This window comes from Kurthia senegalensis, from assembly GCF_000285595.1.
Taxonomy (GTDB): Bacteria; Bacillota; Bacilli; order Bacillales_A; family Planococcaceae; genus Kurthia; species Kurthia senegalensis.
The window spans coordinates 1-56268 of the sequence record NZ_HE611067.1; the positions used below are offsets into that span (position 1 = coordinate 1).

At 38.0% G+C, this 56268-nt stretch carries 75 protein-coding genes and 1 pseudogene (1 of these 76 only partly in view); 62 read left to right on the forward strand and 14 right to left on the reverse strand.

The annotated features are described in order from the left end of the window. Window positions 1-26: 26 nt before the first annotated feature. Window positions 27-719: a hypothetical protein gene (locus tag KSHG_RS09620; RefSeq protein WP_010305234.1), complete on the reverse strand. Its 693-nt coding sequence runs from the start codon at window positions 717-719 to the stop codon at window positions 27-29. Between the two features lie 158 nt (window positions 720-877). On the opposite strand from KSHG_RS09620, the gene cytX reads away from it, so the two are divergent. After that, entirely contained in the window at window positions 878-2077 is a 1200-nt protein-coding gene (gene cytX / locus KSHG_RS09625) for a putative hydroxymethylpyrimidine transporter CytX (protein ID WP_010305238.1), read from the forward strand. Window positions 2078-2126: 49 nt separating this feature from the next. Here the strand turns inward: cytX and KSHG_RS09630 are convergent, their stop codons facing one another. After that, window positions 2127-2663: an HdeD family acid-resistance protein gene (locus KSHG_RS09630; protein ID WP_010305242.1), complete on the reverse strand. Its 537-nt coding sequence runs from the start codon at window positions 2661-2663 to the stop codon at window positions 2127-2129. A 102-nt stretch (window positions 2664-2765) separates the two neighbouring features. Here KSHG_RS09630 and KSHG_RS09635 point away from each other — a divergent pair, with 102 nt between their 5' ends. Next, window positions 2766-3131, forward strand: a complete 366-nt coding sequence (locus tag KSHG_RS09635) for an OsmC family protein (RefSeq protein WP_010305246.1) — start codon at window positions 2766-2768, stop codon at window positions 3129-3131. 112 nt (window positions 3132-3243) lie between these two features. On the opposite strand, the gene KSHG_RS09640 is transcribed toward KSHG_RS09635, so the two are convergent. The 4 genes from KSHG_RS09640 to KSHG_RS09655 all read right to left on the reverse strand — a co-directional run bounded on the left by KSHG_RS09640 (window position 3244) and on the right by KSHG_RS09655 (window position 7547). Beyond that, window positions 3244-5043 (reverse strand): carbon starvation CstA family protein, encoded by a 1800-nt coding sequence (locus KSHG_RS09640; RefSeq protein WP_010305249.1) that lies wholly within the window; start codon window positions 5041-5043, stop codon window positions 3244-3246. 432 nt (window positions 5044-5475) lie between these two features. Then, the gene (locus KSHG_RS09645) at window positions 5476-6381 is read right to left on the reverse strand and encodes a tyrosine-type recombinase/integrase (RefSeq protein ID WP_010305254.1); all 906 of its coding nucleotides are present in this window, start codon (window positions 6379-6381) and stop codon (window positions 5476-5478) included. Between the two features lie 169 nt (window positions 6382-6550). Beyond that, entirely contained in the window at window positions 6551-6925 is a 375-nt protein-coding gene (locus KSHG_RS09650) for a nucleotide excision repair endonuclease (protein WP_010305257.1), read from the reverse strand. Between the two features lie 196 nt (window positions 6926-7121). Continuing rightward, window positions 7122-7547 carry a MarR family winged helix-turn-helix transcriptional regulator gene (locus KSHG_RS09655; protein ID WP_010305260.1) on the reverse strand — a complete coding sequence of 142 codons (426 nt, stop codon included), beginning with the start codon at window positions 7545-7547 and terminating at the stop codon, window positions 7122-7124. Between the two features lie 119 nt (window positions 7548-7666). On the opposite strand from KSHG_RS09655, the gene KSHG_RS09660 reads away from it, so the two are divergent. The 3 genes from KSHG_RS09660 to KSHG_RS09670 all read left to right on the forward strand — a co-directional run bounded on the left by KSHG_RS09660 (window position 7667) and on the right by KSHG_RS09670 (window position 9010). Then, window positions 7667-8071: an organic hydroperoxide resistance protein gene (locus KSHG_RS09660; RefSeq protein ID WP_010305261.1), complete on the forward strand. Its 405-nt coding sequence runs from the start codon at window positions 7667-7669 to the stop codon at window positions 8069-8071. Window positions 8072-8252: 181 nt separating this feature from the next. Beyond that, on the forward strand, window positions 8253-8633 hold the full coding sequence (locus tag KSHG_RS17555; protein ID WP_010305266.1) for a DUF3784 domain-containing protein: 381 nt from the start codon (window positions 8253-8255) through the stop codon (window positions 8631-8633). Continuing rightward, complete coding sequence (locus tag KSHG_RS09670) at window positions 8630-9010, forward strand: SET domain-containing protein (protein ID WP_010305270.1); 381 nt, start codon at window positions 8630-8632, stop codon at window positions 9008-9010. The genes KSHG_RS17555 and KSHG_RS09670 overlap by 4 nt, the downstream gene beginning before the upstream one ends. A gap of 301 nt (window positions 9011-9311) precedes the next feature. Here the strand turns inward: KSHG_RS09670 and KSHG_RS09675 are convergent, their stop codons facing one another. The 5 genes and pseudogenes from KSHG_RS09675 to KSHG_RS09690 all read right to left on the reverse strand — a co-directional run bounded on the left by KSHG_RS09675 (window position 9312) and on the right by KSHG_RS09690 (window position 13978). Then, complete coding sequence (locus KSHG_RS09675; RefSeq protein WP_010305274.1) at window positions 9312-10736, reverse strand: GGDEF domain-containing protein; 1425 nt, start codon at window positions 10734-10736, stop codon at window positions 9312-9314. A gap of 17 nt (window positions 10737-10753) precedes the next feature. Continuing rightward, complete coding sequence (locus tag KSHG_RS17560) at window positions 10754-12130, reverse strand: GGDEF domain-containing protein (RefSeq protein WP_010305278.1); 1377 nt, start codon at window positions 12128-12130, stop codon at window positions 10754-10756. 187 nt (window positions 12131-12317) lie between these two features. Beyond that, complete coding sequence (locus KSHG_RS09685; protein ID WP_261797773.1) at window positions 12318-13223, reverse strand: tyrosine-type recombinase/integrase; 906 nt, start codon at window positions 13221-13223, stop codon at window positions 12318-12320. 60 nt (window positions 13224-13283) lie between these two features. Next, window positions 13284-13391: pseudogene (locus KSHG_RS19220) on the reverse strand (Arm DNA-binding domain-containing protein); the annotation flags it as partial. Window positions 13392-13762: 371 nt separating this feature from the next. After that, a complete protein-coding gene (locus KSHG_RS09690) occupies window positions 13763-13978 on the reverse strand; it encodes a helix-turn-helix transcriptional regulator (protein ID WP_010305286.1) in 216 nt (71 codons plus the stop codon). A gap of 226 nt (window positions 13979-14204) precedes the next feature. Between KSHG_RS09690 and KSHG_RS18995 the strand changes: the two genes are divergently transcribed. Next, window positions 14205-14330: a hypothetical protein gene (locus tag KSHG_RS18995; protein ID WP_261797771.1), complete on the forward strand. Its 126-nt coding sequence runs from the start codon at window positions 14205-14207 to the stop codon at window positions 14328-14330. On the opposite strand, the gene KSHG_RS09700 is transcribed toward KSHG_RS18995, so the two are convergent. Beyond that, the gene (locus KSHG_RS09700) at window positions 14327-14692 is read right to left on the reverse strand and encodes a helix-turn-helix domain-containing protein (protein WP_210432977.1); all 366 of its coding nucleotides are present in this window, start codon (window positions 14690-14692) and stop codon (window positions 14327-14329) included. The two genes, KSHG_RS18995 and KSHG_RS09700, sit on opposite strands and share 4 nt — an antisense overlap. A 187-nt stretch (window positions 14693-14879) precedes the next feature. Here KSHG_RS09700 and KSHG_RS16710 point away from each other — a divergent pair, with 187 nt between their 5' ends. The 51 genes from KSHG_RS16710 (at window position 14880) to KSHG_RS16770 (ending at window position 50626) form a co-directional block, all read left to right on the forward strand. After that, window positions 14880-15089 carry a helix-turn-helix transcriptional regulator gene (locus tag KSHG_RS16710; RefSeq protein ID WP_010305293.1) on the forward strand — a complete coding sequence of 70 codons (210 nt, stop codon included), beginning with the start codon at window positions 14880-14882 and terminating at the stop codon, window positions 15087-15089. Window positions 15090-15166: 77 nt separating this feature from the next. Next, window positions 15167-16009, forward strand: coding sequence for a phage antirepressor N-terminal domain-containing protein (locus KSHG_RS17780; RefSeq protein WP_010305298.1), 843 nt, complete (start codon window positions 15167-15169; stop codon window positions 16007-16009). Further along, window positions 16009-16263, forward strand: coding sequence for a hypothetical protein (locus tag KSHG_RS09720; protein WP_010305299.1), 255 nt, complete (start codon window positions 16009-16011; stop codon window positions 16261-16263). Before KSHG_RS17780 ends, KSHG_RS09720 begins: the two co-directional genes overlap by 1 nt. A 1-nt stretch (window position 16264) precedes the next feature. Continuing rightward, on the forward strand, window positions 16265-16555 hold the full coding sequence (locus tag KSHG_RS09725) for a hypothetical protein (protein WP_010305302.1): 291 nt from the start codon (window positions 16265-16267) through the stop codon (window positions 16553-16555). 62 nt (window positions 16556-16617) lie between these two features. Further along, window positions 16618-16854 carry a Rha family transcriptional regulator gene (locus tag KSHG_RS09730; RefSeq protein WP_010305305.1) on the forward strand — a complete coding sequence of 79 codons (237 nt, stop codon included), beginning with the start codon at window positions 16618-16620 and terminating at the stop codon, window positions 16852-16854. A gap of 69 nt (window positions 16855-16923) precedes the next feature. Beyond that, window positions 16924-17088, forward strand: coding sequence for a hypothetical protein (locus KSHG_RS18345; protein WP_154646896.1), 165 nt, complete (start codon window positions 16924-16926; stop codon window positions 17086-17088). Between the two features lie 11 nt (window positions 17089-17099). Next, window positions 17100-17453, forward strand: a complete 354-nt coding sequence (locus KSHG_RS09740; protein ID WP_010305308.1) for a hypothetical protein — start codon at window positions 17100-17102, stop codon at window positions 17451-17453. Between the two features lie 70 nt (window positions 17454-17523). Beyond that, window positions 17524-19524 (forward strand): coiled-coil domain-containing protein, encoded by a 2001-nt coding sequence (locus KSHG_RS09745; RefSeq protein WP_010305311.1) that lies wholly within the window; start codon window positions 17524-17526, stop codon window positions 19522-19524. 1 nt (window position 19525) lies between these two features. Then, entirely contained in the window at window positions 19526-20287 is a 762-nt protein-coding gene (gene bet / locus KSHG_RS09750; RefSeq protein ID WP_010305312.1) for a phage recombination protein Bet, read from the forward strand. Further along, window positions 20287-20991 (forward strand): MBL fold metallo-hydrolase, encoded by a 705-nt coding sequence (locus KSHG_RS09755; RefSeq protein ID WP_010305315.1) that lies wholly within the window; start codon window positions 20287-20289, stop codon window positions 20989-20991. The genes bet and KSHG_RS09755 overlap by 1 nt, the downstream gene beginning before the upstream one ends. Window positions 20992-21011: 20 nt before the next feature. Beyond that, window positions 21012-21194 carry a hypothetical protein gene (locus tag KSHG_RS09760; protein ID WP_010305318.1) on the forward strand — a complete coding sequence of 61 codons (183 nt, stop codon included), beginning with the start codon at window positions 21012-21014 and terminating at the stop codon, window positions 21192-21194. After that, window positions 21187-21723, forward strand: coding sequence for a hypothetical protein (locus KSHG_RS16725; protein ID WP_010305321.1), 537 nt, complete (start codon window positions 21187-21189; stop codon window positions 21721-21723). Before KSHG_RS09760 ends, KSHG_RS16725 begins: the two co-directional genes overlap by 8 nt. Continuing rightward, complete coding sequence (locus tag KSHG_RS09770) at window positions 21713-22018, forward strand: DnaD domain-containing protein (RefSeq protein WP_010305324.1); 306 nt, start codon at window positions 21713-21715, stop codon at window positions 22016-22018. The genes KSHG_RS16725 and KSHG_RS09770 overlap by 11 nt, the downstream gene beginning before the upstream one ends. Next, window positions 21957-22859 carry an ATP-binding protein gene (locus KSHG_RS17565; RefSeq protein ID WP_083844882.1) on the forward strand — a complete coding sequence of 301 codons (903 nt, stop codon included), beginning with the start codon at window positions 21957-21959 and terminating at the stop codon, window positions 22857-22859. Before KSHG_RS09770 ends, KSHG_RS17565 begins: the two co-directional genes overlap by 62 nt. Before the next feature lie 96 nt (window positions 22860-22955). Continuing rightward, entirely contained in the window at window positions 22956-23207 is a 252-nt protein-coding gene (locus KSHG_RS09785; RefSeq protein ID WP_010305330.1) for a hypothetical protein, read from the forward strand. After that, window positions 23204-23443 carry a hypothetical protein gene (locus KSHG_RS09790; RefSeq protein WP_010305333.1) on the forward strand — a complete coding sequence of 80 codons (240 nt, stop codon included), beginning with the start codon at window positions 23204-23206 and terminating at the stop codon, window positions 23441-23443. The genes KSHG_RS09785 and KSHG_RS09790 overlap by 4 nt, the downstream gene beginning before the upstream one ends. Before the next feature lie 51 nt (window positions 23444-23494). Next, window positions 23495-24142 (forward strand): hypothetical protein, encoded by a 648-nt coding sequence (locus KSHG_RS09795; RefSeq protein WP_010305336.1) that lies wholly within the window; start codon window positions 23495-23497, stop codon window positions 24140-24142. Between the two features lie 67 nt (window positions 24143-24209). Further along, the gene (locus tag KSHG_RS09800) at window positions 24210-24482 is read left to right on the forward strand and encodes a hypothetical protein (RefSeq protein ID WP_010305338.1); all 273 of its coding nucleotides are present in this window, start codon (window positions 24210-24212) and stop codon (window positions 24480-24482) included. A gap of 1 nt (window position 24483) precedes the next feature. Continuing rightward, complete coding sequence (gene ssb, locus KSHG_RS09805) at window positions 24484-24933, forward strand: single-stranded DNA-binding protein (RefSeq protein ID WP_010305341.1); 450 nt, start codon at window positions 24484-24486, stop codon at window positions 24931-24933. 12 nt (window positions 24934-24945) lie between these two features. Continuing rightward, a complete protein-coding gene (locus KSHG_RS09810; protein WP_010305348.1) occupies window positions 24946-25791 on the forward strand; it encodes a hypothetical protein in 846 nt (281 codons plus the stop codon). A gap of 4 nt (window positions 25792-25795) precedes the next feature. Next, window positions 25796-26065 carry a hypothetical protein gene (locus KSHG_RS09815; RefSeq protein WP_010305353.1) on the forward strand — a complete coding sequence of 90 codons (270 nt, stop codon included), beginning with the start codon at window positions 25796-25798 and terminating at the stop codon, window positions 26063-26065. Between the two features lie 112 nt (window positions 26066-26177). Then, entirely contained in the window at window positions 26178-27194 is a 1017-nt protein-coding gene (locus tag KSHG_RS09820; RefSeq protein WP_010305355.1) for a DNA cytosine methyltransferase, read from the forward strand. Window positions 27195-27207: 13 nt separating this feature from the next. Further along, on the forward strand, window positions 27208-27801 hold the full coding sequence (locus KSHG_RS09825) for a dUTP diphosphatase (protein WP_010305359.1): 594 nt from the start codon (window positions 27208-27210) through the stop codon (window positions 27799-27801). A gap of 108 nt (window positions 27802-27909) precedes the next feature. Further along, complete coding sequence (locus KSHG_RS16735; protein WP_010305363.1) at window positions 27910-28326, forward strand: hypothetical protein; 417 nt, start codon at window positions 27910-27912, stop codon at window positions 28324-28326. 545 nt (window positions 28327-28871) lie between these two features. Further along, window positions 28872-29153: a hypothetical protein gene (locus KSHG_RS09835; RefSeq protein ID WP_010305367.1), complete on the forward strand. Its 282-nt coding sequence runs from the start codon at window positions 28872-28874 to the stop codon at window positions 29151-29153. A gap of 45 nt (window positions 29154-29198) precedes the next feature. Beyond that, window positions 29199-29588 carry a DUF1064 domain-containing protein gene (locus tag KSHG_RS09840; protein WP_010305371.1) on the forward strand — a complete coding sequence of 130 codons (390 nt, stop codon included), beginning with the start codon at window positions 29199-29201 and terminating at the stop codon, window positions 29586-29588. Window positions 29589-29618: 30 nt separating this feature from the next. Next, window positions 29619-30071, forward strand: a complete 453-nt coding sequence (locus tag KSHG_RS09845; protein ID WP_010305374.1) for a terminase small subunit — start codon at window positions 29619-29621, stop codon at window positions 30069-30071. Then, on the forward strand, window positions 30068-31339 hold the full coding sequence (locus KSHG_RS09850; RefSeq protein ID WP_010305379.1) for a PBSX family phage terminase large subunit: 1272 nt from the start codon (window positions 30068-30070) through the stop codon (window positions 31337-31339). The genes KSHG_RS09845 and KSHG_RS09850 overlap by 4 nt, the downstream gene beginning before the upstream one ends. A gap of 10 nt (window positions 31340-31349) precedes the next feature. Beyond that, a complete protein-coding gene (locus tag KSHG_RS16740) occupies window positions 31350-32783 on the forward strand; it encodes a phage portal protein (RefSeq protein ID WP_010305382.1) in 1434 nt (477 codons plus the stop codon). Beyond that, the gene (locus tag KSHG_RS16745; RefSeq protein WP_010305385.1) at window positions 32767-33786 is read left to right on the forward strand and encodes a phage minor head protein; all 1020 of its coding nucleotides are present in this window, start codon (window positions 32767-32769) and stop codon (window positions 33784-33786) included. The genes KSHG_RS16740 and KSHG_RS16745 overlap by 17 nt, the downstream gene beginning before the upstream one ends. Before the next feature lie 228 nt (window positions 33787-34014). Continuing rightward, window positions 34015-34599: a phage scaffolding protein gene (locus tag KSHG_RS09865; RefSeq protein WP_010305387.1), complete on the forward strand. Its 585-nt coding sequence runs from the start codon at window positions 34015-34017 to the stop codon at window positions 34597-34599. Window positions 34600-34610: 11 nt separating this feature from the next. Next, entirely contained in the window at window positions 34611-35408 is a 798-nt protein-coding gene (locus tag KSHG_RS09870; protein ID WP_010305391.1) for a N4-gp56 family major capsid protein, read from the forward strand. A gap of 136 nt (window positions 35409-35544) precedes the next feature. Next, on the forward strand, window positions 35545-35850 hold the full coding sequence (locus KSHG_RS16750; RefSeq protein WP_010305394.1) for a head-tail connector protein: 306 nt from the start codon (window positions 35545-35547) through the stop codon (window positions 35848-35850). Between the two features lie 40 nt (window positions 35851-35890). Next, the gene (locus tag KSHG_RS09885) at window positions 35891-36178 is read left to right on the forward strand and encodes a hypothetical protein (RefSeq protein WP_147630524.1); all 288 of its coding nucleotides are present in this window, start codon (window positions 35891-35893) and stop codon (window positions 36176-36178) included. Next, on the forward strand, window positions 36175-36594 hold the full coding sequence (locus tag KSHG_RS09890; RefSeq protein WP_010305399.1) for an HK97-gp10 family putative phage morphogenesis protein: 420 nt from the start codon (window positions 36175-36177) through the stop codon (window positions 36592-36594). The genes KSHG_RS09885 and KSHG_RS09890 overlap by 4 nt, the downstream gene beginning before the upstream one ends. Window positions 36595-36598: 4 nt before the next feature. Further along, on the forward strand, window positions 36599-37018 hold the full coding sequence (locus KSHG_RS09895; protein ID WP_010305402.1) for a DUF3168 domain-containing protein: 420 nt from the start codon (window positions 36599-36601) through the stop codon (window positions 37016-37018). Window positions 37019-37024: 6 nt separating this feature from the next. Continuing rightward, entirely contained in the window at window positions 37025-37558 is a 534-nt protein-coding gene (locus KSHG_RS16755) for a phage major tail protein, TP901-1 family (protein ID WP_010305405.1), read from the forward strand. Between the two features lie 74 nt (window positions 37559-37632). Beyond that, a complete protein-coding gene (locus KSHG_RS09905; RefSeq protein WP_010305408.1) occupies window positions 37633-38091 on the forward strand; it encodes a tail assembly chaperone in 459 nt (152 codons plus the stop codon). A gap of 38 nt (window positions 38092-38129) precedes the next feature. After that, entirely contained in the window at window positions 38130-38417 is a 288-nt protein-coding gene (locus KSHG_RS16760) for a hypothetical protein (protein WP_010305410.1), read from the forward strand. Window positions 38418-38429: 12 nt separating this feature from the next. After that, window positions 38430-44309 carry a phage tail length tape measure protein gene (locus KSHG_RS09915; RefSeq protein ID WP_010305413.1) on the forward strand — a complete coding sequence of 1960 codons (5880 nt, stop codon included), beginning with the start codon at window positions 38430-38432 and terminating at the stop codon, window positions 44307-44309. Between the two features lie 12 nt (window positions 44310-44321). After that, entirely contained in the window at window positions 44322-45194 is an 873-nt protein-coding gene (locus KSHG_RS09920) for a phage tail domain-containing protein (protein ID WP_010305417.1), read from the forward strand. An 11-nt stretch (window positions 45195-45205) separates the two neighbouring features. Next, the gene (locus KSHG_RS18600) at window positions 45206-46195 is read left to right on the forward strand and encodes a hypothetical protein (protein ID WP_010305421.1); all 990 of its coding nucleotides are present in this window, start codon (window positions 45206-45208) and stop codon (window positions 46193-46195) included. 3 nt (window positions 46196-46198) lie between these two features. Beyond that, window positions 46199-46909, forward strand: a complete 711-nt coding sequence (locus KSHG_RS09930; protein WP_010305425.1) for a hypothetical protein — start codon at window positions 46199-46201, stop codon at window positions 46907-46909. A 2-nt stretch (window positions 46910-46911) separates the two neighbouring features. Then, window positions 46912-47232 carry a hypothetical protein gene (locus KSHG_RS16765; protein WP_010305427.1) on the forward strand — a complete coding sequence of 107 codons (321 nt, stop codon included), beginning with the start codon at window positions 46912-46914 and terminating at the stop codon, window positions 47230-47232. Window positions 47233-47234: 2 nt separating this feature from the next. Then, window positions 47235-47387 carry a hypothetical protein gene (locus KSHG_RS18350; protein WP_154646897.1) on the forward strand — a complete coding sequence of 51 codons (153 nt, stop codon included), beginning with the start codon at window positions 47235-47237 and terminating at the stop codon, window positions 47385-47387. Window positions 47388-47450: 63 nt separating this feature from the next. Further along, complete coding sequence (locus KSHG_RS09945; RefSeq protein ID WP_010305432.1) at window positions 47451-48605, forward strand: siphovirus ReqiPepy6 Gp37-like family protein; 1155 nt, start codon at window positions 47451-47453, stop codon at window positions 48603-48605. An 80-nt stretch (window positions 48606-48685) separates the two neighbouring features. After that, window positions 48686-48910 (forward strand): hypothetical protein, encoded by a 225-nt coding sequence (locus KSHG_RS09950; RefSeq protein WP_010305435.1) that lies wholly within the window; start codon window positions 48686-48688, stop codon window positions 48908-48910. A gap of 34 nt (window positions 48911-48944) precedes the next feature. Then, window positions 48945-49157, forward strand: a complete 213-nt coding sequence (locus tag KSHG_RS09955) for a hypothetical protein (protein WP_010305438.1) — start codon at window positions 48945-48947, stop codon at window positions 49155-49157. 67 nt (window positions 49158-49224) lie between these two features. Beyond that, on the forward strand, window positions 49225-49506 hold the full coding sequence (locus tag KSHG_RS09960; protein ID WP_010305442.1) for a hypothetical protein: 282 nt from the start codon (window positions 49225-49227) through the stop codon (window positions 49504-49506). Then, complete coding sequence (locus tag KSHG_RS09965; protein WP_010305445.1) at window positions 49506-49757, forward strand: phage holin; 252 nt, start codon at window positions 49506-49508, stop codon at window positions 49755-49757. The genes KSHG_RS09960 and KSHG_RS09965 overlap by 1 nt, the downstream gene beginning before the upstream one ends. Then, window positions 49757-50626: an N-acetylmuramoyl-L-alanine amidase gene (locus KSHG_RS16770; RefSeq protein WP_010305449.1), complete on the forward strand. Its 870-nt coding sequence runs from the start codon at window positions 49757-49759 to the stop codon at window positions 50624-50626. Before KSHG_RS09965 ends, KSHG_RS16770 begins: the two co-directional genes overlap by 1 nt. Window positions 50627-50679: 53 nt before the next feature. On the opposite strand, the gene KSHG_RS09975 is transcribed toward KSHG_RS16770, so the two are convergent. Together KSHG_RS09975 and KSHG_RS17570 are read right to left on the reverse strand one after the other, a co-directional pair. Continuing rightward, a complete protein-coding gene (locus tag KSHG_RS09975; protein WP_010305453.1) occupies window positions 50680-51108 on the reverse strand; it encodes a hypothetical protein in 429 nt (142 codons plus the stop codon). 21 nt (window positions 51109-51129) lie between these two features. Continuing rightward, window positions 51130-51729 carry a hypothetical protein gene (locus tag KSHG_RS17570; RefSeq protein ID WP_010305457.1) on the reverse strand — a complete coding sequence of 200 codons (600 nt, stop codon included), beginning with the start codon at window positions 51727-51729 and terminating at the stop codon, window positions 51130-51132. Window positions 51730-52657: 928 nt separating this feature from the next. On the opposite strand from KSHG_RS17570, the gene KSHG_RS17575 reads away from it, so the two are divergent. The 5 genes from KSHG_RS17575 to KSHG_RS10000 form a co-directional block, all read left to right on the forward strand. Further along, window positions 52658-53020 (forward strand): hypothetical protein, encoded by a 363-nt coding sequence (locus tag KSHG_RS17575; RefSeq protein WP_010305462.1) that lies wholly within the window; start codon window positions 52658-52660, stop codon window positions 53018-53020. Next, a complete protein-coding gene (locus tag KSHG_RS17580; RefSeq protein WP_083844883.1) occupies window positions 52915-53799 on the forward strand; it encodes an MGDG synthase family glycosyltransferase in 885 nt (294 codons plus the stop codon). Before KSHG_RS17575 ends, KSHG_RS17580 begins: the two co-directional genes overlap by 106 nt. 353 nt (window positions 53800-54152) lie before the next feature. Further along, the gene (locus KSHG_RS09990) at window positions 54153-55172 is read left to right on the forward strand and encodes an alpha/beta hydrolase (RefSeq protein ID WP_010305469.1); all 1020 of its coding nucleotides are present in this window, start codon (window positions 54153-54155) and stop codon (window positions 55170-55172) included. A gap of 64 nt (window positions 55173-55236) precedes the next feature. After that, window positions 55237-55773, forward strand: a complete 537-nt coding sequence (locus KSHG_RS09995; RefSeq protein ID WP_010305472.1) for a sigma-70 family RNA polymerase sigma factor — start codon at window positions 55237-55239, stop codon at window positions 55771-55773. Next, window positions 55770-56268, forward strand: the 5' portion of a protein-coding gene (locus KSHG_RS10000) for a DUF4179 domain-containing protein (RefSeq protein ID WP_010305475.1). 776 nt of this gene lie beyond the right edge of the window; 499 of the gene's 1275 nt are visible here — the first part of the coding sequence; its start codon is at window positions 55770-55772; its stop codon lies off the right edge, out of view. Before KSHG_RS09995 ends, KSHG_RS10000 begins: the two co-directional genes overlap by 4 nt.

Sequence of the window (56268 nt, forward strand, 5' to 3'; positions counted from 1 at the left end):
GTATGACAATAGGTCATACTCGTTTTTTATTGTTTTTTTAAGTTTATTTTCCCGTTTACGTAGGTCATACCTTCGTAAGTCACTGTGCCAGTCGCAATTTTCCCGTTGTAATAAAGAACTTCCGCCTCAAAATTTTCGGGATCTTTCGTCGCATTGTAAATCCAATAGCCTTTCGGGAGGAAGCCATTAATAAATAGTTCGTTTTTATAAATAAACGTACCTGAATTCGTATAAATCACACCATTTTTATAGAGGGCATCGTTATATTTTTTCATCTTCATATACACTTTCCCGTTATAATACAAACGCTCTTTGTACACGATATACCCTTTATAAAGTACGGCGTTTTTATACAGTTTGTTGGAAGCAATGACGATACCTGTTGCCCGTTTTCCATTGACGTATAGAATTTTTTTATAGACATGTTTACCTGTTGCCTTTTCAGCGTTAATATACAATGTATTTTTGTACAATGTCCGTGTAATATACGTACGACCATTTTTAAATAATTGTTGATCGTATAAATAAAGGGATTGGCGATTAATTGCTCCATTTTTGTACAATTTCTTTTTGTAGACACCCGTATAAGCACGACCATTTTTGTACAATTTTTCATGCTTAAAAACATAGATATTTTTGGCATGGCCGTTTGTTGGAACGTGTAGAAACATCGTACAAGCGAAAATGGCACTGCTTAAAAATAAAAAATATTTTTTCATTTACATTCCTCCGCTCTTCTCTATTTTATTATCGTAAGCGGTCTTGAAAGTTCAAGTCTGAAATACTGACCTTATAAAAAGTTTATATACTGATACTTTTCTAATAATCAGAATATCGTTACACTGACCGTATACAAAGTGGAAGAAGGGGATTTGAAGTGACGGAAAATAGTAAAACGACGACGATGAGCCAGTTCTTTTTATGGTTCGGAGCGTCTATTTCATTAGCGGAAATCATGACGGGCGCTCTTATTGCACCACTCGGATTTCAAAAAGGGATGTCAGCGATTATAGTAGGGCATTTAATCGGCATGCTCATTTTATTCGGTGCAGCATGGATGAGTAGTAAAAACAGACAAAGTGCCATCGCTTCAACAGCTAATACATTCGGTGCGAAGGGGGCTCAATTTTTCGCAACGCTCAATATGGTGCAACTAATCGGCTGGGCAGCTGTCGTCATTACGATGGGGACACACGCTTTACGCACGATTTCACGTGAACAGTTTGCATTCGGAAATACGTTCTTTTGGGCAATGGCTATCGGTTTGTTATTAATTGTCTGGATTGTTGTCGGGCTAAAAAAAATGAGTATCGTTCATAGTGTCATTGTTTTTTGTTTGTTTTTGTTCACCTTACTACTAGCCTATACGATTTTTGGGCATCAAGGAATGGTTCTTCAAGGGGAAGGATTAGGGGTATCGATTACATATAGTGAAGCCGTGGAGCTGAGCACGGTCATGTGCTTGTCTTGGCTCCCGGTGATCGGGGATTATTCAAAGCTCGTTCAAAAGCCGTTACAAGGGACGTTAACGAGTGTCATTGCGTACGGTGTTGGAAGTAGTTTTATGTTTAGTTTAGGACTCGGTGGCGCATTGTACGTCGGCTCAGCTGATATTGGTCAAATTTTACTTGCAAGCGGGTTTTCTGTGGCCGCACTTCTTTTAATTTTTTTATCTACAATCGTCACGACTTTTTTAGATTGTTTTTCGGCAGGGGTTAACTGCCAACTTCTTTTCAAACGAGTAAATTCTAAATTAGCATCGATTGTCTTTACAGTTTTTGCGGTCATCATCGCATTAACGGTACCTGTGAGCGTGTACGAACAATTTTTATATTGGATTGGATCTATTTTTGCACCGCTGTATGGTATTTTGTTCATGCACGAATACGTCTTGAAAAAAAGAAATATACGCTTTTCGCCTTTGTATGCGATGGCTGTATGGGGAATCGGTGTTTGTAGCTATTATGTAACGCTATCTACCCATTTGCTCTTCGGTAATACGATTTGGATTTTAATTGGAACGGGTATCGTCTATGCTGCTGGTTTAACGTTACGTCAAACACCTCATACAAAATGAAAAAAGCAGTGAAGCTATTTTCTACCTTCACTGCTTTTTATTTTGTTTATTAAATGGCTTTTCTCACTTTACGTAATACGATGAAACCGAGGAATAGTGCAATACTTTGAAATAAAAAGTACAAAGCCAAAATAAGTGAGAAGCTGATTGCGGCGTACAATGGGAAAATAAGTAGTAAGATAGCGAAAATTAAACTAATGACATTGAATACAATCGCAATCCAAAAAATAACATCTTTCGTATGTGTCTCTGAAAACAGTTCTATTAAATTGCGAATGATTTCGAGTAAGAACCAAATAGCAAAGACGACGCCAACAAAGGCAAGACCGAATTGTGGAGCGAAAAATAAAAAGACGCCGAGCACGATCATTAATAGACCGACAATTAATGTAGCACTTGATGCTTTTTTAAGTTTTCTCTTTTCTCTGAAGTAAGAAAAAAGATCGAAAAGACCTTTAACGATGGCAAGTATAGCACAAATCATAATAATGATTTCAAGCGTACGTACGGGCTTGAAAAATAAAAACATAGAAAGAACAAAACTTAAAATAGCAATAATGAGTGTAAATTGCCCTAATTTTTTCACAATATAACCTCCTATTAAAATGCACTTTCTATATTGTTTTCACTAAATTATTCAAGTTTAAACTTCTTTTTACAGGGAAATAAATAAGAGGAGGCGATTTTCATGACAAAAGTACAAAAAGTACAGCACGTAACGACCGTTTCAACAGAAGACGAATTGTATGAGTTGCCAAATACGGGTCCAAAAGATTTACTGGAGGCGGCTTTAGCAGCTTGCGCATTGAAAACGACAAAAGAAGTGTTAGAAAGAGATGGCATTGAGTACGATGAAGCGGATTTATATGCAGAAGCGACGGCTACATTGACGAAAGCCCCTGCTCGCTTTAATGAATTTTCGGTTTCGATCGTCTTGCCATCTTTACCAGAATCATACGATCAAGAAAAAATGATGATTTCGATTGAAAGAGGCTGTATTATCGGGAATACGTTAAAACATCAAGGGTCTGTTTCATTCCATAAAGAGTCGTAAACACTCGATAATAAAACACGCGGTTTTAGCTATTTACGTGCTAAAAACGCGTGTTTTTTAATGACGAAAGCCCATTCAAATACAATGCTTTGAATGGGCTTCTATACTGATTTTAAGCTTCTGTTTTTACGTCATTCGTAAAACGAGGATGTTGCCATAATTCTTTCCATTTTATAACGGAAGCGATGACGATGACAATACCGAGTGCGAGCATAATAACAGATAAAATACCGTTTAAAACGTTGTAACCGCCTGCTGCACTGTTCCAATACACATTTTTCACCATCCAATAACCAGCGACGTTTACAGTAATGTATAAGTAAATGAGTGGGATAAAGCATGTAAGGGCGTAGATTCGTTTGTCGGCAATTTTTAAGACGAATGTGACTCCACAAACTAAACCAATCGATGCCATCAGTTGATTTGATACACCGAATAGTGCCCAAACAGAAGCAATATCACCTGAGTTCAGTAAGTATCCCCATAAAAGGCAGGCAAGGGCACTAGCGAAAATCGTACCTGGTAACCAATCGGTTTTTTTCAAAGGTTTATAGACGTTTCCAAGGAAGTCTTGAATTAAATAACGTGCTGTACGCGTTCCTGCATCGATCGCCGTTAAAATAAAGACCGCTTCAAACATAATGACAAACTGATAAAAATAACTCGTTAAATGGCTAAACCATTCGACGTCTGAGAAAATTTTTGCCATACCGACAGCTAACGTAACGGCCCCGCCTGTTCGTCCTTCTAAATCCATGCCAATTGCGGCAGATAGGGCCGGTAAATCGACAATGTCCATACCGAGTGTAGCAAATTTTTCAGGAGCAGAGTTAATCGCAAAATAATCACCAGGGTGAAGAACTGTCGCAGCGATTAAAGCCATAATACCAACGACACATTCTACGAGCATCGCGCCGAAACCGACGATTCGAATGTCTTCCCAGCGATCGAGCATTTTAGGCGTCGTTCCCGAACCAACGAATGCGTGGAAGCCAGAAATTGCACCACAAGCAATCGTAATCGATACGAATGGCCATACAGGACCATTGACAATCGGACCACCGCCGTTAATGAAGTCAGGAATAATAGCGGGGAATTCAATAACTGGATTAATAATAAATACACCGATAATTAAAGCGATAAATACGCCGATTTTCATGAAGCTTGATAAGTAATCACGCGGTGCTAATAAAAACCAAACAGGTAGTGCCGCAGCGAAGAACGCGTAAATTGGTAAAATGATAGACAACGCTTCTTTATCAAGTGTTAAGACATTTCCTAACCACGTTCCTTCGATGTTTGGACCGAAAAATACGGTACCTATTAGCAAGACGACACCGAGAATAGTAGATAGCTTAATACTGCCGGTAAATTTCGTTAGAAGGCCCATAATCATCGCAATGGGAATCGTTGAGGCAACGGCGAAAGTACCCCACGCATTGTTAGCAAGGGCTCCTAAAATAACCATGGAAAGACCGGCCATCGTAATCGTAATAATGAAGAGCATTGCGAGACCTGTACAAAATCCAGCAACTGGGCCTAATTCGTCTTTCATGACTTCAGATAGTGATTTCCCACCTTTCATCATTGAGGCAAATAAGACGACCGTATCGTGAACAGCACCTCCAATTACGGCACCAATGAGCAACCAAATATACCCGGGTAAATAACCGAATTGCGCTGCTAAAATAGGACCGACTAGAGGACCTGCCGCTGCAATGGCAGCAAAGTGATGTCCGAATGCAACCCATTTATTCGTTGGAACGAAATCTTTCCCGTCATTAATCGTATGTGCGGGTGTTGGAAGATCATCGTTTATTTTCAATACTTTTTTCGTGAAAAATAATCCGTAAAAGCGATAAGTAATCGCCAAAATACAAATTGCTGCAATGACTAACGTAATAGCATTCATCTAATTCCTCATTTCTCATATGTAAGTAATTTGAATTGTTTGATTATTGTAAATTTATCGTACCACGGTTTTTGTTATATAACAATATTATTTTTAAAGAAACAGAACTGATACACGAAGACTATTCAAATAGTAAAAAATCCATCGATATATTTCAAAAAAAGATGAAAAACGTAAGGTAATCTATGCGTAAAAATAAAAAAATTCTCTAAAAAGAGTATATTTCCTTATTTTTAAATAAAGAAAAATATGTTTATTTTTTAAGAACATAGCTATGTGAAAGGCGTGCTTATATGTAAAATAACGTTACTTTATTTTGAACGATTGAATTCGAAAAAGTAAACATTTTGCGTGTTCAAACGGATATCATTTTCTGTATATAAATAAAAAATAGATGCTTGATCCAAATGGATCAAGCATCTATTTTTTATTTTAAGGTAAAAACTTATCAATCGTTTTATCGGAAACCGTTAAATAATGATTCGTAATCGTTTGGAGAGAGCGATGACCTGTTTGTTCAGCAATTGTCGCCAAGTCGGCTCCTTTTTCGTGCATATCGGAAACGAGCGTTTTTCTAAAGTTATAGCCAGATAGCCCTGTCCAACGATTTAAATCATTTAATAAAGTTCTTTCAGAAACGTGTTTACTACGGTACTTTCGTCCGTATTGATTGGCGATAATTTGTCCGACAAAGTAATCATCAGGTTTTAACGAATATTCTTGCACATACGCTTGAATACTTTGTACGACTTCTTCTGTGAGGCGCTTCGTTTTAAAACGTTTTTGCTTTTTCAAATACACATCGACCGTACCACTTTTTAGATCGAAATCTTTCATTTGCAAGGCGACCATTTCGTTCGGACGATTGCCAGTGATGAGATTGACGAGACAAATGGCACGACCTCGCACGTCCAATTTCATAAGGGCTTCTTTTAATTTTACAGAATCGACCGCTTTTTTACCTTTTACTTGTTTTTGACGAGCGTATTGTTCTTCGTTAAATAAGCTACGTAAAAAAGTCGTTTCTTTAATATACGTTTCATCGTTTAGAAACGTATAATTGTAGTCGATTTTCAGCAATTTTTTAATCGCAGCTAATCGTTTTTCAAACGTGCTTTTTTTCACTTTTTCTTGTGTAATCGAGTAGTACAAATAATCATACATGCTTTCAGCACTAATTTGCTGACGCGTATGTTGAACATAGCCTTCATAATTTAATAAATCATGCTTATAAGCATTTGGAATACGACGTTCAAATTGTGCGCGATCTGCTTCCCGTGCCGATTGGCGTCGTCGCGTTTCTAGTTGTTCCATACCGATTATATTTTGTTCTGCCATAGCGATCACCTCACGTACATTTGTTCTATAAATTGTATCATAAATGGCGTATGAAGTCGCTCACTGTCTTTATATAACGAAATCCCATCTCATCGAGATATACATAAAAAACCCAAAAATCTAGATTTTACTCTGATTTTTGGGCGCAGCACTAAATGGTAAGCTTTTTTTATTTATAAAATACTTTTTCAACGTTGTATTTTGCTTTAAACGTATTGATTGCATATGTTTCGTAAATTTCACGTTCCATTTGATCTTCAATTTCATATACTTCGATTTTGAAAACTTCATCACGGTGATCTTTCATAGGTGATACAGTATCTTCGAAGTGTTTTTTAATACGTTGACGAATTTTACGTGCTTTACCAACGAATAAAACTTCATTTTGTTCATTATAAAATAAGAAAATACCGCCATTTTGACGAGTGATTTTGTGTAGGTCGATGAAACCATGGAATGGCGTAATTGGTGCTTCGCCTTCTTTTGCTTTTTGTTCACGTTGTTGGATAACAACGTCTGGTTTTGGCATATCAATTTTAATCATATGTTTTTTCAGTCCTTTTGAATGTCTTGAAACTTGATTATATCACGCTTTGTGAGAAATATATAGTTTTAAGTTTTTAAGGAGACGCACTTTATACGTGATATTTTTCTATTTTACAGCCGATTATGGCGTCAATTATCCGTTATGCAAAATGAAATAAGCATAACGACTATTTTCATAGCGGCTATGCTTCGTTTTAACGTAATTGATTGATGAATTGACTTAACATTGCATGCAATTCTTTTACTTTTTCGGGTTGAATTTGGATCGAAGAGTTTTGTAAAATATCTTCTCCAATACAGTGAAGGTTTTCAGACAGTGCGCGTCCTTTAGGTGTTAATGAAACGAAAAGATGTCTTTCATCTTCTTTTGAGCGCTTGCGATTGACGTATCCGTTAGACTCTAATCTTTTTACTAACGGTGTCAGCGTTCCTGAATCAAGAAATAATTTGTGTCCTAGTTGTTTGATTGTTAAATGTTCTTCGTCGCATAGAGCGAGTATCGTAATATAGCCAGTATACGTTAAGTCGTATTTTTTGAGCCGTGCTGTGTACTCTTTAATAATTTCTTTAGATGATACGTACAATAAAAAACAAAGTTGGTGATCTAGATTTTCACTCATAGCAAGTGCCTCCGTCTATCTTTCGAATACTTCTATTGTAAAGGAAGTGTATTGCTTGTCAAATGCAATTAAATTGTATACAATTTAATTGTTCTTAATTTAAATGAGGAGTGATAGAAATGAAAGAAATTTACTCAACAAAAATGCTAAATGTAGGTGGACGTAGTGGGGAGTCAATCGCAGACGATCAATCGTTTAAAGTGAAAATTGCGCCTCCAGGTTCAAAAGTAGAAAACGCAACGAATCCAGAGCAATTATTTGCTGCAGGATACAGTGCATGTTTCAATAGCGCTCTTGATTTAATTAAACGTAAAAAAGGTATTAAAGAAAAATCATCGATTACAGCAACGGTTCGCTTATTTGAAAAAGCGCCATTTGATTTCGTATTAGCTGTTGAAATTGTCGGTCACATTGATGGCATTTCCCGTGAAGAAGCACAACAATTATTAGAATTAACACATACTGTATGTCCTTATTCAAAAGCAACAGCTGGAAATATTGACGTGACGATTAAAGCCGTATAATGAAAGTATAAATAGACTCTTCGCTAGGGGATAGTTTCTCAAAGACCTTTATTATGGTAAAAGAAGGTACGTAACTCGAAAAAATGCGACTGTCGGCTGACGGTCGCATTTTTTCATAGCATATGATTGAATATAATTCCTTTTTATTCCATAATTAAAATATTGGGAATGGGGGATTTATATGATTATGTTAGTCATTGTTTTCATTATAATGTGTATGTTGTCGAACTATTTGCTACGAGGGAAGGGTGCTTTTTTAATTGCAGGATATAATACGATGTCTGCAGAAGAAAAGACGAATTATGATGAACGAGCTCTTTGTATTCAAACAGGAAAAATGATGAGTTGGATAACGGTTTCGATTGCGCTCTTAATCGTTGCAGCATATTCAGGGAATAACGTGTTTCGTTATATCGGCTATTTTGTGATGGTTTTAAGCATTATTTTAGGCATTGTATCGATGAATCGAGTGGAACCTGAAAAAAATAACATACTTTTTGCCGGATTCATGATACAGTTAACTCAAGTGACAACATATAAACGTCGAGGAGAACAACTATGATTGAAATTAAAACATCACCGATTAGTGAAGGCGAATATACACGTGGTGTATTTGCCTCTGAATTTATTCCAAAAGGAACCATGTTCCATGCAGCACCTGTTTTAGCTTATCCAAATGAGCAACATGAACATATCGAAAAAACATTATTAGCGGATTACGCTTTCGAGTACGGAATCGGACGTTCAGCTATTTTACTTGGATATGGTATGCTATTTAACCATTCTTATACACCAAATGCAACGTATGAAATTGACTTTGATGGTCAAACATTCAACTTCTCAGCTTACCGTGATATTGAAGCGGGCGAAGAAGTATTTATTAACTACAATGGAGACGTTGATGACAACGATCCACTTTGGTTCAATAAAGAAGAGTAAAATGTAAAGGTTTTACGTCCAATAGTAAGATGGCGTGATTTGAAAAATACAAATCACTCTATTTTTTTATTTGATTCGACGAATACTTTCCACCACGCGTCCTCGTACTTTACGAAATAAATAACGTATATGAAATGCACAATAATTTCTTTGTATTTTCTACTTTATTTGTTGATTTTCTTCTATTCGGTAAATGCTCAATTAGCGATATTATTTGAAAAAATCAATAGCATAGAATCAAATTAAAAAAGCCGTTCCGCATGTGTGAGCATGTTGGAACGGCTTTTTTGTTCTATTTTATTTAGTCGATTTTTTTAATGAGAATTTGTTGGCGGCCGTTCTTTTTCGCTTCGTATAAAATGCTGTCCGATAAGGAAATCCAATCATTCAATGATTTTTTGATATCGTTTTTCCCGTAGGCACATCCGATTGTCATGCGCAGTGGGAAAGAAATCGTTTCATACGTAAAAGGTTCTGTAATCAATTGTTCATAAAATAGACGAGCAAATTGTTGAAGATGGTGCTCATCCTCGTTTTGATAAACGAAATAAAACTCATCGCCACCAAATCGACCGTAATAACAATAACTATTATCATCATATTCCGTATAAAAGCGGTGAATTCGATTGCTGATTTCCATCAGAACGGCATCACCTATAACATGACCGTAACGATCGTTAATTTCCTTGAAATAGTCTACATCGATAATTCCGAAAAGGGTAGATGCATTCGGACACCCTGTTTCGAGCATTGGGATGACGGTTTTTTCAAAACCATTTCGGTTCCACGTCTGTGTTAACGAATCAAAATACATATCATTCATAGCAACCGCTTTTTTCATCTCATATTGAGACGTTATGAATAGTTGATGAACTTTTGCAGAACTTAAACTTTTTTGATATGCAATATGGCGTTCCATTATTTGAATCGCTCGTTCGACTTGCCCTTGTAATTCATAAAAGTGGAGCAAACTTTGAAAAATATCTTCTACGATTTGCAGTTGTAAGCTTTCTAAATCAACATTTTGCAATTGCTCGGCTAATTGTGCAGCATGTTTCACATCTTGTTTTGCTACGGCGAATAAAAATTGACAATGGTCGTACATTAAAAGATGTGTGAAATCGGCATTTTCTTTCGTTTTTTGAAATATTTCAAAATTAGTTTTAACTTTTTGCAATTGATTGATGCGGATAAACATCTCCGTCTGATTGAGGAGAGCAAAGTAGTAAGCTTTTGGATAAAGATTAGACTGTTTGAAGTGGGTTTCACAATAGTCTAAGCAAGCCTGAAAAGTAATAATGGCATCTTCCATTTTATCATTTTGAACAAAATGATCGCCGATATTGTTTAACGTATCCGCAACGATAGGATGGACTTTTAATGATTGAGCCCTTGCATGAAATGCGACCATGTTTTCGTAGTAATTCTCATGATACCCGAGTGCATCTAAAATGACGACAGTCGCTAAATTAATCCGAAGTTGGTCGACAGGTTGTGCGAAACGATTAAATAAATCACGTTGATCCAGTAGAAGATGCAATGCTTCTGTCGAGCGACCGAATGAAAATAAAATTGCGGCTTTATTGTAATATAAATTACATAAATTAGAATATTGATGTGTATGTTGAAGCTTATTTTCAATTTGATCTAATTTTTCTCTTAGTTCTTCCCAAGTTTTTGAAGGAGATTGTGCAAAAATATTATTCATGATTTGACGATAATACATACGATCACGCCTCCTTTTTAGTGGACAATCGTAAATTGATTACGTCCGTTTTGTTTCGATTGGTAAAGTGCAATATCTGCTTTTTGAATTAATTCCTTTAAAGAAATGTTTGGATTCGTTTCTACGTAAGCACCTAAACTAATCGTTAGTTTAATAGTAGGTTTTGCTAATTCTACGTGTGTTAACTCACGATAAAGTTCTTTAATGAGAAATTGCATTTTTTCTTCTGTCGTAAGTGGTAGGAGGGCGAAAAATTCATCGCCTCCGAGACGGACGAACAGTGCCTTCTGTTTATTGAAAAATGGTTTACATGTGGAAGCAAGTTGTTGTAATGCCATGTCCCCGTACAGATGACCATACGTATCGTTCATTACTTTAAAGTGATCGATATCAAATAGTATGACACTGTAGGAAGGATGCTTTTGTTGCCAGCTTTGAATGTGATCTTCTACATATTTACGATTATGCAATTTTGTGAGAGCATCTTGCCAAGCAATTTCTTTATAAGGAGCATCATTGAAATATGGAATGACCATTTCAATCTCGATGTTTTTTTCGAGTTCAATTCCTTTTTGAAGGGCATGTTGATATTTTTTAAGTAAGTCAAAATAAGTTTTCGGCGTATAAATCACTTTCGCAATCGGACACGCTTTTTCGTATAAGTCTAAGCACCATTTAGGATGATTTTCAAATTGTTGAAGTGCGTCTAACAACAGTTGAAGTGCTTCATTTAAATGATGTTGTTTCTCTAGAAAGTGTGCTTCTGCAATGATTAAACGTACGTCATAGTAATTCATTGGACGACGTTTAATAAGCGTACGTGCTTGATTGAGAATGTCGGTTGCCTCTTCCCAACTATCTACTTCTACGAGTACTTTTGAGTAGTTAAGTAAAAGAAATTCATAATGTGCAATAGATGGATCTTCATGATAGTACGTAATACTTTTGCGAGCAAAATAAAGGCTGTTTTCAAAGTCTTTTGTCTTTAAATAATAAATACTGAGGTTATGATAAATTTGTGCGAGATGGCCGATTGCATGATGCTCTTCAGCTAACATTTTGGCTTTTAAAAGAAAGGGAACCATGTCTTTTAAAGAGCCTACTTCACCTTGTAAAGCAGCGAGTAAATTGTAATAGCGGATTTTTTGAAGTGGCGTTGCATGCTCTTCAATGGTGATGCTTTTATCAGAAAGTAAACTACTCGCCAACGTCAAATTACGATGGCGAAAATAGAGAATCGCACAATGCATCGTATACGTAATGTATTCCTCGATACGATGTTCTTTATATAGCTCATCCAGTAAATCAGGCATGTACGTAAAAAATTGCGCGGCGTTTTCTTCTTCATATGCTTTTTGGACGATTTTTAATTTGTTATGGAGTTGTTGTGTCATCTTTTCACCTTCAAACGAACGATTGATTTCTTTATGTTTATAATACCGTTTTATATGAAAGAAATACATGTAAAAAGCATACATTTTAATAGGAAATAGGAGAACCAGTTGTAATTATCGTCATGACAACGTTTTATACAACCAGTTCCCCATAAAGTTCCCCATTTGATAGCAAAAAATAAAAAAATCAATGATAAAACATGATTTTATCTAATTTATTAATCGCTTCTTCTTTTTTGTTTTCAATCGCATGTACATATGTCTTTTGTACAGTGTCTATCGTATCTCCGAGCAACGATGCGACAGTTGCAATGTCTATACCTTCCGATATTAAGCGAGATGCAAAGGTGTGACGGAAAACGTGCGGAGTAGCTTCCTTCACACCGGCTTGTTGTACCTTCTTAAAGAATCTTTTGATGTGATCGTAATTTAATGTTGTTGTTCCATTAGTCGCAACGAAAACATACTGCGGCTCGAATTTTTCTTTACTCACACTAGCAATCATACCTTTTTGCAAAAGAGTCGCTTTTCGATGTGCTTTGTATTTCTTTAACTCCAGCATTAGTTTTTTAGACATCGGTATCTTTCGCACGCTATACTTAGATTTTGGTTTAGATTCTCCAAATTTCGTGTAGGTACAATTAATATCAATTAAATTTTTATCGAAGTCTATATCACGCCATTTGATACTAAGCATTTCACCGACACGCACACCGGTATGCATTAAGAATAAAATTGGTGCGCGTAAATGAGGATACTTTTCAGCGACTTTAAAAATCGTTTCAACTTCTTCAGTTGTATAAATTTTCTTCCTATTACTAGTTTCAAAACTTTCACCTTTGATTCGATTACGATCAATCATTTCGTTTTTTACAGCGAAGTTAATCGCAGCGTTCATTTTTGAGTCATACGCTTTCAATGTGCCTTGTGCTAAATCTTTTTCGACTATACTAAGAAAATCTCTGCGATATATATAACTGTTTAATTGAGTTAATTTTACACTTCCAATGTATTTACAAATTTTATTCCTCACATTTTTAGTGTTCAATAACGTGCTCATAGTTACTTTGTTCGTTTGATATTCAATGAACATTTCAAATAAATCTTCTACAGATAAATCTTTATAATCAACTTTGTTATAATTACCTTTAAGGAGTTCAGCTTTAAGTTCTGTCAACGCTAACGTAGCTTCTTTTGCAGTTTTAAAACCTTGTCGGTACATTTCTTTACGTGTGCCATCTTTACGCGTATGTCGGAAACGATATGCGTATTTTTTTGCTTGTTTTTTCTATATAACTAAATACATATTTTTCTTTAGTTTTTTCTAATTGTGGTTTCCCCATTTTTTATCACTCTTTCTATCATCGGCAAATGAACTGGGTGAATGATAGGGTAGGGCGAAACCACCTCCTTTCCTATATGTTAGCAATAAATTGTATTTTATTACATATTAATGTAATAAAAACGATTTAATTACGGAGAAGATAGTAGTATAATAGAAAAAAGCGAACAAGAGTTCTTATTTTTAGCTGTTATTTGTGTAATATAAAATTATGCAAAATGATATTTTTTTCGTATAATTGAAAAAGTAAAGCTATAGCTTTACTTTGGTCGGGAGTAATGCGACTAACATTACTCTTTGTTTGCTTCCCATGTATACAAATCTTCGATATGGCATTGCAACAGCTTAGAAATGTTAAATGCCAGTTCTACTGGCATTTTTTCGCGGTTGTGTGCAATAGCGTTGATCCGTTGACGTGATACTCCAGTTTTGACCGCTAAATCAGATTGGGAGATACCACGTTGTTTAAGCAAGTCGAGAAGCAAACATTTCCCGACTTTATACATATAAAAACTCCTTAGTTTTTATTAAAAAACTATAAAATGTTATTTAATTACATTAACTTCCAAAAGTTGTTAAAAATAAATTTAAAATTAGTTCTAAAAGATTAAAAATACGACAAAATGTCGATAAAATTACTTATAACGGTAGTTGTAAAATAGGATTTTAGTATTTACAATAATCTTATGAACATCTTTTAATTCGATTGTCTTAGTTAGAGAGGGAGATTTTATGAAAAGTACAGCAAACCAAGTGACCAAAGAAACAGCAAAGGTACAAATAGATATAAAAGTATTAATTAGTAAGTTGCAAAGTTTCAAAAATGAAAAAAGCAGAAAATCTCCTGATCTACACTAAGACTGGAATCTGTTAAATTTAATCATACGTATAGCTTCTTCTATTTCTTTGTCTGTTGCAGCAACTCCATCGACTACAAGTTCGTAGTCGTTCAAGAGTTCTTCAGCGGATATTTTTTTTGTGCTATCAATGAATTGCAATTCTTCTTTAGTAAATCCAGTAGAGAATACTAAGTCGTCTAGACTCACATCGAATTTTTGAGATAACTTAACGAGCGTATCAAAATCCGGTAGCTGATCTCCTTTTTCGTAACGAGATACATTTGCTTGCGTTATGCCTAAAAAATTCGCAAGTTCAGTTTGAGATAATTTTTTGTTTTTCCTTAAATCTTTTAAACGTGCTGAAAAATTAATTTCCTTCAAATTATTCACCTCTTAACACTCCTCTTATATAAGAAGATTCCCTTTATTTATTAGTGCTACACATAAAATATACTACAGTTTTAAATTTATTTTAACAAAAGTGTTGACTTATGAGTTTAACGCATATATTATAAGAGTATGAAATATGAGTTTAACACATAACTCGCGGAAGGCGGTGAGAGTTTTGATGACGACAGTAGAACGCAAAAAACGCTACGAACTTATTTCAGCAAGAGAGAAAACGAAGTTAAGCCAGCAAGAAGTTGCTGAAATCGTTGGTGTTACGCAAGCTAATATATCTCGCTATGAGAATGGAACACAAAGTCCAGCAATTTCAGTAGCATTTAAATTAGCGGAGTTATACAAAAAAGACGTTTCGACGCTTTTTAATAAATAAAAATATGAGTTTAAATCATATTTATTTTTTTAAATAAAGATATGAGTATAACTCATAAAAAATAGGAGGGTCATAACATGACAAACGTTCAAGTAATCGAACAACAAACGGTTTCATTCGCAGGAACAGAATTATTAGCTGCTAAATCGACAAACGGAAAGATTTACGTGGCAGTCAAGTGGGTTTCAGAGGGTGTTGGCTTAAGCGAAGGTCAATACCAAAATCAAACAAGAAAAATCCAAGGTGACTTAGTCCTTTTTAAAGGTATTGCAAATTTGCAACTCCCTACAAAAGGCGGTCTACAAGATGTCTTGTGTATTGAACTAGATTTCTTACCGTTATGGCTTGCGAAAATCAATATCACACCAAAGATGCAAGAAGAAACTCCTTGGGTAGCGAACCGGTTAATCGAATATCAATTAAAAGCGAAAGATGTTTTAGCGGAAGCTTTCTTACAGAAGCAAAAACCGTTAACACAAGCAGAAATGTTTATGCAAGCTGCACAACAAATGCTAGCGATGGAGCAAGAAGTCACAGCGATTAAACAGCGCACGGACGTCCTTGAACAAAATCAACAAAACATTGCAGAAATTATGGCATTGAATGCAAGTTCTTGGAGAAAAACTTTGAATACGGTATTAAATCGAATCGCAGACGTTCGAGGTGGTTTAGATCAGTATCAAGCCGTTAGACGTGAAAGCTACGAATTACTCGAACAGCGTGGCAAGTGCAAGTTAGAAATCCGAGTTAACAATCGTAAACGTGACATGGCTGCGGTTGGACTTGGTAAATCAAAGGTCAAAACGGTATCGAAGTTAGATGTTATTTCGAGTGACCAACGACTTTTAGAAATCTATATCGCCATCGTGAAAGAAATGGCAATTAAACATAACGTTAAATTTCAGGAGGTTTTAGTGTAATGAACAACATTTTCTTGAATTCAGAATTACTTACAGAGCAAGTGCAAGCAGTAGTGACACCAGCATTCGACATGGGACATTGCTTAGTTGAGCTATCAGAAGTCGAAGCTACATCGCAAACAAACGGCAACCAAAGTTTAAAAGTATTACCTAACGGTTTGACACTTTGCTTGTATGCGGATGACTTAGAAGAGTTAGGACGCTTATTTTTGAACGCTAGTGATGCTTTAAAACGAGCAGAAAAGAGGGACTAGCATGGAGGTACAAATTCAATTAGATGAACAACACATCAATAACATAGTGTCACAACTCGTTACAGAACGATTAGAAGCACTCGCATTACCTAAAGTACTTTCTATTGATATTAACGACGTGAAACGTATCACAGGAATTAAACATGAAAAATCGCTACAAAAAATCTTATCTGATCCACGTATTTTACAACATCAATTCCGATTATCTGAAAATGGACCAAGACGTTGGAATGCACAAGGGTTTGAAATTGCTTATCAAGAAGTTATGCACGATTTAAGAAATATGTATTAAAAAACAAACAGTCATCGGCAAATGAACTGGGTGAATGAATCAACATAAATGGAGGGTTTTCGATGTTCAACTCAATCAACTTAGCAGTCATGTTTAAACGACAGCACAAAGAATTATTACGCACGATCCGCAGGAGATTAGACGAATCAACGTACTACAAATCGTTTTACCTCGATGCAAAAGGTGAAAAACGGCCGTGCTATATCATCAACGAAATGGGCTATGACAGCTTGGTTGAACATCATGAAAACTTATCAAACTATCACAAATCAAAACAGAAAGAAGCAGTTACAGCATGAATTTAGAACAACTAGCACAACGGTTACAACAGCAAGGCATCGAAGCTACAACGATAAGGAGGAATGAAGGTGGAACTACTAACAGCAATGTTTTACATGTACATTTACGGTCATGTTTTCGACATTCTAGCGTTAGGCGGAATGGTCGTGTTTATCGCAGTAGGTTTACTACTGATGATAAAAGAAAACATCATCATCGCATTTGTGAACATCAAAAATAAAATCAAAAACTAGGAGGAAACAACGTGGTACTACAAATTAAAGAAATCGACTTCAACAGAGAATTTATGCTGAAGGTTATCGCAGAACGTGAGGGCGTTGAAAAGGCGCAAGCGATGAACGAAGAGTTATCAATTCAAGCGATTGATTTTCACTTTGATTACTACTACAAAACTTTCGCCGCAGGCACACCGTCATCACACATCATCGAGGAAGCATTGGAACAGATGAAGGAACGAGAGTTTACGAACATGCTTAAACGTAACGAGTTCAGCGACATTTTTGAAATGTTAACTATCGAGGGCTATCTAACAAACGTCGATAATCGTTGGGTTTTATCGACAGAACGTCCTTATCAAAATCCCGATTTCATTGCATAAAAAAAGTCGACTATTCCAGTAGTCGACTGCTTAAAAAATAAACTATCTCAATTATACGGAGGGAACACACATGAAACAAGTAAAAATCATCGCATTAACAATCGAAAACTTCAAAGGCTTAAATTTCAACTTGAAAACAGCAGGTGACGTTAATGTTCTAGGCGACAACGCAACAGGTAAAACAACGATTGCAGACGCAATTCACTGGGCTTTGTTTGATAAAAACAGTCAAGACAAAAAAGACTTCGCTATCAAGACAATTCGAGAGGACGGCGAAGAGCAACATAACGCAGAACACAGCGTCGAACTAACGCTTTTAGTTGATGGCGTTGAAACGAAGTTGAAGAAAACATTCCGCGAAAAATGGACGAAAAAACGCGGTGCGGCAACTGCTGAATTTGGCGGTCACGAAACAAAGTACTGGATCAATGAAGTGCCTTCGAAAAAAGGTGAATACACAACAGCGGTTTCGGATGTAATCGACGAAAGCACGTTCAAGCTACTAACGAATCCTTTGTACTTTTCTGAAACAGTGAAATGGGAAGACCGTCGTTCATTGCTGTTAGAAATCGCTGGTGACGTAACAGATCAAGACGTTATCAATTCAGACAAAACACTTACTGGATTGTTTGAAAAGTTAGAGGGTCGCACGTTTGAACAGTTTAAAAAAATCACGACTGAGAAGAAAAAAGACATCAACTCGGAACTGAAAGAAATTCCAGTGCGAATCAGTGAACTGCAAAAACAACTTTCATTTGCTGCAGACACAACACCATTAAAAGAACGCATTGCGGAACTTGAAAAAGAAATCGACACATTAAACGAAACAGCTTCAAACATTAAAAATGGCGGTGCTATCGCTCAAAAGAAAGCAGAAATCGCAGAGTTACGAGCGAAAGTAGTAACGTATCAATCTGATTTTAAAGCACGACAAAATGAAGGTTTATACAGCATCGAAGTACGCCTGCAAGAAGAACGTAGCAACTTGTTGAACTTAAAATCACCAATTGCACAGTTACAAAACAAGATTCAAAACAATCAATCGTCTATTAAAAATGCTCATGCACGTATCGCATCATTAGAAGCAGAAATCCAATCGAAACGCGACGAGTACAACGTTGAGAACGCAAAGACATTTGATAAAACAGAATGCAGTTGCCCAACGTGCAAACAAGACCTACCAGCGGAACAGGTCGAGGAAGCTGTTAAAACTTTTAATCTCAACAAATCAAACAAGCTTCAACAAATTTCACACACCGGCAAGCAAATCGGTGGAGAATTAGATCGTTTGCGAAATGAAATTGTCGACTTTGAAAATCACATCAAAGAAGCAACAGCACAGCTTGAAGAACAGCAAAAAGTCATTGATAAAAAACAAACCGAAATCGAAAAACTGGAATCGCAAATTAGCGATACAAAAGCAAAAACAGCAGCGCTCGAAGATGACGAACAGTACAAGCAACTGGTAGCGAAAGGTGAAGCATTAAAAGAAGAAATTCAACAACTAGAATCACACGCAAATGAAGCTTTACAAGATGTTGAAAGTCAAAAACAAGCACTTATCAACGAACGCTCACAACTCAACGCAGAAGTAGCGAAAACAGCGAATAAAGACGTTATTGAAGGGCGTATTAATGAACTTGCAACTCGTGAGGGTGAACTTGCTAAGATGTTCGCAAAAATTGAAGAAACTCTATTCCAGGGCGAAACATTCACACGCAAAAAAGTCGAGATGTTACAAGAAAAAATCAACAGCAAATTTAAATATGTAACGTTCAAACTTTTTGAAAATCAAGTCAATGGCGGTCTTGCAGAAACGTGCGAAACGCTCGTAAACGGTGTGCCATTTAGCAAAGGTCTTAACAATGCGGCCCGAATCAACGCAGGCATCGACATCATCAATACATTATCGGCACATTACAACGTATCAGCAACAATCATCATCGACAACGCGGAAGCAGTAACAAAATTAATCGACACAGACGCACAAGTTATTCGCTTGATCGTGAGTGCTGCAGATAAATCTTTACGTGTAGAGCAAAACCAAAAACAACTAACGGAGGTAATTTAACATGACAAATCAAAACGCAGTAATGACAACACCTATTTCATACGAGGTAAACGGTGAACCAGTAAAACTAAGTGGCAATACAGTACGTGAATATCTAGTACGCGGTAACGGCAATGTATCAGAGCAAGAAGTCGTAATGTTCATGAATCTTTGCAAGTTCCAAAAATTAAATCCTTTCTTAAATGAAGCGTACCTTATCAAATTCGGCTCACAACCATCACAAATTATCGTTTCAAAAGAAGCGTTTATGAAACGTGCCGAAGCGAATCCGAATTACAAAGGATTTAAAGCAGGTATTATCGTTGCTCGTGAAAACAGCCTAGTCGAAATTGAAGGTGCAGTAAAACTACCTAACGACCAATTAATTGGTGGTTGGTGCGAAGTTTATCGTAAGGATCGTGACATGCCAATTGTTTCTAAAATCAGTTTAGACGAGTTCGGCAAAGGTCAAGCAACGTGGAAACAAATGCCTTTAAACATGATTCGTAAATCAGCAATCGTAAACGCTTTACGTGAAGCATTCCCTGAAAACTTAGGTGCAATGTACACAGAAGATGATGCGGATTTAAACAAACCTAGCGAAAAACAAGTGGTGCAACAGGAGGTAGATGCTCATGCAAATAAAGGTGACTTCATCGACATTCCATCAGAACCGGCAAATGAACCAACAACAGAACCGGTTGAATCAGTACAAGGCGAAATCTACGAACAACCCGACATTTTCGAAGATGTTTCAGAAAGCAATGGAGGTCCAGATTTCTAATGCTAACGATTACAACAATCGCTAGTGGTAGTAAAGGGAATGCCTATCACATAAGTGACGGGCAAACTTCCTTACTACTCGAAACTGGTATGCCATTTAAAGCAGTTCAAAAAGCCTTGAACTTTGATTTGCAAAATGTCGTTGGTTGCTTAATTACACACGAACATAATGACCACGCTAAATATACAAAACAGTTTTTAGACGCTGCAGTCGATTGCTATATGAGTGCAGGAACAGCAGAAGCATTAAATATCGAACATCATCGTATGCACACGATTCGAAATAAAACGCCGATTCATATCGGCACTTGGACAATCATTCCTTTTGACGTTCAACATGATGTAAACGAACCATTCGGCTATCTGATTCAATCAAAAGATGGCGACAAGCTGTTATTTGCGACAGACACGTATTACATCAAGTATCGCTTTAAAGGGCTGACGCATTTAATGATTGAGTGCAATTACGCTCAATCAGTATTGGACAGCAACCTAGAAACAAATAAAATTCATCGCTTTTTATATAAGCGAGTGATGAAATCACACTTTTCACTTGAAAACTTACTCAAATTCTTCGAAGCAAACGACTTATCGAAAGTTGAAGAAATCCATTTGCTTCACTTGTCGGATAATAATTCGAATGAAAAGTTAATGTACGAAGAAGTTGCGATGGCGACTGGTAAACGAGTGTTGATTGCCAAATAGAGAGAAAGAGGGAGATTTGAATGAGAAAGAAATTATTCAAGCAACACTTGCACGACGCAATGAAAAAACAATGCGTTATCGACCAACTTTACAAATTGAAAGTGACTCGTTTGAATGGCAAGCATTTAGAAGAATGCGAGTACCACGAGTTAAGACGTGCATTGGTGTTCGCAAAAATGAAGGAGGAAGTACTAAATGGCTAAGTACAGACATATCTACACAAACTTTTGGAGCGATCCGAAAGTCCAAGAAGAATTTACACCAGAGGATAAACTGTTCTACTTGTATTTACTAACAAATGAACATACAAGCCAAATTGGTATCTACCAAATCACAAAGCGTCAAATTGCATTTGAATTAGGTTACTCGCTTGAATCGGTCAATGCACTAATGCAACGTTTCATCGAACATCACGAATTAGTCGAGTATGACACAGCGAGTCGAGAACTTTATCTGAAGAAATGGGCTAAATACAATTTACTCAAAGGTGGTAAACCCGTCTTGGATTGTATACGAAAAGAGTTGGCAGATGTTAAGACGAGCAGTTTTGTAGAATCGAGCATAAAAAACATCGAAAAGCCTGATATAGCAATGATTTTCAAGCAACATCACGATTCGTTGAACGATTCGTATAACGATACGTCGACGATAAGTGGACAAAAAGAAAAAGAAAAAGAAAAACAAAAAGAAAAGAAAAACAAAAGAAAAAAGCATGTCGTCGTTGTCTGGTGAAGTCTTTAAATTTTATGAATCTGAATTTGGCCCATTAACACCTTATATCGCAGAAGAAATCGGCTACATCATTAAAGATGTAAACGAAGAACTAGCACTCGAAGCATTAAAGACAGCAGTACTCGCTAATAAACGCACGATTAAATACGCTGCAGCGATTGCGAGAAATTGGAAATCACAAAATATCAAAACACTGAACGACTTACAAGCACACGAAAAGGAGCGTGGAAGAAATGGAAAACATCAAAACACTTATGAAGCTCCCAAACAATATGATGATGGCGTTAACTTCTAAGGATTGTCCGAATGAGCACCTTAACGAATATGGTTACAACATTAAATATCCGTTGTATGAAGCGAGTAAGCTAAAAGGTTTTGAAGAATACGGTAATCAGCTTATTTGCTTGCAATGCCTTAAACAAAAGGAAGATACAAAGCTGGAGCAACGTATCACAGATGAAGCAATCAAGCGTGAGCAAAACAAGCGTAAAAACACATTGCATCATTGTTCCATCTTTAGTGACCGGACCATCGCAGACGCAGGGTTCAAAAATTTCTTATCACTTACAAACGAAGAACTCGACAATGCGAGCAAAGCGAAGTTAGCAGTTGATCGCTACAAAGAATTACATCGCAAGCAAGCAGACGAATATTTCACAACCTTATTTACAGGCTCGACAGGTGTCGGTAAGTCACACCTGGCAATGGCCATTCTTAGAAACTTAAATGAAACACTCGATGTTGAGTGTGCCTTTATCAACGTGCGATACATGCTGCAACACATCAAAGATAGTTTTAACAACAAAGACAGCAAGTACACACAAATGTATTTCATCGACTTGTTGAGCCGAGTTGACTTCCTAGTTCTCGATGACTTAGGCAACGAAACAGGCGATAAAGAAGCGTCACGTTGGACAAAAGAAGTCCTCACAGAAGTCCTAGAATCACGTCAGAGCAAAGCGACTATCGTAACGACCAATTACAGCCGAGGGCAGTTGGAAACGATGTACGGGAGCGAATACATGCAACGTAGCGCATTGATTAGTCGATTGCTTAAAAATGTTGCAACGATTCAGTTCAAGGACACAAAAGACAAGCGTGTAAAAGCGTTTGATTTAACAAAACCAATCAATTAGGAGGGCAACAATGCATAACATCATCGTAGACGCACTCACAGTCATTGCAGTCATCACATTTGTAATCTTAGCAATCAAAGATAAGGAGTGAACGGAATGGAAACGTTAGGATTTAACAATTTAGTAACACCATTTGTAATTTTAGAAGCCAAACGCATCGGTGGCGGAGTAGTCAAAAAAGTTTGTTACGACATGGAAACAGTGATTTTTGAAAGTGGTAACTACGAACGACAAGAAGGTGCTTTTGTAAATACGCAAGGTTTGCGTGTCGCAAACGATTATGACACGTATGCACTGGTAGCTGCTGCACATGTGATTGTTAAAGAAATTTTGGAGGTAGTCGCATGAATCAAAATAAAAATGGCATTCCAGTACAGTTGAATGTTAAAAAGCTGAAGCAACGTGCGAGTAGCGAAACTGGCAAAATTCATATCGAAAAGAAAATCGAAAAGCTATTCGAGTTCAGAAAAAATGGCTCAATGAGTGAAGGTTTCAAGGTAGCAAGCGTTATTACGCCTTATGCTGAAGATGGCACTCACTTAATCGCAGATGGCTTTAAGTATGTACGCACGATTGACTTGTAACACTAAAAATAGGCAGTATAAACCGCCTTAAACAAAAGGGAGAAGAATAACATGGCAACAATCGAAAAACGCAGAGAACGCAAAATAAACGCTTCAAAGCGTATGGCACTTTTAAACAGACAGACGGAGATATACGAGCGTAATTGCTCGACTTGTCCATTCAACGATAGAGATAAATTTGAGGAATGTGACAAGTGTCCGTTATCGCAAGAGTTACGCTCAATCGGTAGCGAGTTATTTACGCTTGCTAACGATTCGAGAGAGGGTCGCAAGGAACTTTTGATCGCGAAATTACAAGAAAGTGAACTGACGAGCAATTTGTATCAAGAACTACGTTCAAACGGTGTTAAAGATGCGGAAATCGTTAAGTTCGCAAAAGTGACTAAAAACGAATTTTATGCTTGGAAACGGTGTGTATTTGGCTTAAAGGCAAAGGAGATACAAATTACAAAAGAACAGTATCACGAGTATAAAAAGCAATTTTACACAGATGACGAAATATCTGAAATGTTAGATGTGAGTCCAGAGATGTTGAAAAAATGGAAACGTGAAAACGGTATTTTGCAACAAAATGTAGCACGAGAACGTAGAGCGCGTATTTACACGGAACATACAAAATATCGTTTGGTTAAACGTGGCATCGTAGTCGCAACAGGAACATTCGATGAAATCATGGAACAAACAGGGTTTAAAAAATGACATTAATGCGTTACCGTTCTGATTCAAATTTAAAACGTGTAAACGCGAAATTGGAGGTAATTGAACAATGACAACAACAATTGACATTCAAGCTGAATTAATCGGCAATCCAGTGTTACGCCAAGTGTACGCAATGTACCGCGAACAAGGTGATACACGCAAAATGGGCATTTTAGAGTCACAAATCGTGAAAGGCATCGAAAAGTATGGGCATACGGTACAATACGCTGAAAAAACGGTGGAAGAATGGCGACAACATCGCTTAGAGGAAGAAGTTGATCGCGACGTTTATGCAGTATGCGAAGCGATGTGTGAAGTACACAACCAGGAGGGAAAATAACATGATTAACTCAGTAACTTTAGTAGGACGCTTAACAAAGGACGTAGAACTACGTCAAACGCAATCGGGACTAGCAACAGCGAAATTTACGCTTGCAGTCAATCGTCCATTCAAATCACAAGATGGCGAGCAACAAGCAGACTTCATTCAAGTGGTCGTATGGCGTAAACAGGCGGAAAATTGCGCTCAATATTTACGCAAAGGTAGTTTAGCAGGTGTCACAGGGCGTATTCAAACAGGTAGCTATGAAGGGCAAGACGGCAAGCGTGTCTATACAACAGATGTCGTTGCGGATAACGTGCAATTTTTAGAGCCGAAGCAACAGCAACAAGGGCAACAGCAGACACAACAATATAACAATCCAACACCGCCACCACAGCAGCAGTCGTATAATCAACAACCGAGTTACGGTCAAGGCGGAGCAGTTAAAGAAGATGATCTACCATTTTAAGGGGTGACAGGAGTGCGAGAACGGGATTTAAAGAAACGTATTAGACAGCTTAAAAAGCAACGTACAGCGGTCATCGTCGGTGATGTAACGGGAATCACGGAAGAACAAATAAACGCTGAAATCGAAGCGATACGAGAAGAATTAGGCATCGCAGAAGAACGTGAAGAAATTATTCGAACTGAATTTAAAGCACACGAATATTTAGAGTATTTCTGTACACAAGAAGAGTTTGAACAAATGGCAGCAAGTGGTTGTACTTTGACGGAAATCGCTCGCAAATGGGGAGTAGAACCGCAAACATTAAAAAAATGGTCAAAAGGAGATGTAGAAATGACACGTACAGCGAAATTAACAGTAGGTTTTTTCAAAGAAAAGATGGCTCAAGGTGTAACTATCGAGCAACTATCGAATGATTTAGGTTTAAAACTTTCGACAATCAAACAGTATGAGCGTGGTTGGAAAAAACAAGGTCTACTCGATGATGTCGAGAAGAAAAAAGAAGTTGTTGCTGAAGCAAAGGCGATCGTTGCCGAACCAGTCATTGAACCGATTGCAAAAACTGAGCAAAAAGAAGATGATGCATCATACAAAATGCTCGCACAACAATATCGTGACGACCTGGAGAAAATGGGCGCTGAACTTGCACGGGAAAAAGAACAAACGAAAATAGCGGTTACGGAGTTGCACGAGGTACAGCGACAACGCATTCAGTTGCATAACGAAACGACTGAATTGGCGGAAGAATTGGCAAACGCATCATATGAATACGCAGAACTCAAACGTGATTTTAATGCACTTGTGATGATTGCAAAACCATTAGTAGCGCAGTATGCGGATGCACTGGCTGTTAAGGAGTGAGGGAATGTCACTGTACAAAGAAGTCGTTAAAGACATTGAGTATCAACCACACTTAGAAGTGTATTTGAAAGTATTCGACATTAAAGTTGGGCAAGAATACGACTTACTCGAATTTACGCTGTGGATCAAGAACAAAGTTTCTGAGTACGTGCAGCGAGTGCTACATGGCAACGAAGAACTGATGAAAACGAAACGTGAGGATTTTTTCGACTGGCTACGAGGAAAATACGAATTTAAGTTAGATGTACATCACGAGCAATTGTGCTTGTTGTAGGCACTCGTGGAGCAAAAATGAATAATGAATACTCAGTTATATGATTATATGAGCAAATAAACATATAAGGAAATGTAATTAGAATTGTTTAACTGGAAAGGAGACGGCTGGTGTGATCAAAACTTTAGAATTATTCGGTGGAATAGGTTCACCAAGAAAAGCATTGCTTAATTTAGGCGTAGATATTAAAGCTATCGACTACGTGGAAATTCAAGAAAATAGAGTAAGAGCTTACAACGCATTATACGACCATTTGCATAAGACGCAATCGGTTGTTGGGTGGAACTTGAAACCAGATATATTGGTACACGGTTCACCTTGTCAGGATTTATCTCGTATAGGCGTGCGAAAAGGAGCTGCAAAAGAAAGTGGTACACGAAGTTCTTTGATGCACGAAACGTTAAAAATCATTAAAAGCATGGGAGAATGGAAACCAAAATTTGTAGTATGGGAAAACGTAAAAGGTGTATTAGATAAAGATTTAATAAAGCCGTTCAATGAATATTTACGTGAAATGAATAAACTAGGCTACACAAATGCATTTGAAGTAATGGACGCTCGTGATTACGGTATTCCTCATGCAAGAGAACGAGTATTTTGCGTGTCAGTATTAGGTGATGAAACATTTGATTTTGCGAAGATCAAGAAGAAGCCTATGAGACCTATTAGTAACTTTTTAGAATATGCTCCAGCTGATTACGAAAAAGTTCCTAGCGAGTACTTAATCACAATTCCTTCAATGCTTAATAAAATCAAAGAATTTAATCCTAAACCAACAGGTAGTTATAAAAGACAACTAGATGTTATTGAACAATTTTGCTATACGATTACCGAACGACAAGATAGATGCCCAAACGCAGGCATCTTACGTATGAATAACGGTCAGTACCGCTATTTAACTGAACGTGAGTGTTGGCGACTATTAGGTTTTGAAGACAAAGATTATAACAACGTGGCAAAGAAATTCCCTAAACAACCTGGTAAACGCAGTGCAACGATGTATGCATTAGCAGGTAATAGTATTGTCGTTCCCGTACTCGAAGCAATCTTTGAAGTGCTGCTGTCGAGTGATTACGCGGTGAAAGATGATGTAACAGAAAAAAACGGACAATTAGAATTGGTTATATAAAAGGAGAATGGACATGAACTTACAAAAATTATTTGATATGCAAGCGAAATTAGATGCGGATATTACAGCGAAACATCCAGTGCAGGAAGGTGAAAATCGTTTAGAGAAGAAAGTACTGGCTTTGCTCGTTGAACTAGGCGAGTGTGCGAACGAGTGGAGAGGGTTTAAGTTCTGGAGTAATAGCCAAAAACCAAGAGTGCATGTGGGAATACCGCAAAGTTACTGGCATGAAGGAATCTTAGTAGTACCTGTCGAGCCAACAAAAGGTCAAATTTATGAATATCGAAATTTGCTTCTTGAAGAATACGTTGACTGCTTACATTTCATTTTGAGCATTGGGAATGATTTAAAATTCGATTACGAAGAATTTTTAGATAGACGTTTTACTGTAGACGGTAATATCAATCAATTCTTTCTTTACACGAATATTTCTGTCGGTGAAATAATTCGATATATCGGTACAGACTTCGCTCGGTATTCTTTGTACGCAACACTGCATAGATTCTTAAAACTTGGCAGAAAACTCGGTTTTACAGATGAACAAATCGAACAAGCTTACTACGATAAAAACAAAATCAATTTTGAACGTCAAACGAACGGATATTAAGCACATGGCGATAGCGATATTAATCATGATATTAGCGTTTGCCATCGGACTTGCGATTGGGGTTTACTTAGCAGCAGAAAAATAGAGAGAAAACAGGGAGATTAACAAATGACATATAATGCACATCAGATTTTAGACTTAATGTTTGATTACAATGATAACGTTGCTTTACTGGAAAATCTTCGGGCAGAAACAACTGTCGGTGCAGGTATTGCACAGTACGGCATTGAAGCAACGATGCCGAAAGCACAAGGAGAAACAGGAGATCCAGTGTTCAGAGAATATGTCAGACGTAATCGAGCATTTAGCAGGTACGGGGAGATTACAGAGAAACTGCTGCCAATTCAAAATTTTGTTGAGTCACCAGATTACGACTTGCAACTCGACTTAACAAACAAAGTCATTTTAGACCTAACGCTAGATGGGCAATCACAACGAGCAATCGCAAGGATTGTAAATATGTCATATCAAAACGTTCAGAAAAAACAATTGGTTATCGCTGGAGTAATAGCAAAAACTACTTAATTAAACAGTGGTCAAAGTAGTCAAAGTGGTCAAAATTGTTTTTTTTGGAGATTTCAAAAACTTTTTGTAAAATTAAAGGCAGGTCGGGGAGTTGGGTACGGGCGTGGGAAATACTACTACATAGATTACACTTCGAGCGTGTCAAAACCCTGTAATACCTTTGGGAAATTAATTTTTCCCATTAGCTGATAACACAATTATCATTCAACCTTTTTTGAAACGGTGATTAGGTATTGTCGGCTAATGGGAGTAATTAGGCTCTATGTACGCACTTATATTGTGGTTAATATCATGCGTACTTTGACAATTTAATAGACGGACACTAGCATAGCAGTCGGTGAGTCCGTCATACATATGGCGTTCCGAAAGGACAAATGCACAAAATGTAGCCTACCTACGACGCTAAATATTTTTACTTTCTCATTTAAGGGCTTTGCCCTTTTATACATAATTAATAATTACAACAAAGACGACGACCACAGTAGTTAAATGGCATAGGTATACTACGGTCAAGAAGAGTACATAAATGGGTAAGGAGTGTTTATTTGGAGATTACATTTAAATCTAGAAAAATCGACTTAGAACAAGAGCGTAAGGTATACAGACAAGGTATTCCAATTTACGTGCTACGAGATTGTGAAGCACCTATAAACCTTATTCTCGTTACAATAAATGCAGACACTTATAAACAACATAAAGACGCAATCGCAGATTTGAGAAAAGATATAGCTTTTGGTGACGAAAGTATCGGTGAGGGCGAAGTTTACCATTATGATTACGCAGAAAACGGAAATATCATTCGTGCAACATATGTAATGTATCAATAGCATCCTTCATGGGGTGCTTTTTATTTTGGCTAAAGGAGGGATATTGTGATAAAAAAGAAAGCTCGTCAGTCTAAATATAACAATAGCAAAGTGGTCATTAATGACATTTCGTTTGATTCTTACATGGAATCACGCTACTACTTATACCTTGTTGAACTACAAAAGTGTGGAGTCGTGACAGATATTCAGTTGCAAGTACCGTTTGTATTACAAGACGCATTTACAGATGAATGTGGTAAAAAACATCAAGCTATCACCTATGTAGCTGATTTTGTCGTGAACTATGCAGATAACAGAAAAGAAATTGTTGATGTGAAAGGAAAGGTCACGCAGACATTCCGCAACAAACGAAAGATGTTTATTGCCCGTTATAAGCAAGATATTAAATGCGTGCAACGGAAGAAAAAAGAATGGATCGAATTAAAATTCAGATAGGAGCGATTAGCGTATGGGTGGTGATTGCCATTGATTGAACATAGCTTAACGGAGAAACAGTTACGTTTTGCTGAAGAATACATTAAAGAGCCGAATGCTACAAAAGCATATATGGCGGCATATCCAAGTGTTAAGAAGGAAAGCACAGCGAATGCAGCAGGGAGCAGACTGTTAGCAAATGTTAAGGTTTCCTCCTATATAGACGAACGAATGAAGCAATTGCAGTCTGAACGCATTGCAGACGCTACAGAGGTGCTTGAAACACTTACATCTGTACTACGAGGTCAGAAGAAAGGAACGGCTCTTGTAGGCGCAGGAATGGGCGAACAAGATGTAATGCAAGTTGAGCCAACAGTTGCAGAGAAAATTCGTGCTGCTGAATTACTTGGTAAGCGTTACAAACTGTTCACTGAAAAAGCAGAGGTCGAAGTGGCTGGTGCAGTACAATTTATTGATGATATTAGTGAGAGTGATGAAGAATGACAGTAAAACGTTTATCTGAACTGCTGCCGAAGAAGTTTCATTCGGTTTGGAAAGCATCTATTAGCAAAGACATCCTAAACGTCGTATGCAAAGGTGGTCGTGGTAGTGGTAAGTCGTCAGATATTGCACACATCATCGTACAACTACTTATGCGCTATCCGTTAAATGCAGTCGGTATTCGTAAGATTGACAATACAATTGAGTTATCAATATTCGAACAGATGAAGTGGGCTATCAGTGAACAAGGCGTAACGCATTTGTTTAAGGTCAATAAAAGCCCTATGCGTATCACGTACCTTCCTAGAGGGAATTACATGGTATTTCGTGGGGCGAGTGAGCCAGAGCGAATCAAATCATTAAAAAGTGCAAACTTTCCCTTTGCAATCGCATGGCTAGAGGAATTAGCAGAGTTTAAAACAGAAGATGAAATTACGACTATCACCAACTCACTGCTACGTGGGGAATTGGCTGATGGTCTTTTTTATAAGTTCTTCTATTCTTACAATCCACCAAAGCGCAAGCAAAGTTGGGTGAATAAGAAGTACGAGAGCGCATTTGTTGCAGATAATACATTCGTTCATGCTTCAACATATTTAGATAACCCGTTCATCAGTAAACAATTCATTGCAGAAGCAAACGCTGCTAAAGAACGAAATGAAATGCGTTACAGATGGGAGTACTTAGGTGAAGCAATCGGTAGTGGCGTTGTACCGTTTGATAATCTACGCATCGAAAAGAATTGCATTACAGATGAAATGGTCGAGAACTTCGATAACATTCGTAACGCAGTCGATTTCGGTTATGCTACTGATCCACTCGCTTTCGTGCGATGGCATTATGACAAGAAGAAAAACGTTATCTATGCAATTGATGAACATTACGGACAGAAAATAAGCAATAGAGAGTTTGCGAAGTGGTTGCATAAACGTGGCTATCAAGCAGATGAAATCTTTGCAGATTCAGCAGAGCCGAAATCAATTGCAGAGTTGAAGAATGAACATGGTGTGAAAAGAATCAAAGGCGTGAAGAAAGGTCCTGATTCAGTCGAATACGGTGAGCAATGGCTTGATGATTTAACAGAGATTGTTATTGACCCGCTTCGTACACCGAACATCGCCAAAGAGTTTGAGAACATCGACTATCAAACAGATAAAGACGGTAATCCAAAGCCACGCTTAGAAGATAAAGACAATCACACGATTGACGCGACACGCTATGCATTTAACGATGATATGAGAAATCGAAAAGGCTTCACATTCCTAAAATAGAGGTGAAACAATGAATATATACAATTTTGACGCAACGATTACAGATGAATTGATTGCACAAATCGAAGCAAATGCACCGAAACAAATCGATAACGTTAAAAAGCTATACGATTCGTTTAAAACGGATAACATGACACAAGGTGTTCGTTATTATCAAAATGAATCAGACGTGCTTAAAAAGGAAATTTACACGTATATCGATGAAAAGAAAGTCGTAGACCATGACGCAACAAATGAAAAGATTCCTAGTGGAATGCATAAGATTTTAGTAGACCAAAAAGTTGCGTATCTTGCAGGTGAGCCGATGTCATTTGGTAGTCGCTCGGATAATGACACACAACTTGAATTGTTAGAGGAATTAATCGGTGAGCGTTGGGAAGATACGTTGCCAGAACTTATTAAGAATGCAAGCAATAAAGGGCTTGAATGGTTACATCCGTTTGTGAATGAAGATGGTGAGTTTGACTATATGATTATCGGTGCAGAACAATTGATACCGATTTATGACGCAAAACACCGCTTCAAACTAACTGCTGCAATTCGATTCTATGCAGTTGCCCAGGATCATATCAAGTTAGAGTTATGGACTGAATACGATGTGACGTATTACGAAATTATCGACAATCAGATTCATTTCGATGTGACGTATGACATTAACCCAGCACCGCACTTTACGAACAGCGAAGGTACAGAGGGCAAGAGTTGGGGCATGGTTCCGTTCATTAAGTTCGCAAACAACACGGAAGAATTAGGCGACTTACATTTTAACAAGCGAGCAATTGACGCATATGAAATGCTTGTGAGTAAGACGCAGGACACAGTGATTGATATACAAGAGTTAATTTTGATATTACGTGGCTACGAAGGTGAATCATTAGCGGAATTTACGACGAACTTAAAACGTTATAAAGCTGTCAATGTCGACGGTGAGGGTGGCGTTGATGCATTACAAGCAGATGTACCAACAGCGGCATATCAACTACAAGCCGAAATGCTACGAAAGAATATTATTACATCAGGACAAGGTGTTGACCCTAGCCCCGAAGTAATCGGTGAAGCACCTAGCGGTGTAGCGTTAGAAAACTTATACGCATTGCTCGACATGAAAGCATCAATGCTAGAGCGTAAGTTTACGTTAGCAATGCGAGTGTTCATGAAATTTATCGAAGTGTATTGCGATGTGGCAAATGCCGGTGACTTTGACGCTCGTGACGTTACGATGACATTTAATAAAATGCTATTAACGAATGAATCAGAAATCATTCAAATGGCAACGCAGTCTGTCGGCGTTATCTCAAATGAAACGATTCTCGAAAATCATCCTTGGGTGCGTGATGTACAGCAAGAAAAAGAACGACTGGATAAACAGAAGGAAGTCGAATTATCGGCTTATTCTGAACGCTATGGCTCATTAGAAGGTGATGCAGATGGTACAGATTCATAACCAGTTAGACATCATCGAGCAAATCGACAAGTTTATTGCAAGGTCTGAAAGTGAAATCGAAGAACTGTTTGCGAAGCGTTTGAAAGAGATTTTAGCAACGTTGAGCAATATGTATAACAAGTTCGTTACAAGCGATGAAACAAGCTATACAGACCTAAATAAGTACAATAGGTTATCAAAAGAGTTGGAACGTATTGCAACAGCACTCAACAACGATTACAAACAAGTTGTAAAGATGGTCGAAGTGTCACAGCAACGTATTTACGTAGAGCAATACTTAATGATGATGTACTTGTTTGAAGTGTATCAAAGTACCGAAACAGGATTTTCGCTGCCGAACGCTGAAACGATTGCCATTGCATTGAAAAATCCAATTGAGTTTCTAGGGCTAGTTCCAACGTTAGAACAGCACCGCAACGAAGTGATTCGTAAATTAAATATCGAAATCACATCAAGCTTAATGAGTGGTGAAGGTTACTGGAAGATGGCGGAACGTATCGAAAAGGCAGTCGGATTCAGTAAACACAAGGCTCGTACAGTTGCACGTACAGAGGGCGGTAGAGCGAGAAGTATCGCAGATGAAGCAGTAACAGAAGAAATGAAAAAGTACGCTGACATCGACGATATGTGGCTGTCAACACTAGACACAAGTACACGACACGCACATCGTGAGTTAGATGGGCAAAAGTCGGATGACGAAGGTTATTTTCATTACAAAACGATGAAAGCAAGAGCACCGCATTTATGGAATGTAGCGAGCATGGATATTAATTGTCGTTGCGTTAAGTTAAAACTCATTAACGGACAATTACCAAGTGTAAGGCGTGGTCGTGATTATCGCGATCCAGGTTATCAACAACGATTAGCAGATAAGATTGCCGAACACATGGCAAATGGTGACACATACGCTCAAGCGTATAAAAAAGCTAACAAGCGAGTGATAGCACCGAGCGTTGTCGTGCCATTTATTACGTATGAGGACTGGGTAGATAAAGCAAAATAATGAGATTTTGGGACCGCTTCTAGCGGTTTTTATTTTGTCCTAGGCACGACATTAAACTGCTAATCACAGCTAGAAAGCGTTACTTACGCGGAAAGGTAGTGGTCACATATCTAGTCGAAAGCCTAACAGACTTAAAAAGCGATAAGGCACTCGTCCTAGACATGACGTTAAAAGGTCTATTTATTATGCCATCGTGTCGAACACGTTAAAAACGAAAGGAGCATACAAATGAACAAAGAGCAGTTAGTAGCATTAGGTTTAGAGGAAGAAGTTGCAGACAAAGTAATTGAGGGCTTTGGGAAAATGATTCCGAAACACCGCTTCGATGATAAAAACGAAGAAGTGAAGGAATTGAAAGAGCAGTTACAACAACGTGACACTCAATTAACTGAACTGCAAACGCAGGCAACGGGCAACGAAGAATTACAAGCACAGATCAAGATGTTGCAAGAACAAAACGAACAAACTGCAACAGAATATCAACAAGCATTACAGCAAAAAGACTTCGACTTTGCGTTGACGGAAGCGCTGCGTGACGCAAAAGCGAAAAACCCGAAAGCTGTTAAAGCATTGCTTGATACTGAATCAGTGAAGTTCGAAGAAGGCAAGTTGATTGGACTATCGGAGCAATTAGACGCACTGAAACAGTCTGATGATTACCTATTTACGCAAGAAGGTGTTAAAGGGAAAACGCCACCGCAAGGCGGAGGAGCGCCACAAGTAACAAAAGAACAATTCAATGCTATGACGTATACGGAAAAAACGAAGCTGTATAACGAAAACGTTGAATTGTACAATCAACTATCGGAATAGGAGAGATATAAATGGTACAAACAAAAGCACAAGATTTATTAAATCCAGAGGTGTTAGCAAAAGAAGTAGCAGCACAATTAGACAAAGCAATCCGTTTTACACCTTATGCAGTGACAGATAACACACTAGTTGGACAACCGGGTAACACAATCACTCGTCCAAAATACGCATACATTGGTGCTGCAGAAGATTTAACAGAAGGTGTTGCAATGGACACTGCGAAGCTATCAATGACAACGAAAGCAGTAACTGTCAAAGAAACAGGTAAAGCAGTAGAAATCACTGAAACAGCAATCATCACGAACGTTGACGGTACTGTTGCAGAAGCTTCACGCCAAATTGGTTTAGCAATTGCTGATAAAATCGAAATCGACTACTTAGCGTCATTAGAAACAGCGGTTCTAAAATCAGCAGAAGCACCAACAAGTGCATCAAACATTTTAAAAGCGATTGATGTATTAAATTCGGAGGACGATCAAGACTTAGTCCTATTCATCAATCCAAAAGACTACAGCAAACTCGTTGAATCACTTTTCACTGCAGGCGGTGCTATTCAAAATACAGCACTTACTAGCGGTCAAGTTGCTCAAATCGTAGGTGTATCAAATATCGTTCGTACAAAACGTGTAGACGAAGGTAAAGGCTACTTACAAGTGACTGGTGCAGTTGAAATCGTGAAGAAAAAAGCTGTTTCGATTGCAACAGATACAGATATTCTTGCACGTACTGTTGTTTTAGCAGGTAACATGCATTACGCTACAAACCTTAAAAACGACAACGGTGTTGTTAAGTTAGGTGTAACAGCCTAATTTAACAACTTCTTTAAAGGAGGGATTTTATGCTATTACGTCGTTATCACGAAGTAAAACGTGAACCACCAAAGCCAAAGGTGGAAGAAAAACCGAAAACAACTCGCAAACGTACAACGAAAGCGAGTGATGATTAATGCCTTTCACAGACGAAGAAATCAGCGTTCTAATTGCAATCAATGGTGAACGTGCTACAGAAAAACGATTAGAGCAGTACAAAGCACTTGCTACAGTCTATTACGACTTTGCAGTCGAGTATTGCAATAACAAGAACATCACGTTCAGACAAACGCAAATCTTCCTTGCAAAAGCGATCCAGTTTTATTTAAACAAGTCGGGTCTTACAGCAAGGTCCATGGGCACGGTTAGTTATTCATACACGACAGACTTGCCAACGTCCGTGCTATATCCGCTTAAACCGTTTAAAAAGTTGAGGTGGTAGCATGTACGAAGAATTTCCACACCAAGCCGAGATATTTTACATGGGCGAAGGTGAAGAAGATGATTCGGGTGGTTTCACAGACGGTGGACCCGTTACAGACTTTGTAATGGACTGCTTTGTCGATACACCATCATCACAAGAACAATACAATGCTATGCAGTTGAAGAACTCTTTTGACCGGTATTTGTATTATCCATCGGACTACACGCTGTTAAATGACCGTTATATCCGTTTTGATAATGTAGAATACGAGCAAGTCGGTAAGTCGCTAGATCAAGGCGGTCAAGGTGAAATCTATCGCATTAAATTGCGTGAGGTTAAACTATGACAATTACTCGATTCGGTTCATCATCACTGGCACGAGCATTGAAAAAGTGGAGCAAGGACATTGAAGATGAAGTAAAACGTATCATCGTTGAAACTGCTGCTATTATTCAAACGGAAGCAAGATTGCTCGCTCCAGTTGATTCGGGCTACTTGCGACAATCAATTGAGATTGAACTATTGAATGGTGGTTTAACAGCAATCATCAATGTAGACGCAGATTATGCGATTTATATTGAGTACGGCACAGGGATTTACGCCACGAAGGGCAACGGCAATAAAGACGGTTGGGTATACTTTAGCGAAAAATATGGCGAGTTCGTATTTACTCGTGGTATGCAAGCGCAGCCTTTTTGGTTCCCGGCACTCGAAGTAGGCGAGAAATATTTTAAGAAAGAAATGAGCAAGCTAGGAAGGTGATAACGTGTCACTAGCGTTTACAGCGTTGCAAAAAGCTATTCTAACAAGGCTACGAGGTGACACGAGCGTTACTTCCTTGTTAAATGGCACGAAGAACTATCTTGGTGTATATGATTACGTTACTGAGGACACAGCGTTCCCGTATGTAGTCGTAGGCGAGCCGAGAGCAGACGACTTCGGTGTAAAAACCGAGGATGTCAAAGATTACACAGTCACATTGCATATTTGGTCGAGTTACAAAGGTAACAGCGAAGCATACAAGATACTTAGTGTTTTGTATGACAGCTTTAAATACAAATTAAACATTGAAGGTTTCAAAACAGTTAGAACGTCATGCGTTGATACTCGTGTCTTTACAGACATTGATGGTATTCATCGTCATGGCGTTTTTACATTGAAATTTTCACTACAAAAGGAGAAATGATAAATTATGGGTACATTAAAAAATGGTAAAGATACAATCTTATTAGTTCAACCGGTTGACGCAGCATACGGTACAGCAGCACTTGTCATTGCACAACAAACGGAATCATCTTATTCGATTGAAAACGATGTAAAAGATGAACAAACAAAATTCGGCCGCATCGTTGGTTACGGTAACAACTCTGAATCATTCGAGTTCAGTGCATACGGTTCTAAAAACGATCCTGGTCAAATGGCTGTATTCCAAGCAATCGAAGATAAGAAACAACTTAAAGTGTGGGAAGTTGATACAACGTTAGATGAAAATGAAAAGCACGATGCAATGTTTGCATACGTTATCGTTGAATCGGCTGAACGTTCAAACTCACAAGATGGCTACGAAGAAATTAGCGGTACATTACAGGTCTACGGTAAAGCCCAAAAAGGCAAGTTAGAAAAATTACCGCTTGAAGTTATCGAGTTCGGTCAATACGGTTTCGAAGCACCGGGTGAATACACTGGCGAAGCAGATAACCGCGTTAAAGACCCAGCAAAACCTTAATCACATAACAAACTCAAAGGGGGCATTTGCTCCCTTTTTTAATACTTAAAAACAACAAACAGGAGGTCATTTATATGACATTATCTTTAAAAATTAACCAAACAAACTACGACGCGAAAGCGTCTTTTGCATTCTTAAAAGTAGCCGAATCATTCGGAAATTTTGACGAGAAAGTAAATAAATTCGTCGGTGGTCTTGAAAACTTAGTGACATCACTAGTAACAAGTGAAATTGAGTCATTAGTGCAATTTTGGACTGCGGCAACTGCTCATTACGGTAAAAAGGATAAACCTAGTGAGGAACAAATTCAAACGGCTTTAGAAGAACAAATCGAAGCCGGTAAGGACTTAGACGTTCTATTTAAGGAAGCTTATAACTTCATGCGTAACAGTGGTTTTTTCAAGAAAAAGATTCAAAACTACTGGGAACAAACGGAGATGATGAAAGACTTCGGGGCGACAGAGGACGAGAAGAAAACGAACAAAATCGCTTACGAGCAATTAATGAAAATGAAAGCAGAAATCGAAGCGTAATTGATTTCGATCAAATCGAAGTAGATGCGGTCCAGTATTTGAACATCACAGATTTTGAGTATCTGTACTCATTAGATTTACGTGAATGGAACAACCTTATGAGAGGTGCTGCACTACGAGATATTAAAGCATACGAAGATATGGCAGTGAGTGCAATCTTCAATGTGAGAGCTAAACATGAAAAACGTGTTAGTACGAAGAAGCTATTCGATGCTGATAAAGCACGAAAACGACTTCTTAAAGACGAGGAACCGTTGAAAGACTTTACGCGTTTTGACAAAGCCCAACAGGCAATGAAGGGCTTTAATTTAACACCATCAAAATAAAGGAGGGATAACATGACAGTTGAAAAATTTAGCGCGATAGTTGGTGCGGAGATACGTGAGTTTCAACGTAAATTACGTGAGGTAGATAGACGCTTACAAGAAACAGCGACAGGCGCAGATGTCGATATTCGAGCAAATATCAAAGATTTCTTGAAAAACATTAAAAACGTTAAAAAAGAAATGACTAAACTCGAAAACGAAGATGTCGATGTTGAAGTACACGCAGAAGTACGCAAGGCGTTACATGAAATCAACGAAATTGAAACGCGTATGCGTGAACTTGATCGTGACGACGTTGAAATTGATGTCGAACTCGCAACACAACAGTTTAATCGTGATATTGAGCGTATGCGTAGTCGTATTCGTGATATACAGCGTACTGAAATCCGTGTTAAAGTCGAAGCGATTACACGTGAAGCGATTGCGGAACTTGCACTCGTTGAAAAGCAAGCAGATAAGTTAATCGAAGATGATGTGCATATCGACGTTGAAGCAGACATCGAAAAAGCTATTTCAGATTTCGAGTTCGTACAAGAACGTGTTCGTACATTGTCACGCATGGAACCGACAATCGAAGTAGAAGCAGCTACAGCAGATGCAATGCGACAGTTAAAAGAAGTAGAAATGCGCATGAAGTCACTTGATCGCAAGAATGCTGAATTAAATATCAATGCAGATATTTCAGATGCGGTTAAGAAAATGCAAATCGTGGAACAAGAAGCAAATGATTTAGAACGTGATAGTGCGACAGTCGATATTCGTGCAAACGTACAAGACGTTATGCGTAAGATGGCACAAGCAAGAGCAGAGTTACAAGCTGCACAACGTTCTAAGCCGACTATCCACTTACAAGCAGATATTTCACAGTTTCGTGCAAAAATAGCGGCACTACAAGCAACATTAGTGACGTTACGACGTACAAATGACATTCAAATCGACGCAGATACAACAAGCGCACGAGTTCAACTGGCATTGTTACGCGAAAGAATAAGACAGCTTAATCGCAACGCTGTTATTCGCGTCACAGCTAGAATTGAGGATTTCCAACGCAAAATGGGAATACTTGCACAAAATATCCGAGCATTCGGTGAGGTAGCAGGTAACGCCATTAAAGGTGCGTTAATCGCATTGTTACCAACATTATCACCAATCATTGCTAATCTAACTGCTGCTATCGGTAATTTAGGTGTCATGATTGGCGTTGTTGGTGGACAAGCAGTTGGCTTTGCATTTGCTGGAGCAACGGCATATGTCGGTATGGGTTCGGCTATTGCGCTTGTTACAAGTCATGTTAAAAAGCTGTACGAAAAAAATGCGAAATTAGATGCAGAACAGCAAAAGATGAAAGCAACTTTAGAGAGCGTTAAAGGGGCTTGGGAAAAGATTGTCACATCTACGCAAAAGCCTATCTTTGAAGGACTCACAAACGTTGCAAGTATCGCTAAAAGTGCATTAGGTTCATTAACACCGATGTTCACAAGCGTCGCAAAATCATTCCAGACGCTTACAGGGCAGTTAAAACAATCGTTAAATACAAAGCCCGTACAGCAGTTCTTTGATTACCTTAATAAAAATACAGGTCCAATGCTCGAAACTTTCGCAAAAGCGTTTGGGAATGTATTTAAAGGTATCGGTAGCATGATGGTCGCATTTGCACCATTAAGCAAATCGGCATCGCAAGGCTTCTTAGAAATGACGCAAAGCTTTTCAAAGTGGGCACAGGGTTTACAACAGTCCGAGAAATTTAAAACGTTTATTAAATACGTTCAAACAAATATTCCTAAAGTGAGTAGCATTTTTGGGAACATGATTATGGGCGTAGTTAATACATTCGCTGCCTTTGGTGGCTCGGCAAGTGGCTTTATGTCTAAACTGCAATCAATGATGCAAAGCTTTAACCAATGGTCGCAATCGTTAGCTAGTAACAACGGCTTTAAATCGTTTTTAAGCTATGTATCATCTACTGCACCGACTGTGATTAGCGTAATCGGGCAACTAGTTAAGTTTATCGTCAATCTGGGAATCGGTATGGCTCCATTAGGTAAACTACTACTAGAAATGACACAGAAGTTTTTAACATGGTCCAATGCAATGATGAAAGCACATCCCGCAATTGGGCAATTGATCGCGGTTGCTATTTCGTTGCTTGGCGCATTAATGGCGGTAGTTCCAGCAATCATTTTAATGCAATCTTTATTTGGTGGTCTTGCGACAGCGATTGGTGCAAAACTACTCGGAGCATTAGGATTAGTTAAAAATTTATTCACGAACTTTGGTGCAACAATCGCTCGTGTAACTGCGTTTTTCTCACGTTTTGTCGGTAGTGCTTCACTACTCGGACGAGCATTCACGCTTTTAACTGGTCCAATTGGTATTGCAATCGCTATTATCTCAACATTAATCATTGTTTTAGTAAAAGTGTATCAAGAATCAGAAACGTTCCGGAACATCATTACAAATGCATTTAACGCAGTTAAAAACGCTGTTGTTACAGCATTTGGAGCAGTTGTTTCGTTCATTTCTTCTACTTGGGCGCAAATTAAATCAATCTGGACGAGCAACTCAACGGAATTAACAACTATTTGGACAACGGTTTGGAATGCGATTAAAACGACCGTTGTAGCATTCGCAACAGCGATTGCACCAATCGTTACAGCACTGTGGAATAACATCGTATTAGCTGTACAAATCGCATGGCAAGTCATTAAAACAGTTATTACAACATCAATCGCTATTATCAGTGGTGTAATTGGGATATTCGCAAAAGTCCTTACAGGTGATTTCATTGGAGCGTGGCAAGTTGCTAAAAATACGTTGGTAGCTGTATGGAACACGATTGTTGCGGCAGCTAAATCAATTTGGGGCTTACTCAAAGCGTATTTCCTTAATTTATTCGCACCGATTATTCCAGTCTTTAAATCAGTTTGGAGTGGTTTGAAGGGATGGCTTACATCAACATGGTCATCTATCAAAGCGAGTGCCACGTCAATTTGGAGTAGTTTAAAAGCGTGGTTCAGTTCAATGTGGAACAGCGTTAAAGCAACTGCTCAATCGGTATGGAACGGTTTAAAATCATGGTTGCAATCAGTGTGGAATAACATTAAGTCGAATGCGACAAGAACATTCAACTCGATCAAAACATTTTTATCGTCAACTTGGAATACGATTAAATCTAACACTACAAGCGCATGGAACAGCATTAAGAGTGCAATTTCAAGCGTCTGGAATGCGATTAAATCAGTCGTATCAAATTCGGTTAACGCAGTTAAAGCAGTTGTAAGCGCAGGTTTTAACGCAATCAAAGCTGTTGTGAGTGCTGTGATGAACGGTATTCGTGCAGTTGTATCAAGTGTGTGGAATGGTATACGGTCGGTCGTGACAAGTGCTGTAAATGCAATTCGTAGTATCGTCACATCCGTATTCAATGGCATTCGCACAGTCGTAACGAGCGTAATGAAAGCTATATCAGCGGTTATTCGTGGGGATTGGGCAAGTGCTAAGAGTGCTTCAACTAGTGCTGTAAATGGCATTAAGTCGATAGTAACGAGCGTATTTAACTCGCTTAAATCTGTTGTAGTGAGTGCAATGAACGCTGTTAAATCGGCTGTTTCGAGTGGTTGGAAGGCTGCGGAAGCTGTACTTCGTAGTGTTAACCTTGTGAGTGTCGGTAAAAATATCATGCAAGGTCTTGCGAATGGTATCAAGTCGATGGCTGGTTCAGTTGTTAGTGCGGCTAAGTCTATCGCAGACAAAGTAACAAGTACAATCAAAAAAGCGATGGACATCCATTCACCGTCACGTGTGACAAAAAAACTCGGTGAACATACTGGCCAAGGTTACGCAAACGGTATCAAAGCTAAACAAAAAGCCGCAGAAGCCGCAGCTAAAAAAGTGGCAGCAGCAGCTAAAAAAGGATTTAGCAACGCTGTACAAAAGCTTGATTTAAAACTTTCAGCAGGTACTATTTCAACAGCATCATACGTGAAGCAAATGAAATCTGTTGCAAGCAAATACAAATCAGTTACAAATGCACAGGAAAAAGTACAAGCGAAGATTTCAAAAGCGACGACTAGTGCGGCAGTTAAAGCACAACAAGCAAAAAACGAAAAAGTTGCTGCACAAACAAAAACCTTCAATACAAAACTTGCGAAGATTGATAACAAATACAATGCGTCTACAAAATCAGTAAAAGCTTCAACGACGTATAAAAAAGAAGTCAAAGCACTCGCAAGTAAATACAAAACAAACACGACGATCCAGAACAAAGCGACGGCAAAAATTAACACAGCTAACAAAAATATTGCGAAAACGGAACTCAATCTTAACAAGCAAACAGTAAGCAAGTTGTTATCAAGCGATAAAGTACTGACAACTAAGCAATTGCAATCAATTAAAACCATTTCTAAGCAATATTCGAAAGGTTCTAGCGAACGCATTTACTTCGAGAATCAGTACGCAAAAGCTGTTAAACAAAACGCTAAGATTCGACTCGCAAACGATAAGACGAAAGTTTCGGCACTTGTAAGTAGCGATAAAAAGGTTACAACTAACCAATTAGCTTCTATCAAAAAGATTGCTAACTCGTATGCTAAAGGCTCAAAAGAGCGACTTTACTTCGAGCAACAGTACGCTTCGGCAGTCACAAAAAACAACAAGATTGTCTACGAAGCTAACAAAACAAAAGTTGAAGAGATTTTAGCAAATGAAAAGCTTTCAGCAGCAGAACAAATCAAGCAAATTGAAGCTGTATCAAAAGCGTACAAAAAGGGCACGGAAGAACGTGCTTATTTTGACGAGATTCTGGGCAAACAGAAACAAACACTTTACAACAACTTGATCGCTGCCAACGAAAAATACACAACAGCAATCCAAGAAGCGAATGACAAGTTAATCGAATCAGAAAAAGCGTTGAATGACGAATACGCTAAATCTGTTGCCAGTCGTGCAGATGCATTAAGCAGCTTTACGTCGTTGTTCAGTGAAGTATCAAAAACAGCAGATGTAACAAGTGCTCAGCTATCCGCTAACTTACGTGACCAAGTATCGACGTTGAAAGATTGGGCATCGAACATTGATTCATTAGCTTCAAAAGGAGTTACAGGGTCATTACTCGATGAACTTCGTGAACTTGGGCCTAACGCTTCAAGTGAAATCGCAGCATTGAATACAATGAGTGAAAGTGAACTCGCTGAATACGTTTCGTTATGGCAAGAGAAGTCAGCATTTGCGACATCAGTTGCAACGAAAGAACTCGAAAACTTACGTACAGATACGGACGCTCAAATTACGCAATTACGTGCTGAAACAGCTACGCAACTGCAACAATACAACAAAGAGTGGCAAGAAGAAATTCTTTCGTTAACAGGCAAAACAACACAGAAATTCGATGCATTAACAGCGAGTATGCCTGCAATCGGTCAGAATGTTATCAAAGGTATGCAACGAGGTTTAGCAACGATGACACCAGCGTTATTAGCGCAAGCAAATAGCATTGCGGAACAAATCAAATCAACGATTCAATCAGCGTTAGATATTCACTCACCATCACGTTGGGGAGATAAGTTCATCGGTCAAAATTTAGTTTTAGGTATCGCAAACGGTATTGATCGAATGAAAAAACACGCTATCAAATCGGCAGCGAGTTTGGCGGAATCAGTTAAAAATGAACTAAGCAACACACTTCAAACCGTTGATGGCATGGCAGTTACAAGTGACATGAAAGCATCGCTAAACAAAGAATTACAAGTTAAAGTTAAAGTCGATGTTGAAGGTGGCGGTGCAACAGGCGGTAGCGTAATCATTAACAATCAATATGGCGCTTCAAACCTAACGCCATCAGAAGTCGCTCGTCAACAGAAGAAACAAATGCAACAGCTTGGACTACAATTCTAGGAGGTCAGCAAATTGGAAACAGTCACATTTACAAACAGCATGGGGCAGTCAGTAAAGTTTGCTGATGCTCCTTTTTTTATACAAGAAGTTACAGGGTTAGGCGATGTTACAGCAGACATTCAAAACGTCCGCAGTGCTTATGAGGACGGTTCAAACTTCATCGACGCAATCTTAAACGAGCGAGAAATCGAATTATCGTTTCTAATCGTTGCAGACGCAGTGGCGAAGGAATCATATGGGGATATTTCTCGTATGAGGGAACACGTTGCAACTGTTCTCAATCCGAAACTTGGACCAGGAACATTAAAGTATGAAAACGAGCGTGTCGTGCGTTTAATCACTTGTATCGCAGACGGTGTGCCACAATTTCCCGATGGTGATGGACGTGTCGAAATGATACAAAATGCTTCAGTTACGTTTATCGCTCACAATCCTTACTGGCGTAGTACAGCAATCGAAGAAGAACCTGCATTCAAACCATTGTTCCAATTCCCATTCAGCGGACCGTTTCAAATGGGCATACAGCGTGACGAACGAGTTATCGAAAATGATGGCAACGCACCTGCACCACTCTTAATTGAGTTTTATGGACCTGCGACAAATCCAGTCATTTTAAATCGCACGACAAATCAGTACATCAAAGTTAATCAAGAACTCTTAGAAGGTGAACGAATGGTGATTGATACGAACCCCGACAATGCTTCGGTGTACTTCGTAGCAGAAGATGGTACGAAGCGAAACGTCGTTCATTGGCTCGATTTAGGTTCATCATTATCAACATTTCGCTTACAGCTAGGAGAAAATGAAATCGCATATACAGCAGATAGTGACGTACAAGGTGCAATACTCAACTTGACGTGGCAAAAGCTATATAACGCAGTATAGGAGGGGTTATTTTGGCGGAAATATTTAAGTTTTTTAACTCAGCACCGGGGGACGAACGTTGGCATTATGCCAGCGACTTTGCCGATTATTTTGGCTCGGTACTATCAAGTGGGTTGCTTCACGAGAATAATAAATACGGGTTACAAGTGACTGTAAACAGTGGCACATTAACCATAAATGTTGCAGTCGGCAAAGCCCTTATCAAAGGGTACAGCTACGAAAATACAAATGATTTAACATTAACGCACAGTTTACCCGAACAAACGTTAGACCGAATTGATCGAGTTGTTTTACGTTTGGATTTACGCAACGCAAATCGTTTCATCAAAGTATTTGTGAAAGAAGGGGTATCAGCAACAGCCCCAGTTGCTCCCGATTTACAACGTGACAACTACGTCTATGAATTATCGCTTGCGACTGTAAGATTACGTGCAAATACATCGAGTATCAGTGCCAACGACATCACAGATACACGTGCATTAGAAGATATTTGTGGTATCGCTCAATCGCTTATCACAGTACCAACGAGCGTGTTTCAACAACAATTTGATGCTTGGTTCGATGGTATTGCAGACACAACGGAGCAAAGTGTGAGTGACTGGCAGACAACGCAAGAACAAGCGTTTAGTGATTGGTTTGCAACGATTCAAAATGCTTTAGATGGTGATGTTGCGGCGAGTTTAGCGAATCAGATTACGACTTTACAAAGTGATGTAAATACAAAATTTAATAATTTATTATCTGAATTTCAACGTTTAGATAATGAAAAATTACTCAAAAAATACAAAAGCATGAAAGACAGTGAGGGTATTTTTACAACAGTCACGTATAAGCGTACAGATGGAACTGTATACGCTACGTCCGTTTTAAGTGGTGGTACTACACCACAGTACACAACTCGTACCATTACTTTCTACGATAGCGATGGAACGACAGTAAAAACAACAAAAGTCTATACGTTGTCTTATGACAGCGAGGGCGACTTAGTAAGTGAGGTGTAGAGTATGTTAGATATACGAGAGCATGGTGGGAGTTTTGGTGGTGGCAAAAAAAATGGGGCATATCCAGATATACCAATTTCATTTCCGAGAATACCAAATTCTCAATTGCTTCAATATATACTTACAATAGAATTTGCGTATTTACCTAACTCAAAAGAATTAGAGAAAGAGCCAGAATGCGTGTTAATTCTTTACGGTGTAGCAAACAATAAAGATGTAATTAAACAATATATGAAAACAACTAGTGTCGTATTGAGAACAGAAACGTTATTTACCGTTCCAGTGAATAGCAATATATCATATTTAAGACACAACGAATTTGGTATGCACTATATTTATTTATACAATAACACTTATCACGTTGTAACGATTAAAAATGACATAGTTTATTCTATTAGACAATACTCAAACATTTACGTGCAAAATTTTTGGATTGATGAACAAGTTTTCATGTCTCTTGCTTCTTATAACTTATATATCTTGAACCATTCAGGGGTATTGTTGGGAAGTTTTTATAATTCAGCTTTTCAAAATTATATTAATCGTATTTCTAAATACCACTACATCATCTCAACGAACACTATATCGGGAACGCAAGTGGTGTTATTCGATTTAAAAAAACTAGAATATTTTACGTCGGGGAGTCAATATACTTTTTCACCAATGATGGCGAAATTGAACGCAAGTATGAAGATAAACGGAGGGAGAATATAAATATGTACATTAAGATAATTAATTTATTAGCACGTGATGGAGTAGCTAATTATAAAACGCTAGACATCAATAAAATCGAACAACCATTTTACGACTTCAAAGCAAACGAATGTTATTTACAATATAACGAATCATTCGCATCACACGAGGATTTAATTGAAATTACAGAACAGGAATATTTAGAAGCAAAAGAAGAACAACAAAAAGATGTTGTTTCGCTAGAAGATAAAGTGAAACAACTACAACAAGAAAACGAAGCATTGCGTGAATCACAATTGTCACAAGATGAACTAATTATGTCGTTAATTTTAGGAGATGAATAATTATGGCGAAATCACAAGCATACTATGATTTATTTTTACGAAATTGGTACAACCGCATCGCAACAGAAGTAGAATTAGATAAAGCTATCGCAAAAGGTATTTTAGACGAAGCAGACAAAATCGCAATCATGGCAACTGAACAGAAACCGTTATAACACCATCAAGGTGTTTTTATTTTGCCCTCGAAATGAGGGCATTTTTATTTTAGGAGGGATAGAATGATACCCTTACGTGTTATTGACGTAGACTTTAATTTATACGGTGAAGTACCGAAATATGAATCGTTGCAAATTGTAAATAACTTGTTCGGCATCGGCTCGATCGAATTAAAAATAAATCGGTATATGCCAAAAGCTGACTTGTTGGAAGTGGATAGAATCATCTTTCCGCTAAACCGCACAGACACACCATTTCAGATTTTACATCGAGAAATTGAACTTGATGAAGGTGGTAAAGCAACGGAAAATTGGGTTATCAAAGCTGTACCGCTTAAAGCGTGGTTAAGCGACCGTTTGATACTACCGCCAACGCATACAGCGAATCAGAACAAATCGGGCAACGCTGAAACGGTGATGAAACACTATGTAAATATATCCGCAGTCAATCCAATTGATACGAAACGAATTATTCCGAAGTTGGTTATCGCTGCCGATTTAAAACGTGGCGACAACATTAGTCGTTCGGCTCGTTTCGATACGTTATCGGACGAGTTAAAAACAATCGGGGAACTTACTCAGATTGGATGGAATATCTCGTTAGACATCGAAAACAAGCGTTTTGTATTCGACATTATCGAGGGTTTGAATCGTGTAGCGTCACAAACGGATAGACCGCCAGTTGTTTTTTCAACCGAGTTTAAAACGCTCGAAAGTTTAGAGTACACCGAGAGCAAACTCGATTATAAAAACACCGCAGTTGTCGCAGGGCAAGGTGAGGGCGTGAATCGTAAAGTCATCATACTCAATGATACGAACAGCGGATTTGATCGCAAGGAGATTTATATTGACGCACGTGACGTTGCAGATACCGACACGGACGAAGAAGGTAATGAGTTCCCACGTCCAGAAGCCGATGTTATCGCTGATTTAACCGACCGTGGTAATGAAAAACTAGCCGAACACCTACAAGAAATTTTTGTGAATGGGCAGATTACGAACACTATTTTTCGATACGGTTATGACTGGTTTAATGGCGATACAGTGACGCTTGAACACAAAGATTGGGGCATTGCATTAGACGCTCAAATTACGCAGGTCAAAGAGATTCACGAGGTCGGACGAGCGTATAAAGTTGAGGTCGTGTTCGATAAGGACATACCGACATTTGTGGACAAAATAAGTCGGACATTACGCAAAGTAGCAGATAAACGCTAATATTGTAGAAAATGTATTATGGAAAACATTCCCTTTTTATTTGATAATGAAATTAACAAAGAGAAGGAGATGGTAGAAACATGAAATTAGGCACTTTAGAATGTGGTAAGTGTAAAAGAGAAATACGGTTTTATCAGTTGAATTGGATTGATTTAGATGACATTCCTCGCATTAGTCAATTGGAACTCGAACAAATTCCGATGAACGCAGATGAAGCTACACGCAACGGCATTGTAGAGTGCTTTTCATGTGGCCATCATAACGACATCTTTAACCCGTCGAATGGGAGCATTAGAACGGTGTAGCTTTGTTAAATGGATAAAAGGGAGATGGGGTTTTATGATACACGAAAATGGTTTGTATGAAACAGGTGAACTTGCTTGTGAAAACGGTCATATTAACAAATGGCAAAGGCAATTAGTTAAAAGAGGTCCATTAGGACAAGCGATCATCATGGAATTACTTGAAGGTCACACCCGAATCGAAGGTAATAGAGCATTCAGATGTCGCACATGTGACGAATGGGTGGAATTCAAGAAGGAAGTAGAATAAATAACAACTAAGCACTCTCAATCGAGGGTGCTTTTTATATGCAAAAAATATGAAAAGTAGGTGGCACATGAGTATTGAGGTATCTTTATTATTCGGGGCAATTGGGACGGTTGTTGGTGTAGTCGGAGCAATTATCACGATGAAGAAAAACAGCAAAGAAGATGGCGAACATTCGGCAGAAACAAAAGCGCAGCTTAATTACATTACACGAGGTGTAGATGACATTCGCATTGACCAACGATTACAAGCGAGTAAATTAGACGGTTTTAATGACCGATTGATTCGTGTTGAAGAATCAACAAAACAAGCGCATAAGCGTATCAACGACATCACAAAGGAGGAACATTAATGACACAAGATAAGTTAAAACAATATATTGCTTTATTCGGAGGATTGCTCGGTGCAATCCTTTTATTTTTGCAAAGTTTAGGTATCAATTTAACACACTTTAACGATGCTACAATCAACGCATTTGTACATGTACTAGAAGCGCTCGTACCATTCATTTTAGTTGGCTATGGAGTGTATAAGAACAGCTATATCATCACTCGTAAGGCGAAAGAGCAAGAAAAAGAACTAAAAGAAAAGGGGTTGAAGTAATGACAGTAATTAAAAATGATTATATTAGCGTCAATAAATACACACGCCCAGGTTCTAAATTAGCAAGTGTAAAGGGGATTGTATTACATTGGACCGCAAATGCTGGCGGAACAGCCAAAAATCACAAAACATTTTTCGGTAACGGTGGAGGCTCGCGATATGCGGGTGCTCATATCTTTGTCGATAAAACTGAAGCACTTTGCATCGTACCGCTGAATGAAGTTTGTTATCATGCGAACGAGTCAACATGCCGAATTAAAAAGTTATTTGGTAAAGTTGGAAATTATCAAGGCAACGCTAATGTAACAACAATTGGTGTAGAAATGTGTGTGGAGAAAAATGGAACGATTCACAAAGATACCATTGATCGAACAGTAAATGTAGTCACGGAACTTTGCAAAAAGTTTGGTTTAGATGATGGCGACTTGTACCGTCATTACGATATTACAGGCAAAAATTGCCCTGCCCCTTGGGTAACGAAACCTTCAGAATGGGCTAAATTTAAAGACGCTGTACAGGCGAAATTGAAGGGAAAGGCAAATACTTCAACGACCAACAAAACAACGTCTATCGGAACAATCACGAAGGTATCAGCAGATAAAGAGGAATTAGTTGTCGACGGGTACTGGGGAGCCGCTACTACAAAACGACTGCAAAAAGTTTTGGGTGTGACGGTGGATGGCGTTTTAGGCAAAGCGACAATTCGAGCAATTCAGAAGAAAGTCAGTGCTGATCCAGACGGGATTTTAGGCAAAGAAACAATTAAAGGTATGCAAAAACGTTTCAATACACCAGTAGACGGTATCATTTCCAAGCCATCGACTATGGTCAAAGCAATGCAACGTAAATTAAATAACAATAAATTTTAGCAAAGCAAAAGCCCCTTTCTTCTATTAAATAGAGGAGAGGGGCTTTTTTTATTTTAGTACTGAGATATAACTTTTATTGCCGCGTTTGTTACAGAATCTAGTGGAGCACCATTATCAAAATCAATTGAATCTAAACCAGCACGATCAATAGTGACCTTATAAAGAACTTTATTCGTTGGTCCGATTATATTGATTGTCGCTTTTTCTACATCTTCCGTCTTGCTCAATATTTTAGCTACTTGAAAAAGCTTTGTCTTAGCTACACTCTCTTTGTCGCTCACAGATAGAGCGCGCACAAATGCAAAACCGTTTGATTCGGTGAATTCAGCAGTATCACCAGTTTTCAAGCCTGCTTCGATTTGTTCGATAGTTGTTTTTGGAGTAGCTTCCACTTCTTCTTTCACAGAACTGTCGCCACATGCAATAGTAATTAAAATAGTTGATAACAATAATAATATTGCTAAAGTATTTTTTAATTTCATAACAAGCATCCTAACTATTCTTTATTTGAATTTAAATTCAGCGGTGATGTTTTTACCTACGCGATCAAAATTTTCGTCGTGAGGACCCTCAATCGCTAATTTAACTTCTTTCACATCAGCGACTTCTTTTTCTAATAAGAATACAATAGTACCTTCTTTTTCTACTTTGCCGATGAAGTCGCCACCAACTTCACCTGAGAACAACATGCTAGCTTCCACTTGTTCTTTTGTATCGGTAACTATTTGTGCTTGATCGGGATAGAAGCCAATTGTATCTTCTGAAGTGTTTTCAGCTTTTGCTTTGAAAGCAATAACATGAATAACTTCTTTATTATCGAATTGAGGTTTATATTCATCATTTAATTTAACGTCATAAACTTGAACTTTAGAAATATCTAACTTCATCGGGCCTTCTTTAATGCTATAACCTAGATTATCATTTGAATAATAGTCAGTCACTTCGCCCATTTCACTGCGTTCATCTTTGTCTTTTTTTTCGGCTGCTTTATCTTCCGAAGTGTTTTCAGTTTTTGAATTATCTTCTGTTTTTTCAGAAGTTTCGCCACATCCTGCCAATGCAAGTGCTAGAGCAAGTGGTGCAGCATATAAAAGTTTTTTCATTTAAAACCCTCCATTTTCTTTATAAACTAATTTTATCTAAGATGTTAAATATTGTATGTAATAAAAATATGATATTTATGGCATTTATGACATTTATAATATTGATATAGCATTATGTAAGTTCATTTGCCGATATTTTTTTAAGTTCCCCTATAAAGTTCCCCAATTAAATGTAGTTCCCCAAAAGTTCCACATTAGTAATAATTGTTTATTCCTACCCTAAAAAATCAAAAAAACGCTACATTATAGGCTTTGCAAAAACAAATGATTTCAAGTGTTATGCGAACCAAACTCTTAATAGAAAATAGGCTTATTTTAAGAAGGATTAAATAAAAACTATAGTTATATATTTTTTGATTTAGGTTATTCATACTAACATATTTTAGTTAATTCGAGACAAAAGTTTTAATTGTGTAGAAGTGTTTTTTGCAAATAGTAGAAGAAGTACAAAATGCTCCTTAAATAGTAAATTTCCTTTTGAAAAATATGAAATGAACTTAATAAAATAATACTAATTTATGAAAAAAATCAAGTTGATCGTTTCGGGGTTTTTCAATTCAACGATTTTATTGCCTTTTTTATCGTACAATGAAGCATCATGAAAAAAGCATACGTATGGGATAGCTATGCTTTTTTGCAAAGTACGAGACAGTTGGATTTTTAATGAATGGTGGTAGAGCAAGGCTTTTCAATTAGCCTGATAGCAGTAGGTGAGAAACTATAACATATTACTTCAACAGATTAAAAGTGCTAATGAAGGTTGAACAAATTGGTCTTCTATTCGCTATCGCATGAACCTTTTTTCATGAACCTTAAATAATGTTAAGGAATATTTAAAGTAATTTTCAACTATTCTTCAGCTAAAGTTCAGATTCATTCCGTACACTATAGTTAAGAAGTTTGAATAAGAGAAAAGGACGTGAAGATTATGATTTTAATCTTACCTTTTATGCATATGCAATCAGGACATCATCAAGTAGCAGATGCACTTGCTGCACATATTCAAAAACAAGATCCGACAATGGTAGTGGAAAAGCTCGATATTTTTAGTACGACGTTCCCTCATATTGAAAAGCTTGTTTGTAAAAGTTATTTAACGTGGATTCAAAAAAGCCCTAAAACATACAGTGTATTTTATAAAAAACAGTTTAATAGTAAAAAATATTCTTTCAAATTGTTCTCTCCTTGGGAAAAATTAATGGAAGAAACGTTAGAACGTATCATTTTAGAAAAAAACCAGAAGCGATTATTTGTACACATAGTTTTCCGTCTCACGCAGCGGGAAATTTAAAAGTAAAAGGATTAATTGATGTACCCGTCATTAACGCATACACCGACTTCTTCGTCGGTGGGGTTTGGGCAAAAGATGGCATTGATTTGCACATTGTACCTTCAAAAACAGTCGGTCAATTTTTACAAAATGAGTATGGTGTAGAAGAACAACATATTTTAGTGTCGGGTATCCCTGTACATCCAGCGATGACAGCGACATCCGAAAAACAAAGGAAAAACAAATGGGAGTTACTCATTGCAGGTGGGAATAGTGGACTTGGAAACTTAGCAGACATTGCAAGGCAAAGTACAGCATTCGACCAATTACACGTAACGATTTTATGTGGGAACAATCGACCGCTTTATGAGGAAATTACCCAAATGAACTTGAATAATGTAACAGCACTTCCGTACATTGATTCTCGTGACGAGATGAACGCTTTGTATGAACGAGCAGATGCCCTCGTTTCAAAACCTGGTGGCGTGACGATTTCAGAAGCGTTCGTCAAACATGTGCCTGTTTTTGTAAGTTCTGTATTACCGGGGCAAGAGCAGTTAAATATGGACTATCTCGTGCAAAAAGGACTCGTTTTTCCATTAGAAGAAGGCGATATGTTGGCGCAAGTAATGAATCAACTGATGGAACCACAATTTGAACAGAGCTATTCAACTGCTCTAACCGTTCAAAGAGATGAAGTAGAGCTCGGAACAGCGACATTAGTCGATCGAATGTTGTATCAATTAAATACGACGACGATGCCACATTTTTCAAAAAAAATGTTATTAGCTACTATTTAATAGAAAAAGAACGAGACTAGGATAAATCCTTAACCAAATAAAAAGGGGTGTCATGATTTCAACATCATGACGCCCCTTTTTTTCATAATGTGTACTTGCTATTGTTCTTTGTTTTGGGCGACGCTTTTTTCGGGTACGGCGCCAACTTATTTTTACGTTCGTGTCGTTCTCACAGAAGTCCCACCTTTCACTTCGTACAAACTCATTTTAAATAAACAAAAGAGTTCCTTTTTATGTACGTTATGTCCCAGCCTCGTTTTTTTATGTGGAGAATAGGACGGTTGTGAACAAGTAAAGTAGATTTTGGTAAAATAAAATGCATAGTGTATTACGTTGAAGAAAAGAGGAGTTCTATGAAAAAGTGGTTAATTGGTTTGATTGGATTAATAATTGTTTGTTGTGGCATTGTCATCATTATTTTTGAACGGACACCGGCGCCAGGAACAGCGCTTATTCGATATGCATTCAATCGAGAAGTTCCGATGAAAAATGTACAACAATATGAACAACAAAAAACGAAAAGTACCGTTGTATCAAATATTACGTATCCATCTAAATATGGGCATAATACGATGGATTTATATTATCCGAAAGACGTATCTCCAAATGAGAAACTACCAATTATCGTCTGGGTACATGGCGGAGCTTACATCGCAGGGGACAAATCATTTCCGAAAGGGTTTGCTCGCTATATCGTAGGAGACAAGCGAGCGGCATTCGTATCAATTAACTATGAATTAGCGCCTGAGTTACGTTATCCGGGACAAGTGATTCAGTTGGAGGAAGCGGTACGAGAAGTGAAAAAACTCGCAGCCCGCTATCCATTTTTAAATACGGACAAATGGATCATCGGGGGTGACTCAGCTGGAGCTCAAATTGCAGGACAATTTACGCTCATTCAAACGAATCCAGCGTATGCGAAAGAGATGCAACGTGAAGCGATTCTTTCAAGTAATGATTTACTCGGCTTCGTTTCTTTTTGTGGACCACTTGATTTACCACAAATGACGACAATTAATTGGAAACGGCCGGTCATGGCATTATTTGCTCGAACAGTTGGATGGGATTTGACAGGAGAGAAAAATTGGAAAGAAAGTGATGCGCTGAAACAATCGTCACTCGTAGAACATGCGACGAAAGATTTTCCGGCAAGTTACGTGACCGATGCAACGAATTTGAGCTTTGAAGAACAAGGAAAAGCATTCGTACAAACGTTGCAACAAAAAAATGTACCGGTTACTTCTTTATTTTTTAATAAAGACTCGGATACGGCACACGAATATCAATTTAATTTTGAAACGGCAGAAGCGCAAAAAAATCTTCAATTGTTTGAAGCTTACTTTGATGACATGACAAAAAATAAAAATAAATAGAGAAAAAGCGACAATAATTGAAAAAATGTTCGTTGATGTAAGTGAAAGAGTAAGGAGGGAAGAGATGTTTACGATGTGGCAACGTTTAAAAAACAGAGACGAACAAGCGTTACAACAAATTATTCATACGTACGGATCTTATGTAAAAGCAATTATGTATGCGATTTTAAAGAGAGATGATCTCGTCCAGCTTTGTATGAATGATGTATTTTGGTCTGTATGGCAAAAATCAGATCAATTTAAAGGGGAAGAAGTGGACTTCAAAAAATGGATTGGAACGATTGCGAAATATAAGGCGATTGATTTGTATCGTCAAGAACAAAAGCGACATGCTCATCAAAGCGATGATGAAATCATGCTATCTATTCATAGTACCGAGCAGACGTATATGAACAAAGTTGACCGTGAGACACTGTTGTTTGAAATCAGCCAGTTAGCGCCGCCGAACGGCGATATTTTCATTATGAAATATTATTTACAACTGAGTAATCAACAAATTGCTGATGCTTGCCATATGACGAAGGCAGCAGTTGACCATCGTCTTTTACGCAGTAAGAAGAAACTCGCAAAAAATAAACGGCTGAAGGAGATGCTCCAATGAAAAATGATGAACTAGAAAAATTATTGAAACTCAATGTAGATGACATCTCACCAGACCCGATGACAGCAGAAGAAAAAGAGCAGTTAAAAAGAGCGGTACTAGCCTACCAACCTCAAAAAAAGAAAAAGAAAAATCGTGCTGTGTGGGGTGCGGTAATGTTCGCTGCGCTCATTCTTTTTTCTGTGCTAGGCATTCGTTTTTCTTCTACGATTGCGATGGCAGCATACCAGCTTCCTTTTTTAGAACCGTTCGTGAAATTAGTTGCGACAGATAGAGGAATGAAAGATATTATCGAACAACAATACGTTGAACATATTAATATAACTGCTGAGAAAGATGAGCTAAAAGTGACGATTCAAGAAGCCATTGCAGATGAATCTGGCATTATTCTTTATTTTGAATCGAATCAAGACAATGTGTCATTACAAAGTGTGAAGACGAAAGATGGCGACGTTGCATTTACTATTATTGGAGAAAGTCTCTCTTCGGAGCACC

Coding starts and splice junctions, on each gene's coding strand:
- KSHG_RS09650 (WP_010305257.1), bottom strand. CDS start 6,925: ATGATTAAAATTGATATGCCAAAACCAGACGTTGTTATCCAACAACGT.
- KSHG_RS09975 (WP_010305453.1), bottom strand. CDS start 51,108: ATGAAATTAAAAAATACTTTAGCAATATTATTATTGTTATCAACTATT.
- KSHG_RS09885 (WP_147630524.1), top strand. CDS start 35,891: ATGGGCGAAGGTGAAGAAGATGATTCGGGTGGTTTCACAGACGGTGGA.
- KSHG_RS16740 (WP_010305382.1), top strand. CDS start 31,350: ATGAATATATACAATTTTGACGCAACGATTACAGATGAATTGATTGCA.
- KSHG_RS09850 (WP_010305379.1), top strand. CDS start 30,068: ATGACAGTAAAACGTTTATCTGAACTGCTGCCGAAGAAGTTTCATTCG.
- KSHG_RS09660 (WP_010305261.1), top strand. CDS start 7,667: ATGAAAGAAATTTACTCAACAAAAATGCTAAATGTAGGTGGACGTAGT.
- KSHG_RS16765 (WP_010305427.1), top strand. CDS start 46,912: ATGTACATTAAGATAATTAATTTATTAGCACGTGATGGAGTAGCTAAT.
- KSHG_RS09930 (WP_010305425.1), top strand. CDS start 46,199: ATGTTAGATATACGAGAGCATGGTGGGAGTTTTGGTGGTGGCAAAAAA.
- bet (WP_010305312.1), top strand. CDS start 19,526: ATGACAAATCAAAACGCAGTAATGACAACACCTATTTCATACGAGGTA.
- KSHG_RS09825 (WP_010305359.1), top strand. CDS start 27,208: ATGAACTTACAAAAATTATTTGATATGCAAGCGAAATTAGATGCGGAT.
- KSHG_RS09990 (WP_010305469.1), top strand. CDS start 54,153: ATGAAAAAGTGGTTAATTGGTTTGATTGGATTAATAATTGTTTGTTGT.
- KSHG_RS18995 (WP_261797771.1), top strand. CDS start 14,205: ATGAAAAGTACAGCAAACCAAGTGACCAAAGAAACAGCAAAGGTACAA.
- KSHG_RS16745 (WP_010305385.1), top strand. CDS start 32,767: ATGGTACAGATTCATAACCAGTTAGACATCATCGAGCAAATCGACAAG.
- KSHG_RS09950 (WP_010305435.1), top strand. CDS start 48,686: ATGAAATTAGGCACTTTAGAATGTGGTAAGTGTAAAAGAGAAATACGG.
- KSHG_RS16710 (WP_010305293.1), top strand. CDS start 14,880: ATGACGACAGTAGAACGCAAAAAACGCTACGAACTTATTTCAGCAAGA.
- KSHG_RS09890 (WP_010305399.1), top strand. CDS start 36,175: ATGACAATTACTCGATTCGGTTCATCATCACTGGCACGAGCATTGAAA.
- KSHG_RS17560 (WP_010305278.1), bottom strand. CDS start 12,130: ATGACACAACAACTCCATAACAAATTAAAAATCGTCCAAAAAGCATAT.
- KSHG_RS16735 (WP_010305363.1), top strand. CDS start 27,910: ATGACATATAATGCACATCAGATTTTAGACTTAATGTTTGATTACAAT.
- KSHG_RS18350 (WP_154646897.1), top strand. CDS start 47,235: ATGGCGAAATCACAAGCATACTATGATTTATTTTTACGAAATTGGTAC.
- KSHG_RS09965 (WP_010305445.1), top strand. CDS start 49,506: ATGACACAAGATAAGTTAAAACAATATATTGCTTTATTCGGAGGATTG.
- KSHG_RS09645 (WP_010305254.1), bottom strand. CDS start 6,381: ATGGCAGAACAAAATATAATCGGTATGGAACAACTAGAAACGCGACGA.
- KSHG_RS17575 (WP_010305462.1), top strand. CDS start 52,658: ATGATTTTAATCTTACCTTTTATGCATATGCAATCAGGACATCATCAA.
- KSHG_RS09905 (WP_010305408.1), top strand. CDS start 37,633: ATGACATTATCTTTAAAAATTAACCAAACAAACTACGACGCGAAAGCG.
- KSHG_RS09655 (WP_010305260.1), bottom strand. CDS start 7,547: ATGAGTGAAAATCTAGATCACCAACTTTGTTTTTTATTGTACGTATCA.
- KSHG_RS16770 (WP_010305449.1), top strand. CDS start 49,757: ATGACAGTAATTAAAAATGATTATATTAGCGTCAATAAATACACACGC.
- KSHG_RS09795 (WP_010305336.1), top strand. CDS start 23,495: ATGGCAACAATCGAAAAACGCAGAGAACGCAAAATAAACGCTTCAAAG.
- KSHG_RS09720 (WP_010305299.1), top strand. CDS start 16,009: ATGAACAACATTTTCTTGAATTCAGAATTACTTACAGAGCAAGTGCAA.
- KSHG_RS09755 (WP_010305315.1), top strand. CDS start 20,287: ATGCTAACGATTACAACAATCGCTAGTGGTAGTAAAGGGAATGCCTAT.
- KSHG_RS17780 (WP_010305298.1), top strand. CDS start 15,167: ATGACAAACGTTCAAGTAATCGAACAACAAACGGTTTCATTCGCAGGA.
- KSHG_RS09790 (WP_010305333.1), top strand. CDS start 23,204: ATGAATCAAAATAAAAATGGCATTCCAGTACAGTTGAATGTTAAAAAG.
- KSHG_RS09620 (WP_010305234.1), bottom strand. CDS start 719: ATGAAAAAATATTTTTTATTTTTAAGCAGTGCCATTTTCGCTTGTACG.
- KSHG_RS09955 (WP_010305438.1), top strand. CDS start 48,945: ATGATACACGAAAATGGTTTGTATGAAACAGGTGAACTTGCTTGTGAA.
- KSHG_RS09815 (WP_010305353.1), top strand. CDS start 25,796: ATGTCACTGTACAAAGAAGTCGTTAAAGACATTGAGTATCAACCACAC.
- KSHG_RS09675 (WP_010305274.1), bottom strand. CDS start 10,736: ATGTATTATCGTCAAATCATGAATAATATTTTTGCACAATCTCCTTCA.
- KSHG_RS09960 (WP_010305442.1), top strand. CDS start 49,225: ATGAGTATTGAGGTATCTTTATTATTCGGGGCAATTGGGACGGTTGTT.
- KSHG_RS09685 (WP_261797773.1), bottom strand. CDS start 13,223: ATGTTCATTGAATATCAAACGAACAAAGTAACTATGAGCACGTTATTG.
- KSHG_RS09635 (WP_010305246.1), top strand. CDS start 2,766: ATGACAAAAGTACAAAAAGTACAGCACGTAACGACCGTTTCAACAGAA.
- KSHG_RS09745 (WP_010305311.1), top strand. CDS start 17,524: ATGAAACAAGTAAAAATCATCGCATTAACAATCGAAAACTTCAAAGGC.
- KSHG_RS09870 (WP_010305391.1), top strand. CDS start 34,611: ATGGTACAAACAAAAGCACAAGATTTATTAAATCCAGAGGTGTTAGCA.
- KSHG_RS09760 (WP_010305318.1), top strand. CDS start 21,012: ATGAGAAAGAAATTATTCAAGCAACACTTGCACGACGCAATGAAAAAA.
- KSHG_RS09690 (WP_010305286.1), bottom strand. CDS start 13,978: ATGTATAAAGTCGGGAAATGTTTGCTTCTCGACTTGCTTAAACAACGT.
- KSHG_RS16725 (WP_010305321.1), top strand. CDS start 21,187: ATGGCTAAGTACAGACATATCTACACAAACTTTTGGAGCGATCCGAAA.
- KSHG_RS09865 (WP_010305387.1), top strand. CDS start 34,015: ATGAACAAAGAGCAGTTAGTAGCATTAGGTTTAGAGGAAGAAGTTGCA.
- KSHG_RS09995 (WP_010305472.1), top strand. CDS start 55,237: ATGTTTACGATGTGGCAACGTTTAAAAAACAGAGACGAACAAGCGTTA.
- KSHG_RS09725 (WP_010305302.1), top strand. CDS start 16,265: ATGGAGGTACAAATTCAATTAGATGAACAACACATCAATAACATAGTG.
- KSHG_RS09945 (WP_010305432.1), top strand. CDS start 47,451: ATGATACCCTTACGTGTTATTGACGTAGACTTTAATTTATACGGTGAA.
- KSHG_RS09640 (WP_010305249.1), bottom strand. CDS start 5,043: ATGAATGCTATTACGTTAGTCATTGCAGCAATTTGTATTTTGGCGATT.
- KSHG_RS09730 (WP_010305305.1), top strand. CDS start 16,618: ATGTTCAACTCAATCAACTTAGCAGTCATGTTTAAACGACAGCACAAA.
- KSHG_RS17555 (WP_010305266.1), top strand. CDS start 8,253: ATGATTATGTTAGTCATTGTTTTCATTATAATGTGTATGTTGTCGAAC.
- KSHG_RS16750 (WP_010305394.1), top strand. CDS start 35,545: ATGCCTTTCACAGACGAAGAAATCAGCGTTCTAATTGCAATCAATGGT.
- ssb (WP_010305341.1), top strand. CDS start 24,484: ATGATTAACTCAGTAACTTTAGTAGGACGCTTAACAAAGGACGTAGAA.
- KSHG_RS17570 (WP_010305457.1), bottom strand. CDS start 51,729: ATGAAAAAACTTTTATATGCTGCACCACTTGCTCTAGCACTTGCATTG.
- KSHG_RS09915 (WP_010305413.1), top strand. CDS start 38,430: ATGACAGTTGAAAAATTTAGCGCGATAGTTGGTGCGGAGATACGTGAG.
- KSHG_RS09785 (WP_010305330.1), top strand. CDS start 22,956: ATGGAAACGTTAGGATTTAACAATTTAGTAACACCATTTGTAATTTTA.
- KSHG_RS17565 (WP_083844882.1), top strand. CDS start 21,957: ATGGAAAACATCAAAACACTTATGAAGCTCCCAAACAATATGATGATG.
- KSHG_RS09670 (WP_010305270.1), top strand. CDS start 8,630: ATGATTGAAATTAAAACATCACCGATTAGTGAAGGCGAATATACACGT.
- KSHG_RS09800 (WP_010305338.1), top strand. CDS start 24,210: ATGACAACAACAATTGACATTCAAGCTGAATTAATCGGCAATCCAGTG.
- KSHG_RS16755 (WP_010305405.1), top strand. CDS start 37,025: ATGGGTACATTAAAAAATGGTAAAGATACAATCTTATTAGTTCAACCG.